This is a genomic window from Clostridium frigoris, assembly GCF_018861865.1.
In the GTDB taxonomy this organism is placed as follows: domain Bacteria; phylum Bacillota; class Clostridia; order Clostridiales; family Clostridiaceae; genus Clostridium_AD; species Clostridium_AD frigoris.
In genome coordinates, this window is sequence record NZ_JAHLDV010000019.1 from 1 (window position 1) to 54,205 (window position 54,205).

Below are 54,205 nucleotides of genomic sequence, written 5' to 3' on the forward strand. Positions count from 1 at the left end.
TGATAACAAAACTAATGTTTCATTCCTTTTAGATATATTTTCACTTTTCAAAGTACAATTTAAATCTTAAAATTTTCAATCTAGTTTTTTCATAGGTTAGTTAACACTATCCATCATGTGAATAGTTACCTTATACACTATTAAAAGTCTTAAATTTATTTTTCAATGGATAAGAGTGCGTAAGCATTCCGTTGAATTTTTTCTAAAGCTTTCAAAATATTCAGATTTATATTCTTATTATAACATATATATAATAATATACCTAGTTTGTCTTTGATTATGCATCTTACCTAAAATGTATGTTTTTTTAACTAGAGTTATATTTAGATTTCCCCCCTTAAGTATAACTTCTCTTACAATAATTGTGAAGAGTTGATTTTGTCGATTAAAAGAAAACTTTAATTAAAAAAGTATCTTTATAAACTTATATAGGTTTTATTGACAAACATTTACGGTGGTTCTATAATATGTACTATAAAACGTTTTTAGTCTAAACGACCAAAATAAAGAAAGGTTGACTAATACAAGATGAAAAATACCAAAGAGCAAATAATAAGAGAAACAATAATTGAATCAGCATCCGTACTTTTCCAGAAGTGGGGTTTGAAAAAAACATCAATGGAAGATATAGCTAAATCAGTTGGCAAAGGAAAAAGCACTGTCTACTATTATTATACTAATAAACAAGAAATTTTTCTTATTGTAATGGAAAGACTTGCTAAATGTATAGTTAAAAACTCTAAGGAAGTTATAAATAAAGAAAAAAAAGCAGAAGACAAACTTAGAAAATATTTACTTGAATATAGTTCTGAAATAAAAAAATATGCTAACCTATATGATATTGTACGATACGAACTAAAAGAGGACATTGAGCTTAAAACTAAAATAAGGACTAGCTACGACACTGAAGAACACGAATTAATTAAGGAAATAATTAAATATGGGATTTTAAATAAAGAATTTAAGCAGTATACCGAAGATGAAGTTAAACAAATTTCCAGTACTATTTTAGGCATTGCAAGAAGTATGCTGTTCGATTTGTATATTGAAAATCTACCTGCCGATGGGGGGAATAGGATGAATGTATTTTTGGAAGTGTTATTTAATGGAGTAAAAAGGCAAGAAATTAATGATATTGGTTCTGATAAACTTCATTAGTTGTAATTAGAAACTATCATTAACACATCGTAAAAACTATTTGAATTAGTGTTAGGAGATATATTATATGAAAGTTAAAAAAGTTATTATACCAGCAGCAGGACTTGGAACAAGATTTTTACCCGCAACAAAGGCACTACCTAAAGAAATGTTGCCTATAGTTGATAAGCCCACAATTCAATATATTGTAGAGGAAGCTGTTGCTTCTGGCATAGAAAAAATATTAATTATTACAGGAAGAAATAAAAAGTCTATTGAAGATCACTTTGATAAATCAGTAGAACTTGAGCTAGAACTTGAAAATAAACATAAAAATGCTCTTCTTAAACAGGTTAGAAGTATATCAAACATGGTAAATATATATTTTATAAGACAAAAAGAACCAAAAGGACTTGGGCATGCTATAAATTGTGCAAGAACTTTTGTAGATAATGAACCTTTTGCTGTAATGCTCGGTGATGATATAGTTGATGCTAAAACCCCCTGTTTAAAACAACTTATGGATTGTTATGAAAAAAAGAATACTACAATCCTAGGGGTTCAAAAGGTAGCCCCCGAAAATGTTGATAAATATGGCATTGTTGATGGAGTTCAAATTAGTGATAAAGTATACAAGGTAAATAACCTAGTTGAAAAGCCTAAAGTGGACAATGCGCCATCAAATATAGCTATACTTGGCAGATACATAATAACTCCAGATATATTTGATATATTAGATCAAACGCTACCTGGCATTGGCAACGAAATTCAATTAACTGATGCTCTAAAAACATTAATTAAACAACAAGATATGTATGCATACGTATTTGAAGGACGTAGATATGACGTTGGAGATAAATTAGGTTTTCTTGAGGCGACAGTAGAGTTTGCTTTAAAAAGAGATGCCTTAAAAGTCCCATTTATGAAATATCTTCAAACTTTAAAAGATAATGATAACTTTAGTGACCTATATAAAGAAATAGCTATTGGCAAATAAAAACATTTATAATTTATAAATATTATACATTTAATTTAATGTACTAATATAAAACAAAAGCAAAAGGACTGATAAAAATGAAAAAAGCATTATTTGTAAATATGTGCGGTCAGGGACACGTTAACCCTACTATAGGTCTAGTTAAAGAATTAATAGTCAGAGGAGATCAAGTTACTTATATTGCCGGTGAAGAGTTTAGAAATAAAATAGAAAAGACAGGAGCTAAATTTATAGGTTATAAGAATTCATTTGATGTACAAAATTTATTTAATGGAAACTTAAATTCAGAAAATAATGATCCATTATTAAAAGTTATTGGTACATTTAAAAATATAGTTGAGACTCTATTTAATTTAAATGAAACATTTGACTACATTGTTTATGACTCAGCATTTATGTTAGGTAATGAAGTAGGAAGAGTATTTAAAATACCTGCAATTTGTTCTATTACAACTTTCGCTGCAAACAAAAGAACAAATTGTTTATCAGAACAAATCAAAAAATTTGGACCTAATATACAAAAGCTTCTCAATTCTTTTGAATATATGAATTTTGTGAAAAATCTTAAACAAGAATATGGTATAACTTGTCCTAGTATAGTTACTGCAGTTTCTGCAAAAGGCATGATTAATATTGTATATACTTCTAAATATTTTCAACTTTGTGGTGAAAGCTTTGATGAAAGCTATAAGTTCGTTGGCCCTTCAATAGCAGCTAGAAAGGAAGATGTGAGTTTTACTTTAGAAAATAATGAAAAGAAGAAAGTTATTTATATATCTTTAGGTACTATATTTAATGGTTCTATTGAGTTTTATGAAAATTGCTTTAAAGCTTTTGATAATATGGATGTAAAGATTGTTATGTCTGTAGGTAAAAATATAGATATTAAAGCATTTAAATCCATCCCATCAAATTTCATTGTTCGTAATTATGTATCTCAACTTAAGATTTTAAAACATGCAGACGTGTTTATCACTCATGGTGGAATGAACAGTACAAATGAAGGTTTATATTATGATGTTCCATTAATTCTTATTCCTCAATTCGTTGATCAGCCTGCTGTAGCTAATAGAGTAGCTGAGCTTGGTGCAGGTATTGTTATTGAAAAAGATAAAGTTACACAAGAGATATTGAAGCAGTCAGTAATTAATATTCTTTCAAACAATGATTTTAAAATAAACAGTAAAAAGATTGGAAAATCGCTCAGAGAAGCAGGCGGTTATAAAAAGGCTGTTGATGAAATACTTAATTTAACTTCTTTATATGAAGAAGTAGCTTATGACAACGAAAAATAAAAAATAAAGTGTATATATTAAATGCACTTATTTTTAGGGGGTTTTTTTATGAAAAAAAAATTATTTATATCTTTACTTAGTGTTGTGTTAATATTTGCAAATATAAATTATTTAAAGGTAGATGCTGCTCCTTTAACAATCAATTCTGTTAACTATGGTTATACTACTGATATTACAGGACCTTTAAACACAGCTTATGAAATTAGAAAAGAAATAGAAGCTACTTTAAGATTCCAAGTAAAAATAGATTTAACTTGGAATGATTTAAAAGTAGAAAAGGATATGGACTTATATAATTCTAAAGGAAAAGCTGTTGGGAAACCTGGTGATATATTAATTTCAATAACTGATGATAAAAATACTGATATAAATGCAATTATGATGGGCTCAATTTCAACCCACGCTGCTGTGGTCGATTCAGATCCCCAAAAGGTTCTTGAAGTCTACCAAAACAATGTTGAAAACCGTGAAAATGACTGGAGAACTAGATATAAAAAGATTCTCGTTCTACGTCCAAAGACTAATGAAGAAACTATTAAGGGTGCCATTGAATATGGACATACTCAACTTAACAAACACTTTAACTTTGATTTCTTTAATAAAACTACAACTGATAGATTTTATTGTTCACAATTTGTATGGAGATGTTACTTTAACAACGGCATAGACTTAGACAGAAATGGTGGACGAGCTGTTTTTCCATATGATCTTATAAGTGATAAAGCTACAATTGTCTATAAACAGGGTGAATAATTTTTTAGGTAAAAGGATTTTCTTCATACTTTATTAAAACAAAATTAATCAAAATCAGAAAAAGATGATAATAACCTATAATTAAGTTATTATCATCTTTTTTATACTTATATTATTATTTTTATGTATTCTTACCTTAATAGGAATACATATTTCCATAAGTAACCATAGCAACAGTTTATTAATTTATATTTCATTATTTAGCAAATGAGGTATTATAATAACTGATAGTAATGGTAATAATATTACTATAATTTCAAATTTATATAAAAAAACCGGGGGTATAAGCTTATATGAGAAAGTATATTCGCATTTTATTAGTTATTGTTATATTTGTTTTACTAGCTGGTTGTGACAAAGGCCCAATCAGCAAAAGTACAATTTCAGATAATACAAGTAATACAACACCTAAATCTGAGAGTTCAAAGGCAACTTCCTATACAGCTAAGATAAGTGATTACTATCCTTTTGAAAAAAACATAAAATATATCTACACTGGTTATAGTAATGAATATTCTACTTATTCTGTCTATGTGGACTATTTAATAGGAAACCGAGAACAAATTATAGTTAACAATGGTAGTACAGAGGCAATAAAAGTACTCGAAAATAAAGATGGAGAGTTAAGACTTATCTCTTCTCAAAATGAGATTTATTATAGAGAAAATTTTACTTCTCAAATTAATAATAACCCCGAAATTTTACTAAAGCAACCACTTACTAAAGGTACTTCTTGGACATTGAAAGATGGTAGCAACCGAAGTATAACAAACGTTAAAGCCACTATAAAAACTCCATTAGCTAATTATGAATGTATAGAGGTCACAACTGTTAGAAAAGAAGTCACAGAAAAAGATTATTATGCAGCTAATATAGGATTAGTTAAGACATTGTACTCAAATAATGGTAAAGTAAGTTCTTCATTAGGTAAAATAGAGAAAAATTCACCTCTTGTTCAAACTGTTAAATTTTACTATCCAAATGGAAATGACGGTATGAATTATGTTACAGATAAAAAGCTTTCTTTTTATACAAATGATATAACAAAAAAAATATTTGAGAACTATTTAAGAGAAGTTCCAAAGAAGAATTTAGGAAAATTAATTAGTGCTAACACAAGAATAAGGAGTCTTTATTTAAATAAAGATAATATGGTATACCTGGACTTTTCAAAAGAATTCACACAGGAAATGAATGCTGGCAGTACTTACGAAAGTCAAATACTTCAATGCATTACTAATACGTTGGGTGATTATTATATGGTGAAAAAAGTTTATATAACAGTGGAGGGTAAGCCTTATAGTTCTGGTCATATTTTAATGAAAAAAGGTGAAGCTTTTATTGTAAATTACAAAAACACAATAGTACTTACGCAATGATAAATTATGCAGTTTTAAATGTTATACTATAAAGTATAGTACCTAGCTTCTAATAAATTATGCTAAAATAAAAATAAGTGTGGCGTGTTAACTCTTTAAACTTAAAGGAGGGGTAGTCATTTTACCGCAAAAGGGATCAATACAGTGGTTTTGGGTTTTTATTTTTTATACAATAATAATATTTTTGGGTTTACTTACAACTAGAGTTATGCTTGGCAGTGAACTATTAGTTAGACCTATATTGGGTTTACTTGTAATATCCATGGGCTCGGGTTTATTCCCATGTATAGGTGCTTTTTTCGGCAAACGGATTTTCTTCATAGTTTACACACTTTGTACCATAGTGGGTATCCTTTATATGTTTTATGTAGTACTGGTCAATACTTCCCCAGGTTGGAACGATTTAACCAGTATTATAGGTTATATATCTATAGTTGCATTTGGAAATATCTTAGCTTTAATAGCAGAGATCCTTAGTTACTTTATTCAAATAAAACTGATAAAAAAAAGAAAAATATGATAAGCTCCTAATTACAGGAGCTTATCATATTTCTTGATTCCTTCTTGTTACTTGATTTTTATCTTATAAAATATAATAGTTTAAATTATTAAGATCTAAATATTACACTTTCCTTATTAAACATATGTCTTGCTAGAATAATAGCTGCTATTGTATAAACTATAGACCATGCTATCGTTATTCCTATATGACCATAATTGTAAATTCCACTTGTAAGTTCCTTAACCACTGAGCTTACACTAAGTAGTGGTATGTTAAAATAAAGAAAAGGTATATTTTTTGCGTCCATATACATAGTACCATAAGCAGCAAATATAGGAACAATTGAAAATGGTGTCAAATAAGTTTGAGCTTCCTTGAAAGAACGAGCATATATACTTACAGCTAGTTCAAGTGCACCGAAAAACATTGTTGTTATTATTGTTATTAATCCAATAAGAGCAATTGCTTTATATCCTAAACTAATTGCCGAACTTCCATTTCCAAACATCCCACCAGGAATTTTCATTGAAACTATAAGACCAATCATCGAACATACTGATACTATAAAGCCCATTATTGTTATTGCATAGAGTTTTCCTGTTAATATGTAATGCCTTCCAGCTTTGGTAGTTAAAAGCGGTTCAAGTGTTCCACGTTCCTTCTCACCCGCCCCTAAGTCTGTGGCTGCTGCAATAGTTCCTGTTGCACTATAAAGTAGCACGAATATAGGAATAAGCATTCCGAGTATTATTAGGCCTTCTGCATTTTCTTCCTTTTGAAAACTTGTTTTAGCAACTGTTATTGGTGTTAATATCTTTATATCAATATTCCTTTTTGTTAATCTAGTTCCCACTATTTCTTTACTTAATTCATCTATTATAACAGTTACCTTACTTAGTGCAATCGATGATTTTTGACTTGTATTATCATAAAAAATCTTTATACCAGAATTGTTACCCTTTGAAATAAAAGTGTCAAAATCCTTTGGTATTTCAACAAAGAGTAGTGCCTTTCCATCCTTTACTGCTTCTTGTCCATCAGTGCCACTTATAAATTTTATAGACTTATCTTTTTTTAATATTTTACCAAGGTTACTACTGCCCGTGTCTGACATTACAATTTTCGTATTTTGATTAACATCATCCTGAGCACTATTCATAGTTTTTCCCATAATAAAACTAAGTACTGGCATTAACAAAAGAGGAATAAGCAAACTTACTATTATTGTCTTTTTATCACGAAGCATATCTTTAAGTTCCTTTAGTAATATTACACTAACTAATTTGTTCATGGCTACCCCCTATAAGTTTCACAAAAATATCTTCCATATCTTCATTATTATATTTAGCCTTTAATGAAGTTATTGTTCCCTGCTGCACAACTTTTCCCTTATGGATTATTACAACTCTGTCACAAAGCTTTTCAACCTCTACCATACTGTGACTTGAAAAAACTATAGCCTTACCTTCTGACTTACACTTAAATATAAAATCTTGAATAAGCCTTGTTGCAGAGACATCAAGGCCAGTACTTGGTTCATCAAATAACATAACTGAAGGCTTATGGACAATACTTCTTGCAATTGCTACCTTTTGTTTCATACCTCTTGAGAATTTACCTACCCTTCTATCTATAAATTCACTCATTTCAAGTTCTCGTACAAGCTCTTCTATGCTTTTTTTTGCATCGCAAACCCTCATACCATTCAATTGGGCAAAATACATTATATTTTCTCTTGCTGTAAGCCTGTCATATAGGCCAACCTCTCCACCAAATAAAATCCCAATTTCTCCTCTAATGCTCTCAGGCTCCTTCACTAAATCATGTCCTGAAATCTTTCCTTCCCCTTCTGTTACCTTAAGCATAGTTGCAAGCATTCTCATTATAGTTGTTTTTCCAGCTCCATTTTCTCCAATTAACCCTAGTATTTCTCCCTTATTAACAACAAACGAAACTCCATCTACTGTTGTAAAATCTTTAAACTTTTTAGTAAGATTTTTCACCTCTAACAATTTAATTCCCCCTCATTATATGTCACTTAACCTGCTTTATCTAAACTTTAACCCATAAAAAGATACAATACAAGCCAAATATTCTTAAATGTCTCCTTTATGACATAAACGGAAGAATAGGAATAAAAAACTATTGACATTTCTTCTTTATGTAACTATAATGATATAATTGGAAATTTTAGGAGGTATAAGACATGAAAAATAAAATATATTACGTTATGGATACAATGTGTGGATGGTGTTATTGGGGGTAGACAGTTTTCCAACAGTTATTCTTGAAAAAGGGAATAAAAGAACAATCATAGCTCAAGGCTGTAGCAGTTTTGAAGAAATTGATAAAATTCTATTAAGGGAATAAATTATTGAATAAATAAATTCATGTAATAATATTTAAAAACTGAATTCAGCTAAAAAGGAGTTGATTAATAAATAATGAAAAAAGGAAACTTGCAAAAGTTTCCTTTTTATATAAAACTATATACTATAATACCTATTAATCAATCATCATGGTAAATATTATTTTATTAATCCTTCTGCTACGTTTGTTATAAAGTCTTGGACATTTGTAACCAATGTTTTAACTTCTAATGTTCCCCTATCAGATAATTTGTTAACAGAGAACTCTTGTATATCAATAGAATATATATATACTGGTCTAACAACCCCATCTTTTACAGTGTATGATGGAGTCATATTTCCTGCAGCTATCGTGTGAAGTACTGATGATAAACATATGAGCATAGTTGCATTTCTAGTATGTTTTCTCATAGCATCTTGAGATTCATACACATTATCATAAACGTCTGGCAATGTATATCTATCTCTTATGCTACTGGCAAGTACCACAGGAACATCATTTTCCTGGCAAGCTTTTAATATACCATCTTTAACCAAACCTGAATTTATCAATCCTTTGAGTGATCCTATTTTTCTAGCCTCATTTATAGTTGCAATATAATTATAATCAGCGGTTTCGCGTGACTCAAAAGTTTCTTGACCTGAAACTGTTTCAAACATTGCTTTTTCTAAATCATAGGTAGCAAAGTTATTTCCAGATAAAACAGCTTGAGCATACCCATTTTCGATAATTGATGTAAATGCAGCTCTCGATTCATGATCTAATGCAATTGATGGTCCTAAAACCCAAACTATTTTTCCCATGTGGTCCTTTTCATATTGCATAATTTTATATAATTCATCGTAATCTTTAGAGAAGGCTGTTTCTCTTGATCTCCCAGTTCTAAATGCAAAAGTATCAGCATCTCCATTCTGGGTAACAAAACCCTTAGTATACATGTATATGCCTTCACTTCCATCCTCAGATCTTCCTATGACAACATTATCACCTATTTTTAAATTTCTAAATTCCACAACATCTATGCCACCGTTTGGCGTGATAATCGCAACGCTATCCATACGACTTCCACTAGCGAGTATCCAATTACCTTTTATTTTAAAATACTCAGGATATATTGATAATGCATGATAACCAATATGAGCAACCCCTTCTTTAATTACCTTTTTACTTTTACAGTCCGGAGCATTAATAAAAAATTCATGTTCGAAATCTGGTGGTGTAAATTTTGGTAGCTCAAAAGTCATTTAAAATCTCCTCCTCGTATATGATAATGTGTTTTAGTACAATATTAACATAAATTTTTTTGGACTTTAACTACAAAATCTTGAACATTAGTAACTATTGTTTTAATACCTATGTATTCTCTAGCGACTGCTACTTGATTAACTGCATATTCAGAAATGTCTACGCAGTAAAAATATATTGGTCTTACTTTTCCATCGCAAACTTTATAAGATGAAGTCAAATTTGCAGTTGCAACTGAGTGAAGAACAGTAGCAAGACAAATTATTACTGTTGCTTTATCGGTTTCTTCTTTCATAGCATCAAGTCCACAAGATACATCATGATAAACCGGTGGAAGTGGTCCGTCATCCCTTATGGAGCCAACAAGAACTATCGGTACTTCCTTCTTTATACATGTTTTCATAAATCCATCTTTTATATTTCCTTCATCAATTAATGCTTCTATAGAACCTGCGCGCCTAGCCTCATTTATTAAATCTAAATGGTTATAATGACCCATCGGAACAGATTCTTGAGTATATATATTTTGACCAAGAGCAGTACCTAGTAACCCTCCCTCTAGATCATGGGTTGCCATAGCATTCCCAGCCATAAGAGAATCAACATACCCATTTTCAGATAGTACGGATAAAGCAGCTCTAGTATCATAATCAAAAACCACAGCTGGCCCTAGAACCCAAACTATATATCCATTATTTTGTTTTTCATATTCTAATAATTCATATAATTCTTTATAATCCCTTGAAAATGAAGATTCAACAGATCTCCCTGTTCCAATGCTTGGTAAATTATCAAATCCACTAGTATACTTATATACACCCTCACTTCCATCCATACATTTTCCTAAAACAACTTTATCGTGAGTTTTAAGGTTTCTAAATTCCACAATTTCTACGGTGTTGTTACTGCGAATAACTGCAGAACATTCTATAGATGTTTGAGTTGGAATCACCCATTGTCCTTTAATTTTAAAATATTCAGGAAATATAGAAGTTATTAAAAAACCAATAGGCGCAACTCCATCTTTCTTAACTTCCTCTACTTTAACATCTGGCGCGCTCATAAAAAAACTCTGAGAGAAATCTGGTGGTGCGAACTTTGGCAATTGAAAACTCATAAAATCGTTCCCCCTTTATTGTAATGCATTTAAAATAATGTACATATTACATTATAAAATATAATATGTTGATGTGCAATTAATACTAAGGTATATTGTGATGTATAAAATAAGAAAGATACACAATATGTTTTGTGTATCCTTTTTTATTTGGATATTCTATTAAATCCTTAAGATTTCAATTCTGGGTAAGTTACATTTAAAGAAGTTGCATTAAGAAGAGTATCAAGATATTCTTGTACATCACTCTTTGCTCCTATTAGATCCATATCTGAATAATTACCACACTGATCAGGTTGTGCACCTGGTATCTCTCCTTCAAATGCTAATATAAACTTCATCATATCTTTTACTACCGCAATGCCCTTTGTCTTATCTATATTTCTCATGATCATATAGAAACCTGTTCTACAACCCATAGGTCCAAAGTAGATGACATCCTTAGCTATGTCTTTATTTCTTAGATATGTAGCACCTATGTGCTCAATAGTATGACAAGCACCTGTTGACATAACTTGTTCTCTATTAGGTTCTTTCATTCTAAGGTCATAAGTAATGATATCTCCATCTATCCTTGATTCATAAAAACCTCTTAATAACTTAATATGATTAACTTGAAAACTTGATATTACTTCCATTATTATCTCCTCCTAATCTTTATTACACAACTCAAAGTCATCTATCTCTCTTCAATATGCTATACCTCATTATAACATATCAACTATTAAATATTTACCTTATATGATTTTAACTTATCAAATAAGACTTTATTGATGTTATTAACTATAACCTTGTTAAATACAAACAAAAATAAGCTCCACATCAACTGATGCAGAGCTTATTTTTTTAATTATATTGTATGCTTTTTCTTAAATCTTAAATTTCTGTACCAATTCATTAAGCTTTTGTGCAAGCTCTGCTTGCAGTTGCGATGTTTGTGCCACTTGTGACATAGCTATTGAAGTTTCTTCAATACTAATTTGAATATCTCCTGTATGTTCTGCAGAAAGTTGAGAACCTTGTGCAAGAGTTTGAGTTGCCGTGCTAACTTCATTTACTGTAGCTTCCACCTCTTCAGACATAGATGCAATTTCTTCTGACATCGAACTTATAAATTCACCATCTTCACCATATTGTTTTCCCGCCTCTGCATATTGTTCTAAAACTGGTGTAATATTTTCTATAATAAATTCAAGTAAATCATTACTATTTCCAGATAAATTTTTAAATGCATTTTGAACTTTAACTATGGTACTTTGAATTGTTTTAACAGTTTCTGAGGATTGCTCTGCAAGCTTTCTTACTTCATCTGCAACTACTGCAAATCCTTTTCCATGTTCTCCTGCTCTTGCTGCTTCAATAGCTGCGATTCCATCCGCCATAATTTTGATCTCATCTACAACTTTACCATCTTCTATAGCTTTTAATATCCTTTTTTCCTTTTCTTCATAAATACTCTTACTTTCTTCCAATGCCTTATTAGCCTCTACCCTAACGTACTTAGCTTTATCTTTAATTTTTGCTGCATTACCACTACCCTCCATAGCCTTTGAAGATAATTCTTCCATACTTGAATTGACCTCTTCGACGGATGCAGTTATTTCTTCTGATGTAGCACTAGCTTCTTGAACAGCTTTATTTATTTCAACTGTTGAACGGTCTATAATTTCTATTTTTGTTGTTATTTCTTCAACAGTTGCTGAAAGTTCTTCAGAAGATGCACTCATATCAGAAGAATTACTAATTATTTCTTTTATTAATTCTTTAATATTTCCCTGTGCAACGTTTAATGCAACGCCTGTTTGTCCAAATTCATCTTTCCTTGTAATTATAATTTCATCTGAAAAATCATAATGCGATAATCGACCTGCTAAATTTTTTATTTTGTTTAATGGATTCATTATATTTTTACTTAATATGTATGCCATAAAAATTATAATCAAAAATGCTATAGTAGTATATACTATAATTATGTTTCTAACACTATTAAATTGAGCTATATTATTTGAATTTGCCTGCTTTGCTGATTCCTTATTTATAATAATACATTCTTCTAATTTTTCAAGCATTGAAGCTTTTAGCAAAACCATTTCTGAATTATTCATTTTAACTGCTTCCTTATAATTATTAGCTTTCACAAGTTCAATAACCGTAGTTCTTGCATCCCTATATTTTACTGAATCATTCTTAAACTCGCCATAAATTTTATCCTCTTCTTTTGATGTAGTCAGTAGACTATCATATTCCTTTTCCAATTTATCGATTTCATTACTTAAATCAGCTGTAACTTTTATTTGTTTTTCTAGTTTTGTTCTATCTCTTTCAAAAACAATTCTAAGCATATTAGCTGTACCATCATTTGAAATTGCTTTAATTTCTTCTAAGTCTTTAATAGATGTTAAATAATTACTATATATATCCTTAGACCCTTCATTTATTTTTGCTGAACTTAATATACCTTCCACTCCTATTAAAATTATGAAAATACAAATTACTGAAAATACTGATACAAGTTTTTTCTTTACACTTAAATTTTCAAAAAAATTCATTTTAACACTACCTTTCTTTTTATAGTTATAGTCACTACCCATATTTCAAACGAGAATATATAACCCTCTTATGAAAACAGATACACACTATACAATTCATATAAATTATTATCGGTCATTTTACTTTTTTCTTTAAATAAATTTAAATTTATACAAAAATACTTATTTTACAATCATTTATGCAAAATTTATTTTATGTTATAAATAATAGTAAATGTTTAAATATGATAAACCCACATCTAATGATATGGGTTTACTTGTGATGACATAAATGAATAACCATTTAATTGCATGATTTTTGACTTTAAATTTTATACAATATCCATTTACAAGTAGAAAGTTCATATTTAATTTCAAATAACTTTATAGAATTGTCAATTAAGCTTTGGCATTTATAAACTGTCATAATGTTACCTGCAAATCTCTGTGTATCTTTTACTATAACTTTATCTATTTTTATAACTTGCATAGGCTCATCATCTATTTGCATTCTAAACCTTACAGGTTTTATGTTTCCTTTGTTGTCTGTATAAGAAACCATTTCTATAGGTAATGCTAAAACCTTCATTTATTTTAATCTCCTTTTAAAGCATAGCGCTCATTAATGGGTATTCTTCCTCCCCCTCTGCCATTCCACCACACATACTATTTAACCCTGAATGAAGAAAACAAGATCTACTAATAGCTTTAGAACCATATTTTAGTCTAATTTCATCAATCGCTTTATTAAGTCTACTATCTTTCTCATAATTAAAGGTATCAAGTAAAGAACACTGATAAAAATCATTACCACAAAAGTCTGTTATATGTACTCCCAAATGCCTTATTGGATTGCCTTTCCAAACATTATCAAATAAATAACAGGATATTTCATGTATTTTACGAGTGGAATCAGTTGCTACCGTCAACTTTTTCTGACGAGAATAAAATATCATATCACTTCCTCTAACACTTATACTTACCACAGTACAACAATTTTTAGAATCTCTTAAACGCATAGATACTGTTTCACATAATGATAACAATACTATATGAGCTGTTTCTTTATCATAAACATCAAAGGGAGTGGTAGTAGAATTGCCTATACCCTTCATTTCAATGTAATTACTCCTTCTAACCTCAGAAAATTCATTGCCATTAGCATAATTCCAAATAACCAGGCCATGGCTCTTAAATTTATTCTTTAAGATTTCCAAATTATAATTTGCTAATTCTCCAATAGTATTAATGTTTAATCCATGTAATTTAGGCGCTGTTGACCTACCCACCATAAATAGATCTTCAACTGGTAATGGCCACATTTTACTTTTAATTTCCCCAGGAAATAAAGTGTGTATTCTATTTGGTTTCTTAAAATCTGAGGCTACTTTCGCTAAAAGTTTATTATTTGATATCCCTATGTTTACGGTAAATCCGAGCTCTTTCTTTACCCTCTCTTTTATAGTTTCAGCGAGCTTCATATAATCTGGATACAAATGCTCCATGTTAGAAAAATCAAGAAAACTTTCGTCTATACTAAACCTTTGAATTTTTGGAGTATACTGTTCAAATATTTGATGCATAGCTGCACTACACTTCATATAAAGCCAATATCTTGGTGGCACTATTATAATACTAGGGCACTTCGCCCTAGCACTATATAAAGTTTCTCCCGTATGAATATCGAATTTTTTAGTAGGGATTGATTTTGTCAAAACAATACCGTGCCGGCTTTCTTCATCTCCACCTACTACAGAAGGAACCAATCTTAAATCTAATAACTCACCTCGCTGAAGTCTATAAGCAGCTTCCCATGATAAATAAGCGCTATTAGCATCTATATGCAATATTAATCTACTCATAAACCTCTTCCTTTCTTTAAGCTTTATTTTAAAGTAATAGAACGTATGTTCGTAATATTATTATATACTACTTTCTTACTTTTTAGAAGTAAATTTATAAACTTTTTTTAGAAATTTTTGTATTTTGTTATTTCTACATCATTTATACAATAAAAAAAAGAGCCTATTTGGCTCTTTTTTCTCTTACCTGCTATGATTTAAAATTCTATGTTGTTTTTGTTTTTTATTACAATTCAAATCCTAACTGCTCATGTTCTATTTTCTTAAATTCAACCTGCTCCACTGCAACCTGACTTCTTACCTCCATTATCACTGTCTGCTGCTTATTACCAATAAGTTTTTGACCAAGTATATAATTCACATCAAACCTACCAGAAATAGCAGGTGTTGCGCCACGTGCCGGTACAATGAGCTGAACATTATTTGTTTTTAGAAACTCAAATATAGGTTCCCAAATATATATGTCTTTGGCTGCTCCAAATGGATTATCTATAAATATAGTTTTTCTCAATTTATTATTATCAGCATTAAAGGAATTTATATTTTTAATATAATTGATGATGGATATTAAAAATTGAATATATATTCCTTGTGACTGACCTGTACTACCAACTGCCTGCTCATATTCTAATGTTTTACTTTGCTCTGATATCTGCTCTCTTTTGTAAAGTTTTAAAACTATTTTATTCATGTCGGTTACAATAACAGAAAAAAGTCTTTTAAGAGCTATTTGATTTTTAATATATTTTATTTTATCCACGGCATCATCCATATTATCAACATTCTTTATTATCTCTTCTATATACTGCGATATATGGAACTTTTGCTGTTCTTCCTTAACATAGGGTAGCTGAAGACTAACCATTTGTATTATCTCATTATTCAGATTTAATCTTGATAAACGTGGTAATCTATCAAGCTCTGTTTTCACATCTCTGCAACGTTGGAGACATTGATTTTGAAAATTCTCCTTTATTTGCTCCATATCCTTAATATCATTTTGTATTTTTCCCTTTTGAAGAGATATAAGTTCTTTAATATTTTCTAAATTTTCTATAAGCACTCTGCAATCTGCATTTAATAATGGAGCCTTAATGCTTCTTAAAAATTCCTCCGCTAGATCAAAAGCTCCCATCTCTTTAAGAATTTTTATATTTTTCTCTTTATTACTTTCAAAATTCACCTTACTATTTTTTTCTTTAATACAAACTTTATCAAAGTCTTTTTCTAGACTTTCATAATAACTTTTTATGTCAGGAATGTCTTCTAGCATATCCTTTGTTTTATCTTTAGAAATATTATTAGATCTTAAAACTACTTCAATATTAACTATAATAGCTTTTAATTTCTCAATAACTTTATTAATCTTAATTTGCAGTGTTAAAAGTTCTGCTTTTTTCAAAGCAAGTTTTTCTCTTTTGCGAGTATTGTCCTCTTCAAATTGTTGAAATTTAAACACTTCAATTTCAATAGCTACATATTCACCAAAATTCTTTGAAAAACTATCTTCTAATAATTCAATCTTTCCACCGATACTACTTCTCGCTAATGTATACTTTTGAACCTCTTTATTAACCAATTCTTGCTTTTCTTTTAAGATTTTATGTTCTTCTTTTAATCGTTTTAATTCTTCCTTCTTTGTTACTAAAATCTCATTTCTCTTTTTAAGTTCATAAAGCTCCTCTATAGAATATTCTCTATTATCAATTTCACTCTTATCTTTATCCATATTGTTTTGATAATTTTGTAGAAGTTGATCTTTGTCTTTTATATCTGAATTTTTTTCTTCTAATGCTGTTTTGCTTCCTCTGAATTTCGCATCTATTTCATCATCAGTTATATTTAATTCTTCATATTTATGGTTTTTGTAATATGTTTTATACATTTTAGTCCATTCATCATTTACTTCATCTATTTCTATCTTTAAGTGACTATTTACCTCAAGTTCATTTTTTTGTTTACTTTCCTCTATTATCATTTGTTTTTGAGTTTCCATATGTTCTAATTTAAAAGAATTTAAACTTTCTACAAATTTCCGAAATATATTTTCTTCCAAGTCCAAATTATCTAAATCAATTTTTAATTCGTTAATATTCTTTAAATCTTTCTCTAAAATAGTTAGCTTATTTTCTAAATCTATGTTTTGTAAATTTATATTTTTTATCTTGAGTTCGAGTCCATCTATAGCTTTACTACAAATTATCCTCTCATTTTCCAATGAAAGTTTTTCAATACTTAATTTAGCATAATCTTCTTTAATCCCCTCTATTTTATTATCATAAGAAAACTTGAACTCTTTAATATATGTATTATCTATTTTTAAAGTTTCTTCATTTCTTTTAAGAAGGTCTAGATTATCTCTTATTTCTGATATTTCTTTTTCTATTTTATCTTTTTCCTCTTTTATCTTTTCTAAATTTATAAATTTAGACTTATCTTTTACAGCAAAAATCAAGCCATCAATTTTAAAATCAAGGCCATCTTTAATAGTATCTAAACTAACAATTGGAATAGCATAGTTACCAAAATCACAGTCCTTAAACTTTTCATCTTTAAGAAGTTTATTGAAATTATAAGTTACAATAATGCAGTAAGGCAAAAAAGGTATCTTACTTAAAAGAGTTTCTTTTTCCTCTATTGAGAGGTCTTTAAGATATTCTATTCCCAATATTCCATCCTCATTATAGTTCCTATTAATATATTCTTTTACTTTTAATATTTCTTTAGTTGTAGGCATTGGTTTATCTTCATCTAACTGAGTATAATAATCTAATGATTGTTGTAATTTCTGCTCCTGCGCAAATATTGCTTTGAGTAACTCTTTATATTTACTTTCTAGACTATTACTTAAAGATAAAACATCTTGCGCCTCATAAACTTCTAATAATTTATTGACCTTAATTTTATCTATGTCATACTTTTGCGTAAAACTATTACGTTCTACTATTTTACCTTGAATTGAAGTTATTTTTTCTTCATTTTTAGTAATATCAATTTTATAATTGCTATTTTGTTCTGATAAAGAATCTAATGAATCCTTATTTTGTTTTATCTTTTCCAGAGCTTTTACACTATCGTTTTCAATTTTTTTAATATCACCATCTATATCACCTATAATCATAATGTTAAGCTTACTTCTAAGAGTTTTAACCTTTTTCTTTAACAAGTTAAGCCTATCTTTTGATTGCATTATATTACTTTCAGAGACAGCTATTTTATTATCAATATCTCTTTCTAATTTTGCAGACTGCTTTACCTTAATCGACAAGTCATTAACTTTACTTAAAGACTCAGTTAACTTAATATTTAACTGCTTAAGCTTAATCTCATCTCTAATTTTTTTATTATAGGCTAGTCTATTTAAGTCTGATGTTAAAGTTTCATTGGCCTTAAATATATTATCAATTACCTCTTTTATTTCAAAATATTTGTTTTTGTTTTCTATAAAATCTACGAAATAGTTTTTAACTTGTCTAATATTAATTTCATTATGTACATTGTCAACTTTAAACTTAACATTTTCAAATCTCTCTTGTGAATTTTCAAGTTCACCTTGAGTTATATCTAACTTATTTTTCATAATTTGTAGCTCTATGGTTTGGATGTTTTTTTCTGTTTTCTTATCTTCTTTATTAATGTTATTTGTTTCTTCGTCTATTAAATTTAGTTCTTCGTCTTTACTTTTCTTTTTGTTTTCCAAAGTATTATAGGTTTTTACAATAGACTCTTCGATTTTATCCTTTTCGTCATATACATTAACAAGTGTTTTAGTCCTAATAATAAAGTCATTAACAACACCCGCCTGCCTATCAAATTTTGAAATTTCTTTTTTCTTTTTAGATAACTCTATAATTTTATCCTTGATATCCAAAAGGGTTTTTGCCATTTCTTCCTCATCGTTTACCTTACTCGTTTTAGCCATAAAAGCCTTTTGAATAATTTTTTCTATAAGTAAGTCCTCGACAATCTTTCTTGATGTCCTATAATTTTCCTCAAAGTAACCCCTCACATGACCCTCAGTCTTATTTATTCCCCTAATAATTTCCCATTCACTTTCATATAACCCATGCTCACTAATAAACCTTTGATATTCTCCCTTTCTATCCTCAAATATACCAGAAACCACAACAAAAGAATTATCACTTTGAAGAGTCCTTAATTGTTTTTTTAAGCCACCATAGGTTATTCTTTCTTTATTATCTTGAAGTTGCAAATTATTTATATCATTTTCATTATAAGTATTATAAAATATACAATAATTAAAATAATCAAAAGATGCTGTGTCTTTTTTATTTTCAATATTTCCAGATGTTTCTGTGCCTTTTCTAGCACAAAAACCTGTGGTCATATACTTATATCCTGATTTATCTCCATCGTCTAATCGCCATTCAATTAGTGAGTGAATAACATTACTAGAATCTTTGCCCCTAAAAAGTTTTTCTATAGGTTGCTTGTCATCCAAATGACAGTTGGGTATAAGATTTTGCATAAGCAATAACATTAGTAGGCTTTTACCCCCACCATTTGCAAGGTCATACAAAGTATTACTACAAGAAAGTTCCATTTTAAAATCGTCATATGTTTGAGTACCGTTATTGTATTTAACATTATTTATTCTTACTCTGTTTATTTGCGGCATTAATTAAGTCCTCCTTCTGACATTATCGCGTAAAGCCTACCCCTGAAATCTTCAAAGTAGTTTTCTATAAGTGCCTTAAATCTACCACTCGCATAATACCGTTCCTCTACCTCAATAAAAAGGCCCTGTTCCTTTAGAAAATTAAATACGATTTTTATGTACCCTAGCTTTGAACTTTTATATGCTCTAGCATTTACTGATAAATCAGTGCTATGAGTTAAAGGAAGTTCATCCCACAAAAGAGCTATAACATTAAAACTATTCTCCTCAAGTTCATTTTTCACTATTACATCCAATTTACTAATAATACTTGAAAGTGATCCATCAACGCTGCGCAGAACATCCTCACTTTTTATATATTCTTGAAATGTGTAACTTGATGAATCTTTATAAAACAGTGTAATAATATTATAGATAATAAAATAGCACATATATAATTCTTTATTAACCTTAAGACCCAACATCTTCCTTAATTCTTCATTAGTATAACCAAAAACTTTATTCTTTTCCCCAGCAGTAATATATAAAGCACCTTTATATTGATATAAAGTCAAATTTAGCTTCCCAATCATGCTGGCAAATATATTATACATTTCTATGTTTGAATTGTATTCCTCATATAAGTCTGTATTTTCGCTACTACTTACATTCTCACCAGTAATAAGCTTTGCAAAGAGCTCAAGGGCTTTTTCCATATTCCAGTTATCCAATTTACTTCATCCTTTCAAATTTTATATTTGTAATTTTAAATAAAGATGATATTTCTATTACATCCTCAGGCATTGGTATTACTCTAAATTTAAGTCCTATAAACTCATCTCGGTTTGCAGGTGTTAATAAATTAATTATTATTTTATCAAAGATAGTTTTTTCGTCCACGTCAAGCTTAGATATATCGTAATAACTTTTTTGCGCAATATGCAGTATAAAGGAATAATAATCCCCATTCTTTAAGATATCTCCTCTAAACTTACCCGCTAAATACAAATTAAACTCTCTTAAGGAAAATTGATCCTTCTCCAAAAGAAATTTCATTAATAACTTCATAAATATTATGAAATTAGAAGCTATTCTTTCATCTTCTATATCATCAAGTGATATGTATTCTGTTTCTACGTCCTCTGTAACCTCTTCAATATCTTCCTCATTATTGGGTCTATATGTTAAAAGTTCATCTGTATTTTTTAAATTAAAAGTCTTCTCAAACTTTATCTTTAAAAGCGGATTCATAAGATAAGCTAGAAGCCCGACATTATCTAAAAGAAGAGTCCTTTGATAAACAGTTTTAAAGTCAAAAGACATTCTAAGTTTATTTAATGTAACCTTTTTAATAATTTCATCCGATTTTATCTTAAGGTCAGTAGAAGAATTTAAAAGTGCACTATGCTTTGAAATAGCTCGTTTAATCTCAGTTTCTAAGTTATAAATATATTCCCTGTTTTTAAAAAAATCCTCAGTATCATGATTTTCGTTTTCCTCCATTCTTTCAAGAGCAATTTCTATTAGTTTCTTATTTTTATCAAATAGACCTTGTTCCTCATCAAACCACTTCATACTATTATTAAAAAGTTCATCTGCCTCTTTTATTCCCTCGGTAACGTTGTAACTTAAAATGTTCAAAATTTCATTCTTCCGCTTAATTAATTTACTAACTTCATTATTAATACGTTTTACAACTTCAATACCACCTTTAAAATTCTTAGACTCAATCATTTTAGAGAGCAGTATCTGTTGAATACTTATTTTACTCTCATCCTTTATTTCCTTTGTATCAAGATAAAACTCAATAGCCTCAGATGTTATATAATACCGTATTGTATTACCAGATATTTTTGATTCAATTAATTTGATTCTAGAAGACATCTGCTTTTTCTGAGCCGGGTCAAAGTAATTATACGAAAAAGGTTTTCCATCATTTATAATTTTCTCGAAAATATAATTTACAAGTAAACTGTTCTCTTTTTCATCCAAATACAAATTATAATCTTGTTTTAGAATTTCTGTAATAAAATCAGAAAACTTTTCAAAAGAAACCCCTATATCATTAAAATTATTTTCTTCTATAAATAATCTTAACGTCGCTACTACTATGTATCCCATATCAATAAAATTATATTTACCTTCATTAAACAGGTCTAACGATATCTCCCTTATCTTAAAAAAAGGATAATACTTTTTTAGGTTTTGCATTCTTTCATTATGTTCACTTATTATCTCATCCATATAATCAAATTTTTTATAATTTAATTCATTATTCAAAATCCATCCACTCCTGATCTATATCTATTAATGCAATTGCTTCTTGGGGTATATACTTCTTACTACTTAATATCTCAATAAGCTTATTTGCGTACCCATTTTCAAATTCAGAATTAACCACTTCTATAGCGCAACTTAACACTCTAGGCTGCGTTAAACAATATTTCGAAGGTTCACTGCTTTTTACACTTAATATATCTTCCCCATCAATACAATTACTGCTAACATCCTCATCAACCACAAAATTTCTAAGTCTTGGAAGAACATTAATATAAAAATTATCTAAAAGCACATAATATAAAAATCTACAAATTTTTATATTATAACTAGAAAACTTCTCTTTAAACAGCCTGTATATAAGAAAACCTTCGCTGTCTATATCCCCGAAATATTTAATATTATCACTTAAATTTATATGATACTCCCTTGCAAGGTCAAAAGAACTTATAATCTTTTTCCCTTCGCCATAAATAATCATGTCGAATACTTCACAATACTTTTTATTTTTTAATGTAAAATAAGTATCCTTGTTTTCAATAATTAAGATTTCTCTACTCTCCTTTTGAAAAAAGCTTTCTTTCATATTGTAGAAAAATGGTTCTTGCGTTTTATAACAATTAAAATCTTCATATTTCATTTTTAGATTTAGCAAAATGTCTAATCCTAAATTCTTCTTAATCTTAGGATTTTCAAAAAACTTTTCATCATTAAACAGCTTGAAAGCTAATTCATTTGATGTAAGGTAAGACTTACACTTCTGAATATAATAGTCATTTAGTATTTGTAAATACTTCTTATGTATTTTATATTTTTCTTGATTTCTAAAATAATAATTAAGATTTTTTAAATTTAACTTACTTATCTCAAGTATAATTTTATTATCGTTCTCATTACTTCTAATATTATCAATAACATCAAATTTAAAGTGAATCTTATCACCCTTATGTACTTTCCCACGTGGTTTCAATTTTTCATCACTACATAACTTTTCAATAACATTTTCAAATAAATTATAGTGAGTTGCTCTAATATAATTTACCTTATTATCCTTGTCATCAGAAAAAAGAAGTAATCTCTCTATATCAATAGTTTTATTTTTATAACCTTTAAGATTTTTTACAATACTCCCATATATTTCTTCAAACATGAGGTTCTTCCTTTCTTTAGATCGTATATAATCTACTTATAGTATAAAGCATATGTTTGCTTTTTTCATTAATAATATTTAAAACTTATACTTTATAAAAATAAGCTACCTTATCTAAAGTAAATATTACACTACTTTCATTAATTTCATAATGGTTAAACTTTAATGCGTGGTTAACTTCCGTTTATGACATAAAAACGACATTATAAGACATCCACATTGTATTATAGTTTTTTATGAAGTAATATGTAAATAAGAACTATAAAATACAAATAATGAAATGATTGGTGATAAATTGTGACGAAACTTGAAAAAAAAAGAAAAAGAAGAAAAATAATCGTAAAAAGAAGAAGGTTTGGTTTAATAATAGCAGTTGTAATTACTCTGTCATATTTAATATTTCATATTAACGGTAATGGTGAAATAAATAATAACATTCCTGCTAATGCAGAAATGAACTCAAAGAAAAGTGTAGTAACACCCAAAAAAGTAGATTTAAAACTAGATTTAAAATCATCAAAAACAGATTTTTATAAACATATTTATAAATCAGATGGACATAAAACAGCTTACCTTACTTTCGATGATGGACCTTCTGTTAATAATACTCCTGTGATTTTAAATACTTTAGATAAATATAATATAAAGGCAACTTTTTTTATAGTGGGTAATATGGCATTAAAATATCCTGATTTGGTAAGGAAGGAATTTTCAGATGGACACTCCATTGGAAACCATTCATATTCACATGATTATAATTATATTTACTCTGACACTAACATATTTATAAAAGATATTAACAAATGTGATACTGTACTAAAATTAATACTTGGCAGTAATTTTAATACTAAGTTAGTAAGATTTCCAGGAGGGTCGTTTGGTGCAAAACTAAAACCTTTTAGAAAAGAACTTAATAATCATGGATACAATTATGTTGATTGGAATGATCTAACTGGTGATGCAGAGGGACAAAACATTCCAGTATATAAATTACTAGATAACCTTAAAAAGTATACTAAAGGAAAAGAACATGTAGTTATTTTAATGCATGATTTTTCTACGAAGTCAACAACTGTACAAGCCTTACCACAAGTTATTGAATATTTAAAATCTCAAAATTATTCATTTAAAACACTTCATTAAAATATTCAATAAAATAACATGAAAACATGTAAAAGTTATGAGTTAATTTTAGTTTTACAAAAAGTTCACATTTAACAATTAATTACTATTAAATAATAATAACCTAAGGTTAGATATCATTCACTAATTATTAACTATTTTCAATATGTTAACAACTAATGAATGATTACCCATATGTTTAATCTTAACAGTATATAATAACGATTTCAAAAGTTCTCCTATCCCCCTCTGTGAGTAGGGTAGGAGAAGACATATTATTTAATTTTTATACATAAACTTGTTTTAAATCTTTAAATATCTAAAATTGACATTTTTTATAGGCTGTATTATTATATCAAAGTAGCCGAATCTTCTAAAAGAAGTACCGGGGATTTAATTTTGGGGTGAAACTTAATTCACAAAGTGGGGTACCTCTATCCTAACCCGTCAACTAACCTGGAAGGCATTAGGAGGAATAATGATTAAATTTAAAAGCCATAAGTCAATTTTCTTAGCATCAGCATTAACAATTGGTATTTCAATAATTTCATCACAAAATATATTTGCAGCTACCTTAACAACTAAAAATTACACTGTAAAAAGTGGAGATACCTTATCTAAAATAGCGCAAAAGTGTGGAGAATCATTAGCTACTCTAAGGAGAGCTAATAACAAATGGAATGATTCTATTTTTCCTGGACAAGTTCTAAAGGTTTCAGTAACAACTAGCGCTACTGTAAAAACAAGTGTATCTAGTGTAAAATTTGTTGCGCCAACTTCCAAGAAATATACAGCAAGCGATTTGAACTTACTAGCTAGATTAATAACTGCCGAAGCAGGAGGTGAGTCATATAAGGCTCAAGTTGCTGTTGGAGCAGTAGTTATAAATAGGGTTAAGAGCAGCCGATTCCCAAATTCAATTAGTGCTGTAATTAATCAAAAGTATAACGGTTCTTATCAATTTACCTGTGTACAAAATGGCAATATTAAAAGGTCTGCACCTGCGAGTGATATTAAAGCTGCACTTGCAGCAATTAATGGAACTAATCCAATAAAAAATGCATTATTTTTTAATAATGGTGTTAGAAAATCAGGCTCCATAAAAATCGGTAATATGATATTTATGTAAGACTAAAGAGTAAGAACCCTTTTTATATTTAATATAAAAAGGGTTCTTACTTTTAATTAATTTAGAATTCGCATTTCAAATTCCTTATTACAATTAGGACATTTAACGGTATGTTTTCCCCTAACTCGTTTCAAACGAAGCATCTTCTTACAATGTGGGCATTTGCGAAAACGATGTGTTTTACTTTCTTTTATTTTACGAATTTGAAAAGCTCCTTTCGATTTAATAGGTTTAAAAAACTTCATAAATTTTTCATTTTCCATGTTTCTTTTATAAATATTTCGAGACAATGCTCTGAAAATAATCAAAATCAAAATGACCGACATCAAAACGCTAATTATAGAGGATTTGATAAAACCATTCACAACTATTAAAACAAAATATAGAGCAATCAAAGCAATATACAATTGATCTGTTCCATATCTGCCATACATAAATTGTGCTAACTTATTTTTAAAATTTCCCATTCTACTCACTCCTTCTTAATACTTTTGTCATCAGCACCCACAGAACATTTTTGCAAAACAAATAGCTAAACATATCTTATTAAAACTGATTGTTGGCATACCAAAATCCTGACTTTGCTGCTGATATGCACGACCACCATTTTGTATTTGATTTAATAATCTTTGATATTCAAGATTACTTGGTTCCATTTGAACTGCTGTTTTTGCGTGATTTAATGTTGTAATTGTATTGCCTACACCAGAATTTGCAATTGCACTGTAATAGTACCAATTTGCATTCCTAGTTGTGATATCATTTAGCACATTAAGTGCTTCATTAAAATATCCAGCATTCAAATAACTAGTAACCGAATCAAATTCGGAATATTCATGTCTTTGCTTCTGACCACCATTGAAAGAACCAAATCCTTCAAAAGGGTTGAAGTCTCTAAATGGATTCTCTCCTCCATAAGAACTATTCCCATTACCATATGAATTCTGATCACCAGAAGCTCCCCCACTACTATTTTGGGTAGTTTTACCTCTTTTTATCTGTTCATAAGCAGCGTTAATCTCACTCATTTTTCTTGTGGCATCTTTATCCCCTTGATTCAAATCTGGATGGTATTTTTTCGCTAGTTTGCGATAAGCTTTAGTAATTTCTTCCTTCGAATCAGTTGAAGAAACACCAAGCACTTCGTAAGGATCAGATATCATTATTTGTGCACCCCTTTTGTCTTGTTTTTTTCTGCTTCATACTTTGTCCAAACACCTGAATATAAAATGTTTTCAATCAATCCTTTATCCTGATTAATTGGTAAATCTTTATAATTTTCGATGCAGTCAGCCATAAGCAGGTTTAAAATGTCATAAAAATTTTCAGACGATGACATAATCATCGGATTATAGCGCTCATTTTTTATATCAGCCTTTAAATCCATACAACCATCCATTATATAAATAAACTTACCTAGCGATGTTGCAAATGTTCGTAATTTCTTAGAATATTCATCTTCTCTTAAAACAAAAATTTCGCCCATTAGTTCACCAAAACAATTTGCAGGAACATCTGGGTTAAGCTCTCCTGATTTTTCTAATTCGTAAAGCTCACGAAGGCACTTGCTAATTGCCTTGCATTGATTTGGGTATTGCCTTTCAATGCGCTTATATTGACGTTCAAACAGTTTTGCCGCGCTGAGTGACAATATATTATTATCATCTGTCCAATCGTCAAGAAACTTGTAATAGGCAAGTACTACATTCATGTCAGCCCCATACTCCGTAATTTCATTTTGGCAATATTCATGTAGCTTCAAAGGATGAATGATGCACCTCTCAGTTTGCATTGCAGTATCAGTCTTATAAAGAGCAGAAAGAAATAAAACAAGAAAAGTCATGTCATAAGTAAGTGTGAAACGACTTATTACCCCGCTTCTAGTTCCTAGAGTCTTACATAATCCACAATAAAAGGCTCTATATCTTTCTTTCTCTTCAAGTGTTAACTTCTCCACATTCACCACTACATAACCAAACATACTATTCACCCACCTTATTTATATACTTCACCTACAACTGTTACTTTTCATTATCTTTATTATCTTCATTCTCTTCATTATTACTTGTGGTATTTGAAATATCATCATGTGGAACTTTGCGCTCCATTTCTTCTAACACTTTGGATAACTCATTTACGGCTTCAACCATTTGAGTTTTATCTTTGCCCTTCAATGCTTTCTTGGTGTTTTTAACAGATTCTTTTATAACTGAGCTGTCATTTTTGTCTATCTTTTTCATAACTACTGATGCCTTATAAATTAACTGTTCCGCCTGATCTTTTATTGTGGCTTCTTCTTTATTTTTTGCATCCTCGCTAGAGAACTTCTTTGCATCAAGAATAGCTTGATCAATTTCTGTTTGACTAAGATTTGACGTAGCAGTAATATTAATGTTTTGTTCTTTGCCAGTTCCCAAATCTTTCGCAGATACATTAACAATACCATTTGCATCAATACTGAATGATACCTCAATTTGTGGAACGCCTCTTGGTGCACGGCGAATACCTTTTAGTTTAAATTTACCTAATGTTTTATTGCTCTTTGCCATTTCACGTTCACCCTGCAAAACATGAATTTCAACAGATGTTTGAAAATTACCACTGGTAGTGAAAACTTGGCTTCTTTTTATTGGAAGCGTTGTGTTACGATCAATAATTCTAGAAAAAACTCCACCCATAGTTTCGATTCCTAGAGAAAGTGGTGTTACATCCAAAAGTAACAATCCTTTTACAACACCTACAAGGACCCCAGCTTGAAACGCAGCACCCATGGCAACACATTCATCAGGATTAATACCTTTAAACGGTTCCTTGCCTATAAATTTTTTAACACTCGCTTGCACTGCTGGAATTCGACTAGACCCTCCCACAAGTAAAACCTTGCTAATTTCTGATATATTGAGCCCAGAATCACGCATTGCCTGGTGCATCGGATCCATTGTTGCCTCCACAAGCTTCATTGTAAGTTCATCAAATTTTGCCCTTGTTAATGTAATATTCATATGTACTGGACCTGACTTATTTGAAGTAATAAAGGGAAGATTTACCTGCGTTGATGTCATACCGCTTAGTTCAACTTTTGCTATTTCTGCCGCTTCCTTTACACGTTGCATAGCAGTAGCGTCTTTTTTAATATTAAAATGGTTTTCCTTTTTAAATTCATCTGCAAGATAATCAACTACGCATTTGTCAAAATCATCACCGCCTAAACGATTATTTCCTGCAGTAGCAAGTACTTCAATAACTCCATTATTGATGTCAAGAACAGACACATCAAATGTGCCTCCTCCAAAATCGTACACCATGACTTTTTGAGGTGTTTCTTTATCTACACCATAAGCAACTGCAGCAGCTGTAGGCTCATTAATGATTCGTTGTACATTTAAGCCAGCAATTTTACCTGAATCTTTAGTTGCTTGCCTTTGTGCATCTGTGAAATATGCAGGCACTGTAATTACAGCGTCAGTTACAGTTTCGCCAAGATAGCTTTCTGCATCGGTTTTAAGTTTTTGAAGTATCATTGCGGAAAGTTCTTGTGGTGAATATTTCTTACCATCAATATTAGCCCTGTAGTCACTGCCCATTTCACGTTTAATGGAACTTATTGTACGCTCATGATTAGTAACTATCTGATGCTTTGCAGGCTCACCTATTAGTCTCTCACCTGTTTTAGAAAATGCAATTATAGATGGAGTTGTACGGCCGCCCTCTGCATTAGGAATTATGACAGCCTCCCCGCCTTCCATTACAGCCACGCAAGAATTTGTTGTTCCTAAATCAATACCTATTACTTTAGACATAATGTTCTCTCCTTTTATAAAATATTTTCTTTCAAATAACGTATAATCTCTATAATTTTTATATTTATTAGTCCCTTTTAGTGATGGCAAAGTAATCTTTCTTTGCTGCAATTATGGATGGTATAAGACCTGCCATAAGGTGAACTATTGTACTACCGGCAACAAGTACCATCCAGCCAATCACATGCAGTTTTAAAATACCAAAAACACATATAAAACAATACCCTATTACATCAGAAACAAAACCAACAACAAGTGTTTCAGCATTAAAAACAAGGAAAATACCTTTCCTAGAAACACCTATACTACGTAATACACCTATCTCCTTAGTCCTCTCCAAAGCAGAGATACCTATACTAGTACTAATCATAGTTAAAGATATTCCAAGTAAAATTAATGAAAATACAATCAATTTGAACCTAATTTTCATAATGTACGGCGTAGCACCGCTTGAAAGCAACAAAATAATTGCAATTCCTATGATACCACAGCTTGCAATAAATGAAGTTATGAAAGTTTTTTCTTTTTTGGTCATCAAGCTGTTAACACTTAGGGACAAAGCAGTTAATAAATTCATAGAAGGTTTTTTACCATTTTTCTTTTTTTTATTCTCATTTTTTACTGGCTTTTCTACAACCACATGATAAGGATTAGAATCATCAATTACCTTACCGTCAAAAAGTTTTATAATTCTTGAAGAATACTTCTGTGCAAGCTCCAAATTATTAGTAACAATAATGACCAGTTTATCTTTTGAAATTTCTTTTAGAATTTTCATAATTTTTATACTTGTTTCTAAGTCAAGTGTTCCCGTTGGTTCATAAGCAAGCAAAATATCTGGGTCGTTTACCAGCGCTCTTGCAATTGTAACACGTTGCATCTCACCATAGGACATTTGATTTGGCTTTTTATTAAACTTATCACAAATGCTAACTTTTTTTAGAACTGCAATTGCTCTTTTTCGGCGCTCAAATTTTCTTGCACCAGAAAGTTTCATAGTAAGCTCAGCATTTGCAAGTACAGTCTCATGTGAAATCAAGTTATATCTATGAAACACCAACCCTATAGCATTATTACGATAAGTATCCCAATCTCTATTTGAAAATCCCTTTGTGGATCTTCCATTTATAGATAAATTACCACTTGTATATATATCAAGACCACCAATAATGTTCAACATAGTTGTTTTCCCACAATTTGGCGGTCCCAATATAGATACCAATTCATTCTCTCTGAAGTCAATATTTATACCTTTTAAGGCTTTTATTCTTATATTTCCTGCTGTGTATTCTTTTACAATGTTTTTAAGAATCAGCATTCAATAGACTCCTTTCTTCTATATTATATCTTTAATTATATATTACCAATATTAACTGAATATAAACTGAGGCTAAAATCTAAAAAAAACTATTTACAATAAATTGATAAACTATCATAATATAAGGATAAGAAGGGGGCTTTCAAATGTTTCAAATCTTGGTTGTAGAAGATGATAAAAATACAAGAAAATTAATGGAAGAGGTATTGGTTCAAAACGGTTATGAAGTTATTCTAGCTAGTGACGGGATAGACGCACTTGATAAAATGGATAATCATCATGTTGATTTGATTGTTCTCGACATTATGATGCCACGTATGAATGGTTATGAATTAACGGTCACGCTACGTAGCTGTAATAACACTTTACCAATATTAATGGTAACAGCAAAAGAAACTCATGCTGATAAAAAGGAAGGTTTTATTGTTGGAACAGATGATTATATGGTTAAGCCCATTGACGAGGAGGAAATGATTCTTCGAATTGTAGCACTACTTCGTCGATCTAAAATCGTAAATGAACATAAACTTACAGTTGGAAAAACTATTTTAAATTACGATGCACTTACCGTTTTTCAAAATGATAATACTACGGAATTACCCAATAAAGAATTCATGCTATTATACAAATTGTTGGCCTATCAAAACAAAATTTTTACCAGGCGAAGTTTGATGGATGAAATATGGGATATGAACTCAGGTACAGATGAACGCACGGTAGACGTTCACATAAATCGTTTGCGTGACCGCTTTAAAGATAATTCTGATTTTGAAATTATTACAGTTCGAGGCCTTGGTTACAAGGCGGTGACAAAAGCATGAATAGAATAAAATCTCTAAAAATCACAATGGTCTTTCTTGTATTTTGTATTATGATATCTGCAGGATTATTAACATGGTTAAGTTTTCTTTTTTTGTATTCAACCGGCATTTTCGCATTTCCTGTACTTGCACCAATTATTTCTCAGTTTATTGCATTGTTTGTTAGTATAATTATAGGAACTTCAATTTCGGCTGTAGCAAGTAAAAACATATTGAAACCTCTTAATCAACTTATTAAGGCAACTAAAATAGTATCTACGGGAGACTTTAGCATTCGTGTACAAGAATTAAGCTCTCAATCTGAAATAGCGGATTTACTTAGAAATTTTAATCATATGACAGAAGAACTTAGCAGTATAGAAATGTTTCGTAATGATTTTATCAATAACTTTTCTCACGAATTCAAGACACCAATTGTTTCAATTAGGGGCTTTGCGAAGCAACTAAAAAATGATAATCTTGAAGTCTTAAAGCGAAAAGAATACACTGATATTATTATAAATGAATCCCAGCGTCTAACTAATATGTCTGCAAATATTCTTGTCCTTACCCAATTTGAGAATCAACGAATTATTACAAATCAAACAGAATATGAACTGGATGAACAAATTCGAAATTGCATAATACTTCTTGAAAATCAATGGAGCACGAAAAATATAGAAATCAATCTTAATTTGGATAATATTAAAATTTATGGAAATATAGAGATGCTCTCACATCTTTGGATAAATCTCATTGAAAACGCAATAAAAAACTCAAAAGATAACGGCAATATAACAATCGAGTGCCATGAAACCCTTGATGATATAGAGTTTAAAATAAGCAATGATGGTAATGGCATGGATGATAATACATTGAAGCATATTTTCGATAAATTTTATCAAGGAGATAGATCACACACATCACCAGGTAATGGCCTTGGCCTTTCAATCGTTAAGCGAATTATAGAGCTTAGTAGTGGTGAAATCACAGTGGAAAGTAAAATCAATCAGGGTACAATATTTACCGTAAAACTTCCTAAAATTTAATTACTTAAAAGAGTATTATGAATCAATTGTTGCGTAATTGTAGACCCACCTTGAATTGCTTGACCACTTTTAACATACCTTTTTTGAATTTCTGCATGATTCCTCCATCATTAGTCAATAAATCCCTATTCTTTTGATAAAACGACGAAAAAAGTAACACCTGTCTACAAACAAGTGTTACTTTATTTTATTGAGTATCTAAAAATATTAAATTATTTCTAATATATACATTCTAGCATTAAATCTCTTCTCTAAAATACCTTCTTAAATTTTACAATTCATATTGTCTGAAATTTCTTTATACTTTAAATCTTTTAAATGCACTTGTTCATGTATTAGTTTTGTTTGTTTTATTATTTTCTTTTTGTCTATTTTACCTAAAACTGTAACCATTAATCCGATAAGTGTTACTATTATTGTAAAGCTATAAATAAATAATGTAATCATAATAATCACCCCTTATATATATTACTATAACTATACCATATTTTGTAATCGAATACAATATATACAAATTTACTAGAAAATTTTTAAAATTATGTTGATTATTATGTTCTGATATATTATTGTTTAAAGTAGTAATTAATATATTCTATATTTAGCTAAAAAATGTCTTCATAGTTTATTCATAACTAGCAAGTAGAATATATGTATAAATAGAAAAATGATTTAATATTCATCTTTTAAAACTAAAATATAAATCAAGTTGGTGAGCAAATTGAAAAAAAGAAAACATAAAGTAAAAAGAATTTTTGGAATAGGTATAGTATTTTCTTTAGTATTCATCATTTTAGTTGGCAGACTATTTTATGTAATGGCCATTAATGGATCTAATTACAAAACACTAGCAGTACAACAACAAACTAAAAGTATAACCATAGCTCCTTCTAGAGGTTCAATTCTAGACAGAAATGGTTTTGACCTGGTATTAAGCATGAATGTTTATAGGGTAGATGCAGATTTAACTGTATTAAATAAGTATTTAGTTGATAATAAAATACCTGAAAAACAAGCCTCTGAAAAATTAGCAAAAATTCTTAATGTAAAAAGTAGCGCTATTGAAAAGATATTGAATACAGAAAACAAAAAAGGCGAATTACTTCAATTCGTATCAATTAAAAGGAAGGTTGAGCAAAAAGTTGTAACTTCTATTAAAAGTTTAAAATATAATGGAATAATAATTTCAGATGATGTTGAAAGAGTATATCCAAATGCTAGTTTTCTATCTCAGGTCATAGGGCATACTAATTTAAATGGTTCTGGAGTTAATGGAGTAGAGATGAGCTATAACACTGATCTCGCAGGGACTCCTGGCATGAAAGTAGTTCAGATGGATAGGTATAACAATGAATTACCTTATACTGAGGCTTTAACTGTTAAACCTGTAGATGGAAATGATTTGACCTTAACTATAGATGAACGAATTCAAGAGTTAGCTGAACGAGTAGCTAAGGAAACATTAACAGAAAATGCTGCCAAATCTGTAAGTATAACAATTATGAATCCAAATAATGGTGAAGTTTTAGCAATGGCAAATTTACCTAATTATAATTTAGATGATCCATATGCGCAAGGTGATACAAATAGTCAAGCAGTTGAATCATGGAAAAACAAAGCTGTAAGCGATGTATTTGAGCCAGGATCGATTTTTAAGGTTATTACTGCCGCTGCTGGACTTCAAAGTAACTCTGTAACTGATAAAGATCTTTTTGTAAATAATGGTAGTATAAAATTTGGTAATACAACATTGTATAATGATAATAAAGAAGAGTATGGTGTTGAAACTTTTTCAGACATATTAAAAAATTCTGACAATGTAGGATTTATAAAGCTGGGACAGATGATTGGAAAGGATGCTTTTTATAAATTTACAAAAAATGCTGGGTTTGGTGCTAAAACCAATATAGACTTACCTGGAGAAGGTACAGGATTGGTAAAAGATTTAAAAAGTATTACACCACTTGATCTTGCTACAATGTCATATGGACAAGGTGTTGCTGTTACTCAGATACAGTATATGGCCGCATTTAATGCAGTTGCTAATGGTGGGACATGGATAACACCTCATGTTATGAAAGATATATCTCATACTGAAAATGGTAAAAAAGTTGTGAACAAACAATACACTAATCTTAACAAAAAAACTATAATGAGCAGTGACAAAGCAGCTTTATTAAGAACCTATTTGGAGACCGTTGTTAAAAAAGGAACTGCTAAAGGAACCTATATGGCAGGTTATCATATAGGTGGTAAGACAGGAACTGCTAATGAAGTTAATAACGTTAGCGGTGGTTATATACAAGGTAAATATGTATCATCTTTTGCAGGCCTAGCCCCTGCAAGTAAACCCCAAGTCAGCTTAATAGTTACTGTAGAAGAACCAAATTCAAACGGCTATTATGCGGCCCTTACCGCAGTACCAGCAGCAAAAAAAATATTTGCAGAACTATTTACAATAATGGGTATAAATCCAGATAAAGCAGACACAGCAGTTGATAAAAATGCTGCTAAGTAGAACTAATATATGAAATAGATCAATATAAATAGGAACTAAAATCCTTTGCAATGAAGATTTTAGTTCCTATTAAACTACATTATTTAGATTTTAAAAGTATTTCTAAAAATCTCTTTAAATTCCTTCTTAATAATTAGAAAATCCCCTAAATCATTTAAAAATTGAAATAATAACGCTCTAGCTTCAAATTCATTTCTATCCTTTGGTAGTTCCATGGTCTCATAATTTTTTCTAAGTAGTTCTAGCTTATTAATAAGTTCAATACAATCATTATCTTCATGAATATTGAATGCAACATCATTTGTGAACTCTGACAATATTGTAGTTTGTTCATAGGTCATATAAATCCTTGAAAAATGCCTTTTCATTCTTTTTATAGCATCTAGTTGTAGCATTCTCATATCTATATAACTTCCATAATAATCTTTACTTTTAAATAAATTATTATTATTTATTCTTTGTGCCATTAATTTAGTATTCACAATTAGTTTTTCAACTGTCAAAAGAACATTTTGCTCATAAATTGGTACTGCTTGGGTAACTAAACTAGCAGCCATATCTGATAAGATTAATCTATATTGTTCTTCTATCTTCGCCTTATTTTTTTCAAAATCTTCCTCTAAAGAGGCAGTATATAGATTAAATATCATTGCAACACCAATGCCTATTATAGTTAACTTTGCTTCATTTATAATCCACAAAATATTAATATTTGTACTTGTTAAAAGGTGTGTTGATAATACTGCACCAATAACCATTCCCTCGGTGGTTTTTGAAATATTGGTTAACGTTATAAATATAAGTAAAAACAGTCCAAATATCATAGGATTATTTCCAAGTAGTGTATATAACGTAAACGATAAAAGTATAGCCATAGTGGATGATATTATTCTCTTACCTGCAACTAATAGTGCCTCTTTTTTGGTATCTTGAATGCTTAATATCGCAATTATACCTGAAGTTACTCCAAATTCTAGTCCTATATAATTTGATAGAGTAATTGCAATAGTTGCAGATAATGCTATCTTAAATGTTTTTGATTGTACTGTTTTAATTTCAAGGTTTTTCATCATTCCTTAATCTTTCTCCTTTTCATATTGTTCTTTAACAACAAGGTTAATATGTGTTTTTAATATTTGCAATCTGGCAATTATTCTTTTATTATATCACTGAAATTCTATTTTATTAATTATTAGTTTTTAATATAATTTAATATATAAAAAATGAACCACTTCTATATATATGTATATAGAAGTGGTTCGTAGATATATTCAAATAATCGCTATCTACATCCTTTATAAAAGAAACTGATGGCAACTTGTTCACAATCACTGATGATTTTTATATTTATTTGGACATAAAGAAAGCGAAAGCATCAGTATCACCTTTTGCTAACATACTTCGTGTGTGTACAGCATGTCCTTGATTATCTGCAACATATGCTACAGTGTAATCTCCGTCATTAACCCATCCCATAAATACAAAAGTATGTGTAGGATATCCAGTGCAATCATTTGTTGTAAAGCAAAGACTTCCTGGTGTAAGCTGTTTAATATCCTTTGTTTTTGACCAATTATTACTATTTAAATAAGTTAAATATTGATGTGTGTTGCATACCCCTATAGGTACTGGTACACTTATTCTTCGCATTGCCTCACTTGAAAAATAAACACAATTGTTTATTGTTACTCCACCATGCAATCTTATTGCTGTATTTAGTGTGCTAACAACATTGGCTGATGGAGTCAAATATATAAATAACTTTTCTCCAATTACTGTAGATTGCAATTCTGTAGTCGGTGTAGTTATTATAATTGGTGTAGTTGTTGAAATTGGTGTAGCTATTATAACTGGTGTAGTTGGTGAAATTGCTGCTTCTACAGTAATTATAGCTTTTACTTTTATACTAGTATCATTTATATTTCCATAATAGGTGTAAGTACCTATATCACTTATATTTAATACATTATTAAGCCATGTTACTCCAAGTGTTTTCTTAGTATTATTACTCATAGTAACATCTGTAGTTACAGGCAAAGTATATTTATCACCTTCCTGTACATTAACAAGTATATCTGCAGCGCAGGTTGCTGTTGAAGTAGTATCATAAGTAGTGTCAGTATTTGCAAATCCAGCATATTTCATTAGCCCATTAGCTATTGCCTTTGCAGCATTATTTTGATACTGCTGACTTTCTAATAATATTTCTTCAGATGGATTAGTTATGAATCCTAACTCTGCAACTATCCCAGGACAGCTTGTCTTATTTAACATTGCAAAATTACTTGTGCTACCTACTACTTGTATTCCCCTATTCTTAGCTTTTGTTGCTGTTATTAGTTCAGCTTGCAGCGAAGACGCAAGTAACTTATTCGCACTTTTGTTAGTTGTGTAATATGTTTCAATCCCATTTGCAGTAGCATCTGGAGTATAGGAATTTGTGTTTATACTTAAAAACACATCAGCATTTGCATTTTTAGCAATTAGTGCTTTTGCATCATCTTCACCACCTTGAGTCCAAGACACTGCATCGCTATCTCTTGTATATACTACGTTAAATCCTCTTGATTTTAATATTGTACCTAGTTTTAAAGCTGTACTTAGATTTATATCCTTAGCTTTGACACCACTTTTACTAGTGATTGTACTATAGTATTGAGCTGGATCAATACATACCGTAAACTCACTTGGTTTAGTAGGTGAACTTTTGGTGGTAAAATCCATTCTAACTTCACTAGGAAGAACTTTTCCGTCGCTAGACTTAACCTGCTTTGTTACTATTAACGTGTATGTTTTACCATACTCATAACTTTTAAGAGGCTGAGTTACTACAGTTTTATTGCTATTAGCTAGGGCAACTGTAATGTCTATGTAATTATTATCCTCATCAACCACCTTAATATTCGTGGTATTTACCGTTGAAGCACTTAAAGCCTTATTAAAACTCACTGTCCAAGGTTTACTAACTTCCACATCTTTTTTAGAACTCATACTGGTAAATGTACTAGCTTGTACCATTGTTTGCATAGGTATACATACAATTAATGCTAAAATCATAATTATAAATGCTTTAAAAATTTTTTTCATGTTACATCTCCTAAGTTTTAATATTTAACTATTTATATAATTTTAAGTAATTATGTAAATTGTTGTTTTATTTCCAAACTTATTATACTATAAATTTATTTTCATCTCAATACTTTTATTTTTTTTAAAAAAATGACTTTTTATGATTTTTCTTTACTAAAAAGAACCATCAATTAAAATAATCATATATTAATATAAATACTTTTTTTAGGAGAATTTTTATGGCGAAAAATTATGGAGTTGTGTGTTATGGTCACAATAGTATTTATGTTGATAACTATTTGCAAAATAATTATAAAAAAAGAAAATTTCATGTTAAATACAGTATTCCTAATGAAGGAGTTAATGAGAGCACAGGAATTTTGCTCCTTATAGCAGGTTATGGTGCACAATGCAATTCAAATGTATACAAAAAAATGCGAGCTGAATTCGCTGATAAATATAATCTTGTAACCATTCAATGTGATTATTTTGGTTATGAATATATGCAAGCAGGTTTAGAAAATCTTACTGTAGAAAACATAGATTTAATAAGATTAAACATTAGCACAACCAATGAAAAGGCTAAAAGAATTTATTCAAATAATAATATTAATATAAATGAATTTCTAAATAGTAATTTAAAATATAGAAATGAAATTATAGTAAAAAGCAATTCTCATGAATCCATAGATAATTTTAATGATATGGGCGTAATGCAAGCTTTAGATAACATTGTTGCAACTATTAAAGTCATAAAATACCTAAAACGTAAAAAACTTAATTTTAATACTAATAAGATAATTATTATGGGAAACTCTCATGGTAGTTACTTAGGCTATTTATGCAATGTAATGGCTAAAGGATTGTACACACATCTATTAGATAATTCTGCTTGGATATACCCTGTGTATTGTAATACTCCTAGATATATAGTAACAACTAGAGGAAATTCTGTATTAGTAGTTAAACATGACTATAAAATAAGAACTGCAAGGTCGCCTCTAAAAGGATTAAGAATTAAAAATCTATATGACAACTTTGAAAACAAATGTAAAATAGTGATTTATCATGGAGAGAATGATAACTTGATAACTGCAAAAGATAAATACGTAGCTGTAAAGGATATTCCAAATGTTGTATTTAACTTAATAAAAAAAGAAGATATTGATAATGTAATTTTTAAATCTACTAGCCATGGATTAGATGCTGACTTTCCAAAATTATTTGAAAAATTCTATAAAAGTCACTGTAATAATATTTTCTTGAATAACAAACTAAATATAGATAGTACTATTAGAATACCCGGTGGATTTTTAATAGATTATAGCTCCGGATTACCACAGTTAATAAAAGATAGTAAATAATATATGTAATTTATAAGGAGATGAAACCATGTGCGCAGTAGCAAGAAAATTTTTAACAGGATATGAGTTATATAGAAATGAAGTTATTGATCTTGATTTTCATTTTGCTAATGAGCGATACTTTCTATTAATAGGGTTTGTTTTTAACCCTATAGGAGACCCACTAGCATCTGCTGCTTTAGAAATCACTCTAATAGATAGTCATTATAATCCACCTAGAGAAAGTAATATAGGAGTAACTTTTTCGCAATCAGATGGTAGCTATGGTATATCACTTCCATTAAAATCAAAATGTTTTTACAGAGTTACTGTTTATTCTCCAGGATAAATAGAGATTGTAGTCTAAATACTTAATAGTTTACTATAAAATATAATAATAATTTTTAGCATGACCAGTAACAAAAAACTATCAGATTTATATACTATATTATATATGTTTCAATCTTAGAATCACATTTAGAATTACCATTAAAAAATTCGTTTAAAAAGTAAAGTAATTGTAGAAATGTTATTGAAACGTATATATTATAAAGATAAAAAATAAATTGATAAGGGGAATAAATTTATGGCAAATTATAGACCCAGAACAAAAGCAATCCTTGCAACAGTAGTTGACTCTGGAACAATGGTTGTGCAAAATATATCTACGTCTGCTTGGGTAATGGCACTATTAAAAGGAACAGCTTTATCACCAACTGGTACAGCAATGGCTAGTGGAGCAGTTGCTGTTTGGGAAAGTACAAATCCAACAAGTACTTCAGCTAATCATACAACATTTACAGATGGCCAAGGAAGATATGGAGTTACTGTTAAAGCTAATGTTGCATTAAAAATTAAATTTTACGGCAAGTAATAAAAAACTAATAAATGGATGGGATTTTATCCCATCCTCGTTATATAAAAAGGGGAAATTTATGAGAAGATATAAAACATTAGATGGTCATTATGTCTCTAAAATAAAAAAGGATAATGTTGACTACTTTTTAGGGAATCGAGGAAATTATCAAGAAGATATAGATAACCTGATAAAAAATGTATCTGACTTAAGATTTGATTCCATTATCATTATATTTGGTCTTGATACGGGAGAATACCTTAATGATTTATATAAGCTAATGTGTGATAAAAATAAAGTAGTAATTTTTGAACCTAATAAAGAAATTTTTTTAAAAAATAAGAAAATATCTAATGAAAAGGTAGCACTTGTTTTCTTCGAAGAAGATAAAATTAAAAGTCAATTATATTCCTTTATAAATTCCTCAAGTTTTAATAATTTATATGTACACGCATTTGGTAATTATAGTGAAATATATGAGGAAGAATATAATTTCTTTATAGAGACTTTAGATTGTGCCTTCCATACTGCATCGTCTAGTATAACTATTTCTAATAGATTTAGAGAGGTTTTTATTAAAAATTTAATATGTAATTTGGATATTATAAATCAGTCCACTGGTATAAATAGCTTTGAGGGAAAGAACAAGAATGTACCCGCCTTTATTGTGTCAGCAGGACCTTCATTAGAAAAAAATATAGATGATATGGTTAAGAATAAGGAGTTAGTTGAAAAGTCTATCGTTGTAGCTGGGAGTAGAACCTTAAAGACTCTTTTAGAAAATGGAATAAAACCAGATCTTTTAGTATCAATTGATCCAATAGACGATAATTATGAAATGATGAAGGAATATTTAGATTGTGATACACCTTTGGTTTTCTATGAATATAGTAATAGAAAAATCCTTAAAGATTATAAAGGAGAAAAAATATATTTATCAACATTACTTTCAAAAATTATAGAAGAACTTAATACCTTAAAGGGTACGTACCTTGGAGGATCAGTCGCACATACCTGTGTGGATATAGCTCGTACTTTAGGGTGCAATCCAATAATTTTAGTAGGACAAGATCTTGCATATACCTATAATAAGCATCATTCACAATCAGCAACTTTTAAAATAGATAACAACTTAAACCTTATGGCAGCTACTATTGTAAAAGATGTATATGGAAATGATATTAAAACTACTGCAACATTAAATCAGTTTAGGAAAAAATTAGAAGAATATATTGAAACAGATACAAAAACAAATACTACAAAGTATATAAATGCTTCTTATGGAGCTGATATTATTGGAGCTGATCATTTAGAGTTAAATGAAGTTTTTAAACTTAATATATTTTATAACGTTAAGGAGTGTTTTGAAGCCTCTAGAGATATAAATATAGATTCAAAAGCAGTAATAAGTAGTATTTTAGATTATATAGATTTCTCTACTAGTAACGCAGAGAGTGGGGGAAATTTATGTATAGAGCTATCCCAATGTGATGACAATAAATCCTTAGTTGACATAGATGACGATGATGAAGAGCTACAAAAGTTTCTTGAAATCCTTGAAATAATCAATAATTTTGAGGTCTCACCAGAAAATGCATTTTTAGGAGGATATTTTAATAAATTTATTTTTGATATTAAGCAATTAAAGTTTAGTATGTATGCAAAGGACTATGATAGATTAACATCAAATTTAAAGTATCAAAGCCAATGCTTCCTATTATATTTTAAAGAAATGAAAAAAATGTTAAAAGAAGTACAACAGTTAATTATAGAAACTGTAACAAAATCTAACGAAAGTCATAATATAAAATAAAATGAATTTTAAAACATGGAGGGTATTATGGAAAAGGAAATAGACGGAAAAGTGTACAAAGATATTCCCGTTGTTAAAATGATAGTCAATGGAAAAGAAATTCAAGGCAATGTAATTTCAGCAGAGGATGCCTCAGATGAGAGTATATCATTAACTATAATAACTGAACCAGAAGAAGAAAATAAAAAGTAATTACTATAAAATAAATGCATAATAATAATAATAATAATAATAATAATAATTGTACTTTAATACGAGGAAAATCCTTAAAACCAGGAAAGAAAAATATATTAAACTTAATTCTGAATGTAGAAAAAAGTACGCTTATAAAGGGAACTGTTTATTCTAATAAAAATGTACCAAGTGTGGGTGCCTCAATAAAAGTTGTTGAAATAGACCCCTTCGATAATAAAAGAAAAATATTAGGATGCACCTATACTGATGACAAAGGTGAATATCAATTTAAGGTGATCCCAATACCATATATGATATATGAATTTACAGTGTATTCTCCTTTGAAACAATAAAATGGGGAGCAATAGATTGAAATATTACTGGCATTGTATAGAAATACCACAGGATTTAACAGATAAAAAAGTTCAAGCTATTTTATCTGGGAAGGTTGTGGATTTAAACGGAAAAAGTATAGTTGGTGCTATTATTGGAGTTGAAAAACTTGATTATAATTACACTCCCTGTAGAACAACTGATTTAGGTTATACAATATCCAAGTGTAACGGAGCATATTGTATATGTCTCCCTAAGCGATGTGGAGTTGATTATAAGCTATGCATTTGGCCTCCCTTATTAAGAGATAGGTGCACTATGAAACCTTTAAGAGATGAGTGAAAATATAAGAAAAATCGAAATCTACACTAAAATAATTAAAGTTTAGAAACTAGTGTACAGCTTCTAAACTTTAATTATATGGTAAATATAAAATAATGAAATAGGGTATCTGCTGCATCTTTATAAGTTACAGCTACTATAAGGTTTGCAGCTAAGAAAATTTCTTATTTCAAAAATGAGTTTCTTTTAAAGAAATGATTCATAAAACTATTGACGAATTATAAAATACAAAGTAAAATGAAAGAAATTCAAAATTAAATATCATATAATCAATATAAAGGCCTTAATGGGAAGAGTAGTACCGCGAAAGTATAAGTCTTTTGTCCTATTTTTATAGGATGATGGCTTTTTTTTATATCTAAAATTAAGGGGGAATATTAATATGTGTACAATTATGTGTTATACAGGAACAGACATGAAACATGATAAATTTGCAGAGGCTCTACAAAGAACCGAATCGAGAGGGCCAGATATGACAGAGATTCTTACTTTACCGTCTGGTATTTTGGGGTTTCAAAGACTTTCTATTATGGATTTAAGTTTCAGTGGAATGCAGCCATATACAAGAAATACAGATGCATCTATCTGTAATGGTGAAATTTTCGGTTTCCGTGAAATTAAGAAAGACCTAATAGAAAAAGGACATAAGTTTATTTCTGATAGTGATTGCGAGATACTACTTCCAATGTACTATGAATATGGGCTAGATATGTTCTCAAAATTAGATGCAGAGTTCGCTATTATAATATACGATGGAAAAAAGAACAGTTTCATAGCAGCAAGAGATCCAATTGGAATACGTCCTCTCTTTTATGGTTATTCCGAATCAGGTAAAATCATATTTGCAAGTGAAGCTAAAAATTTAATTGGTCTTACATACAATATTATGCCATTCCCACCAGGCCATTATTACGCTGATGGTAAATTTACATGCTACTGCGATATCACAGTAACTAAGGGTGATTATTGCACGGATGACTTAGAAGTTATCTGCAGCAAAATTCATGATAAATTCGTAACTGCTATAGAAAAACGTATGGATGCTGATGCTCCTGTAGGATTCTTATTAAGTGGAGGCCTCGACAGCTCCCTCGTATGTTCAATTGCTCAAAAAATGTATCCTGGAAAACCAATTAAAACCTTTGCCATAGGTATGACTGAAGATGCAATTGACCTTAAATATGCTAAGGAAGTTGCAGATTACATTCATAGTGATCATACCACTATATATATGACAAAAGAAGAAGTGCTTGGATCACTTGAACAGGTTATTAAGCTTCTTGGAACCTACGATATTACCACAATAAGAGCAAGTATGGGAATGTATTTGATTTGCAAGAAAATACATGAGATATCTGATGTCAGAGTACTTCTAACAGGTGAAATTTCTGATGAGTTATTTGGATATAAATATACTGATTTTGCTCCAAATGCGCAGGAATTTCAAAAGGAATCACAAAAGAGAATCCGTGAGCTTTATATGTACGATGTACTTCGTGCAGACCGTTGCATCAGCTCAAATTCTCTAGAAGCAAGAGTACCATTTGGGGATTTAGATTTTGTAAAGTATGTTATGTCCATCGACCCTGAAAAGAAATTAAACAAATACAATATGGGTAAATACCTTTTAAGGCATTCATTTGAAGGAGATTATCTACCAGATAATATTTTATATAGGGAAAAAGCAGCATTTAGCGATGCTGTAGGGCATTCTATGGTTGACTATATAAAAGAATATGCACAGGATTGCTATTCTGATGAAGAATTTGAAAAACTATGCAAAAAGTATAAATATAATTCTAAACCATTCACAAAAGAATCATTGTTATACAGAGAATTGTTTGAAAAATATTATCCATTACAAGCAGAAATGATAGTAGACTTTTGGATGCCAAACAAAGAATGGGAAGGTTGTAACGTGAACGATCCTAGTGCCAGAATGTTATCAAATTATGGTGCCAGTGGTAAATAAATTTTTATTATTTCTATTCTTACTATGTACAGTACAAAAGAGTTTCAGTAAAAACTCTTTTGTAATTGTTTAATTGCTTTATAATTTACTATCTCCCAATAAATATATATTTAAAGCTTTATTCTTCATAACAAATAATTGGAGTTCCCTCTTCTATATTATCAAAAATTGTTTTAGCTAAATATATTGGAGCATTTATGCATCCATGGGTTCCTCTTCTCTTATATATTTCTCCTCCAAAAGAATATCTCCAACTTGCATCGTGTATTCCTATATTCCCGAAAAAAGGCATCCAATAAGTTACTGGAGCTTCATAACCAGGTCCAGTTAATGTTGCCCCCTTTTGTTTATAATTAAGCATATAAGTTCCAAGTACAGTAGAATGCCCTCTATTGGGATTTCCTGTTACTACAGAACCTTGTGCTATTAGCTTCCCCTTTTTATAAAACCATAAATGCTGTCTTGTTATATTAACTTCTACATAGGTATTGCCTATTTCATTTCCCCCCCTATATAAAGCCTTATTAGTATATATAGGTTCCTTTTCAAATACATTACCACGTCTTATATTTTCTAATAATGCTTCTGTTTCAGCATCACGATTAATTTGAAAGCCATAAAGTCCACCGCTAACTTCTACTATTTGTCCCATAGAGGTTTTAAACTTTCTTGCTATTCCAACGGTATCATATTTTTTACTCAATTCTCTAACATATTTCATAACTGCTATTTCACTTATAGTTGCTTCTAAATTTTTATCAATACTAAGCCACTGATTTATTATATTTCCATCTAATATTACCTTTTCACTCCCAAAATTATAAGTTATTTTTGCTTTCACATACTTATTAAGTAAATTTTTAGTTTCAAGAGTAATATCTGAGCTTAAAGTGTACCTTGGATTTTCATAACAAAGATTTTCATTTAAATCTAATTTTGTTCCTCCTTTTAATATGCTTTTTTCTACATCTTCATATAATTTATCTTTAATTATCTTATTTCCATATACTTCTTTAATAACTTTATAGTAACCAACTGAATACTTAAAGCCTACATTTTGAGGTTCTATAATATCTGTATTTAAACAGTTTAATCCTTTTATCTTGCTTCCTAAATCGTCTTTATTGTAAACAAATAAATTCTCAACATAATATTTTTGAGCCTTAAATAATGAAATTATCCATATATAGCATTTTTTCCTAGAATAAACTTTATCAATACTATTTTTTTCATTGTACTCCATTTTTATATCTCTTCCAATTATTTCTTCTGTTTTCCCATTTCTTTCTACGAGCATCAACTTATAATCTTTAACATAACTTTTAATTATATCAGCTGTATCTTCATGTGATTTTAATGATACATCTACTCCATTTATTACTGTATTAAAAAAGAAATGATTAGAAAAGTATAAGGAAATAAGTAAATATATTAGTAAAATTGAAAATATAAAAATAATAACATTTCCTGTACCCTTACTTTCAAAAAGCTTTTTTATATCAACATTCTCCATACCGATTAGTCCCTTTCATCAAAAATTTAAATATGTTAACTAATTTATAATATGTTTGGATTCATGATTTTAAAACTAAATATGTAGATAGATATGTAAATTTTGCAAATAAAACAATAAGATATGATGATTATAAAAATTTTATCCATTACAAGCAGAAATAAGGGTACCCTTTATTAAAGAGTACCCTTAAAAAATATCTAATTGTTGTTGCTTCAAATATTTAATCCTATTTCATTACCAGTCCAAATAGCATTCATTATATTGGCGGCATTATTTGCATCTCCAACAATATATAAATCTGCTATTTTACCATTCATTTTATAAAACAATTCTCTTTCAGATTTAAAGCCAACTGCTAAAACTACAGTATCTGCTTTAATCTCACTCTTACCAAATTTATCATTAATTATTACAGCACCCTCATCAGTTACTTCAAGCAAAGCGGTACTGGTAATTTTCTCTACCTTATTAATCTTTAATAGATCAATTAACATTATTTTATTCATATGTGGAATAGGTTTTCCTGAACTTACAATATCACTAAAAGCTTCTACTATGGTTACTGTTTTACCTTGCTTAGCAAGCCATAAAGCAGTCTCACAACCAACAAGTCCTCCACCTACCATTATTACATTTTGACCTGTAGCCTTACCATTAAGTACTTCACTAGCTGTGGCAACCTTTTCTTTATTAATCCCAGGTACTTTATTTAACATTACTTCCTTAGATCCTGTTGCTATAACCACTACACCCGGCATTAATGTATCAATCATCTCTTCTGTAACTTGCATATTCATTATTAAATTAACATCTAAAACCTTCATTTCGTTTTTGTACCACTTAAGCAATCTTTTATCATCAAGCTTGAAGTCAGGCTTTGATCCGGCAATAACATGTCCTCCCAAATCATTAGTTTTTTCATATATTGTAACATTATGACCTCTCATTTTAGCTATTCTTGCTACTTCCATACCAGCAAGACCACCACCAATGACCATTATATTTTTAGGATTATAAGTAGGTTTTATTTCATAATATCGTTCTCGTCCTGTAGCCGGGTTTACAGCACAAGATAGTGGTTTATTTTCAAAAGCTCTTCCAAGGCATCCGTCATGGCAACCAATACAAGGACGAATTCTATCTTCCTGTCCAAGTAAGACTTTTCTAGGCCAATATGCATCTGCTAAAAGACCCCTACCAAGAGATATCATATCAGCTTGATTGTTTTCTAATGCTTTTTCTCCTATGCCAGGCGTATCCAATTTACCTGCAACAATAACAGGGATTTTTACTACTTTCTTTAATTGCTCAGTGAATGGCAAATACAATCCATGTTTTTGGTAAATCGGAGGGTGAGACCAATACCAAGCATCATATGTACCAACATCAGTATTTAATTCATCATATCCAGCTTCCTCTAGTATTTTGGCTGCCTCGAGTCCCTCTTCTAAATTTCGGCCTTTTTCTTCATAATCCTCACCCGGTAGTCCACCTTGCCTCCAATCTTTTATACAGCTCTTAATGCTATATCTTAATCCAACTGGAAAATCTTGTCCTGCATTTTTCTTTATTTCATGTAATATTTCAATAGGAAGCGTTAATCTTCCTCTTAAATCTCCACCATATTTATCTGTCCTTTTATTAAAAATTGCGAGTGTAAATTGATCTAGCAAATAACCTTCATGTACCGCATGTACCTCAATTCCATCGTAACCTGAAGCTTTAGCAATTTTAGCTGCTTCACCAAACTTTTTAACTATCTTCTCTACTTCCTGAGTTGATAATTCTCTACATGTCACAGATGGATCCCAATAATTTGGAATCGCTGAAGCTGAAACCGGCTGTTTTGCCATTAAAATAGGAGATCCACTTCTTCCAAATCCCATAGTCAATTGAAGAAATATTTTTGTTCCATAAGCATGTACCCTTTCCGTGAGTTCTGAAGATGTTTGAATAAATTTAGCTGGATTTCCTGTTGCACACGGAAAAGCTGGCATTATTGTTTTATCTATTTCATTTTCTACTTTAACTATACTTGTTATTATGAGTCCTGTTCCACCTTTTGCTCTTTCCACATAATAATCAATTGCTCTTTGATTAAATGCACCATCATCTGAGATTAGACCAAAAGCTCCCATTGGTGCCATTGCAATTTTGTTTTTAATTTCAACCTTACCAATTTTAATTGTTTCAAACAGTTTGTTTTTTCTCATTTTCAATCCTCCTTATTTATAATATAGTTTTAAAAATCCTGATACACTTTAACCACATTTCAGAAGGTAATTCTCCTTCTGAAGTCGTTAATGCGTCTTCTTCGAAGCTGTTGCAGCGACCCAGGAGATGATTTAATTATAAACTTGAACTTTTTTATAAAAATGTGACTTAAACCATTGAAAATTAAAAGATTATGAGCATTTGAATATAGTGAATATATCCTAAAAAGGATGTTATGTATACATTTACTCATATATACAATATAACACTAAATAATGAATTATCCTTTCAATTATAAAAGAAAACCAATTTAATTGCTTTCATACTTAATAGTTTAAAATAGACATTGTGGTAATTCTCTATTCGTTTTTTTCTATGTGCACGTACTGATTTTTAAGCCATAATAAGTATTCTTCTTCACGATTAATAGCGTGATCTAATATTAGATAGTGCCCATAGTTTGATTCTTTTTTCTTTTGTGAGTCAAAAACAACCTGCATTCTCAATTTGAAATGTTCCAATTTCTCCTCATGCAATACTATTTGTTCCTCAAACATCTTTTCTAATATTCCATCTTCTTTCCCACGAATGAAGTACAACTTTAAAATAAACTCATCCTTAGTTGCCAATAATTCTTGTGTAGGAGAAGAAATCCACACCTCTAGTTCTGCTCTCCCGTCACCCGTAATGGTGTAGTATTTTTTTTCAAGTTTACTTCCAACAATTTCAGTTCGAAAACAAATTAACTTTTGTTCTTCTAATTTTTTGAGTTCAGGATAGATTTGACTATGTTTAGCTTTCCAAAATTCTCCTATTTCATCTTCAAAAATATTTTTGATATCGTATCCTGTTAATTCTTTCTTTTCCAAAAGTCCTAAAATAATATATTTCAACATATTTTTTTTAGCCATGCTTAACCTCCCTTGACAACTCTTTATAATAAGTATAACATAATACTCGTAGTAAAACATGTTTATAATTACATGTTTATAAATACATACTGCTTTTATATTTTAAGGAGGAAAAACAATGAAAAAAGAGAAAGAATTTAAAGACTTACAAGATTTTTTAGGAACTCATTTTATATATACTTATGATAATGGCTGGGAATATGAATGGTATGCAAAAAATGACCATACAGTTGATTATCGTATCCATGGTGGCATGGTAGCTGGAAGATGGGTAACAGACCAAGAAGCAGATATTGTAAAATTAACAGATGGCGTATTTAAAATTACTTGGACTGAACCAACTGGTACAGATGTAGCTTTAGACTTCATGCCAAATGAAAAAAAATTACATGGCGTTATCTTCTTCCCTAAATGGGTTCATGAACATCCAGAAATTACAGTAACTTATCAAAATGAACACATTGATTTAATGGAAGAAGCTAGGGAAAAATATGAAACCTATCCTAAATATATTGTTCCTGAATTTGCAACCATAACTTATATGGGTGATGCAGGACAAAACAACAATGATGTCATCAGTGAAACTCCATATAAAGGGATGACAGATGATATTCGTAATGGCAAATATTTTGATGAGAACTATAAAAAAATCAAGAAATAAGCCCCCTATCCTAGAATTAACACAAAAACACCTATAATTTAATATAGGGTTTTTGTGTTAATTCTATTTTACATAAGGATACAACCAAGGCTAAACATAGATTCTTTAAATGGTCGCATATCTAACATAGGCTCACTCATGTGCAACTGACGCATTACAAATATGACCAATGAAATAACCGAAACAATTATAGGACCTGCTATTAAATAGGTGTATAAACTACCAATATTACTAACACCATATATAATTCCACCGAATCCTATAGTAGATAATATAATACATACGATATCTATAGTTGGCTTTTAAATATCGTTTTGTTGAAAAAAAAATAAAAAAGTGTATAATTACTTGTTGTACCAACTATTTATACGACAAGTCTATTTCATGGAGATGAAAAAATATGTTTAACTCTTACGATCAAGATATTGGAATGTTATCCAACAAAATTAATAAGAAACTAATACATTATCTTAATAACAAACTTGAAAAATTTAATATCACAACTGAGCAATGGTTAGTATTAATTCGATTATCTAAACAAAACAAAATAAGTCAAAAAAATTTAGCCGAGGTTTCAAGTAAAGATCAATCTACTTTAACTAGAATAATTGATATACTTGAAAGAAAAAACTTTATTGAAAGGCATCCAAATAAAGAAGACCGCCGTTCAATTGCTATACATATAACAGCTGATGGGTTAGATACTTGTAAAAAAGTAACGCCTTTTTTAGATGTTATATTTAATGACATTCTCAAAGGTATATCTTACGAGAGGCTGAAAATATTTAATGAGGTCTTTTTACAAATTGATGAAAATATAGACAATTTAAAACACAGCAGTAATAATTAGAAATAAAATTGACTAATCTGAGGTGAGTTAGATGGAAGTTGAAATAATAATTAGGGCTATGGAAGAATCAGATTTAGAATACGTCCTTGAATTAAGGAACATAGATTCTAATTCTGTAGTTTCAAAAAATTTTTATAAAAAGGAAGTTTTAATGAACTACTTAAAAAGAAATCCTGAAGTTAGTTCAGTAGCGTGTACAGTGGAAGGGAAAATAATTGGTTTTCTATTATGTGGACATGATGGAATACGGGGTTTCATTTACCATATAGCTGTTTATGATAAATATGAAATCAGACGAATAAGCAAAATAATGGTAAATCGTTCATTATCCGAATTAAAAAAAGTTGGAATAAATACAGGTTTTATATTTACCCAAAGTAGCACTTTTGATTTAGAAGAATTTTGGGACTCCATTGGATGGACAGTAATTCCAGATAAGACATCTAAAGAAAACACATAAGACTAAAGGAAGAGGTATGTTAATGAGGACTCTTAAATATGCAATTTTAGGATTAATAAATAGAAAGCCTATAACTGGTTATGACATAGGAAAAGAATTTAATTTTCAATTAGCTGAGTTTTGGAGTGCAAAACTCAGCCAGATATATCCAGAATTAAAAAAATTAGTCGAAGAAAAACTTATAGTTTATGATATCGAAATTAGTGGAGATGTATTAGAAAAAAAAGTTTATGATATTACAGAAGAAGGTAAAAAAGAATTTTTAAAATGGCTAAAAAAAGATGTCCCTATGGAACCAACCCCCAAAAATATTTTTCGCCTTAGAATGTATTTTTCAAATAATTTAGATGTAGACACTAGAATTGATTTATTGGAACATCAATTACTTAAACATCATGAAAGGCTTACCTTTTTATACGAGCAAAAGGAACCTTATGATAACGTTCCACCTCTTAATAGTGATGTCTTTGGAGATTATCTGGTTCTAGACGGAGCTATTATACGAGAAAAGTCTACTATTAAATGGTTAGAAAATTGTATTAATTATTGTAAAAATGGTAATGAGATATAAAACAATAAGCCCTATCAAACAATGAAAGTTTGATAGGACTCAAAATGTATCTCTATTCTATTCAAAATGAACATTAACAAATTGTGTTCTCAATTTGTTAATGTTTATTTGGGAATTTTTAGAAAAAGCCTTATATTATTCCTCCTAAAGTTCTCCTCCATTTGTTGAAATTACATTTTTATACCAGTAAAAACTTTTCTTTCTTATACGGCCTAAATCTTTCAAATCAAACTCATCTCTATTAACATAAACAAATCCATAACGTTTCTGAAATCCTTGATGTGTACTAACAAGATCTATTGCTGACCAAGGACAGTACCCTATTAATTTCACACCATCAGTAATTGCGAGTTGTGCTTGCTCAATATGTTTACGCAAAAAGTCAATACGATAATCATCATTGACAACGTTGCCTTCTTCTAATTTATCAAAGGCTCCTAATCCGTTTTCAGTTACTAGTAATGGTAGATTATATCTTTCATTTAATTCACGTAATGTAAGACGAAATCCTACTGGATCAATATCCCATCCAAATTCTGTTTTAGAAAGATTTGAATTTATAGCTCCACGATATATTCCAGGTTCCCCAAGTACAATTTGTTGATCACCTGTAGATGATTTGTCTGTAGCATCGTTTTCACTTTCAGCTACGGTTGCTGTACAGTAGTAGTTAAAGGCAATAAAATCAGGCTTAGCTCCACTTAAACTTTCCATGTCACCAGATTCAATTGTTGGGGTACACCCTTTTTCCTCCATGAAACTCCATGCTACTGTATTATAACGTCCCAATACTGCCATATCCAAGTATAACCAGTTACGAATTGATGACCAGTTATTAGCAGCTAACACATCCTCTGGTTTTGAACTAGCGGGATAAATGCTTGAAATATTTGGTGCTGGTCCTATTTTTGCATTTGGGCACATTTTATGACAAAGTTTCATGACTTTTGCTTGTGCTAGTAGCATGTGATGATTTTGCTGATATAATTTTTTTTGTATACTTTCTCCATCTGAAGCAACTATTCCAAGGGCTGAACCATGTAAAATCATCATATTTTGTTCATTTATAGTTAACCAATATTTAACTCTGTCACCATAGTTTATAAATAATGTCCTTCCATAGTTTTCAAAAGCATCAATTGTTTCTCTATTGGACCAACCACCCTTTAATTGAAGAGCTTGAGGTAAATCAAAATGGTACATTGTTATAATAGGTTCTATATTATGTGCCAATAATTCATTAATTAAGTTATTATAAAATTCAATGCCATTCTGGTTAACTTCTCCTGTACCATTTGGAAAAATTCTAGTCCAAGCAATTGAAAAACGATACACTTTAAATCCCATCTCAGCAAGTAATGCGATGTCCTCTTTGTAATGGTGATAATGATCACTAGTTACTTTAAAATCCGCAGTATTTTTAGGATGATTTCCCATATCCATAACCGATGGTCCCTTCCCATCTTCATTCCATGCCCCTTCTACTTGATAAGCTGAGGTTGATGCTCCCCAAAGGAAATCCTTTGGGAATGGTTTAATTGTTTTGTGATACATACAAATCCCACCCTTCATTTTTGAATTAGCACAACTATCTGCTTAATTTCTTTATAAAGTCATTAACATCTTTAGTTTTTAACAAATCATTTTTTGAAAAGGCCCTGTCTACGATTTGAGTAGTCATTTTAACCTTAATATGTATAGGTTGTGGTCCACCACTCTTTTGTAGGTCTACTAAAAACATTTCATATTTTTCTTGTTGATTTCCAATAAATTCGCAGTCACTATAATCAAGGAAATTAGATGATGCAGTATAATTTATTGAAAATTCTTTATCATTTCCTGTCACAGTTAATTTAAATAATTTCATTTAATTACATCTTCCTCTCTTTATTATAAATTACTCTTGATATCTCACTCATTCTTAAAATCTCATCATTTCAAAAAGAAACTTTCTTGTTATATATTGAATTATTGTATTTATATGGGCATAGGTGGATGACTTAAATAGAGCTCTGCTTTTTTGTTAAATTATGGCTACGACGGATGTCCGCATTATCTCTGGTAACTTACCCTTCCATGTCTCACAGGATCTATGTCCTAAATTCCTTCGTTCAGTCTATCCAAGAGGCGGATGTCAGTATTGGCTCCTTTACCGGG

The 54,205-nt window shown here is 29.8% G+C and carries 48 protein-coding genes and 1 riboswitch; of the genes, 22 read left to right on the forward strand and 26 right to left on the reverse strand.

Going from position 1 to position 54,205, the window contains the following annotated elements:
• Positions 1 to 528 precede the first annotated feature (528 nt).
• From KPL37_RS09820 to KPL37_RS09840, 5 genes are all read left to right on the forward strand, one after another.
• Entirely contained in the window at positions 529 to 1,158 is a 630-nt protein-coding gene (locus KPL37_RS09820) for a TetR/AcrR family transcriptional regulator (RefSeq protein WP_216148761.1), read from the forward strand.
• Between the two features lie 67 nt (positions 1,159 to 1,225).
• Positions 1,226 to 2,134 (forward strand): UTP--glucose-1-phosphate uridylyltransferase GalU, encoded by a 909-nt coding sequence (gene galU, locus KPL37_RS09825; RefSeq protein WP_216148764.1) that lies wholly within the window; start codon positions 1,226 to 1,228, stop codon positions 2,132 to 2,134.
• A 77-nt stretch (positions 2,135 to 2,211) separates the two neighbouring features.
• Entirely contained in the window at positions 2,212 to 3,429 is a 1,218-nt protein-coding gene (locus KPL37_RS09830) for a macrolide family glycosyltransferase (RefSeq protein ID WP_216148767.1), read from the forward strand.
• Positions 3,430 to 3,477: 48 nt separating this feature from the next.
• On the forward strand, positions 3,478 to 4,182 hold the full coding sequence (locus KPL37_RS09835; protein ID WP_216148770.1) for a YiiX/YebB-like N1pC/P60 family cysteine hydrolase: 705 nt from the start codon (positions 3,478 to 3,480) through the stop codon (positions 4,180 to 4,182).
• Between the two features lie 293 nt (positions 4,183 to 4,475).
• On the forward strand, positions 4,476 to 5,561 hold the full coding sequence (locus KPL37_RS09840) for a GerMN domain-containing protein (RefSeq protein WP_216148773.1): 1,086 nt from the start codon (positions 4,476 to 4,478) through the stop codon (positions 5,559 to 5,561).
• 165 nt (positions 5,562 to 5,726) lie between these two features.
• Here the strand turns inward: KPL37_RS09840 and KPL37_RS09845 are convergent, their stop codons facing one another.
• From KPL37_RS09845 to KPL37_RS09905, 13 genes are all read right to left on the reverse strand, one after another.
• Positions 5,727 to 5,882 carry a hypothetical protein gene (locus tag KPL37_RS09845; RefSeq protein WP_216148776.1) on the reverse strand — a complete coding sequence of 52 codons (156 nt, stop codon included), beginning with the start codon at positions 5,880 to 5,882 and terminating at the stop codon, positions 5,727 to 5,729.
• A gap of 287 nt (positions 5,883 to 6,169) precedes the next feature.
• Positions 6,170 to 7,354 carry an ABC transporter permease gene (locus tag KPL37_RS09850; RefSeq protein WP_216148778.1) on the reverse strand — a complete coding sequence of 395 codons (1,185 nt, stop codon included), beginning with the start codon at positions 7,352 to 7,354 and terminating at the stop codon, positions 6,170 to 6,172.
• Positions 7,338 to 8,075 (reverse strand): ABC transporter ATP-binding protein, encoded by a 738-nt coding sequence (locus tag KPL37_RS09855; protein ID WP_216148781.1) that lies wholly within the window; start codon positions 8,073 to 8,075, stop codon positions 7,338 to 7,340. Before KPL37_RS09855 ends, KPL37_RS09850 begins: the two co-directional genes overlap by 17 nt.
• A 516-nt stretch (positions 8,076 to 8,591) precedes the next feature.
• Positions 8,592 to 9,677, reverse strand: coding sequence for a putative NPN-dependent ornithine cyclodeaminase (locus tag KPL37_RS09860; protein WP_216148784.1), 1,086 nt, complete (start codon positions 9,675 to 9,677; stop codon positions 8,592 to 8,594).
• Between the two features lie 44 nt (positions 9,678 to 9,721).
• On the reverse strand, positions 9,722 to 10,795 hold the full coding sequence (locus KPL37_RS09865) for a putative NPN-dependent ornithine cyclodeaminase (RefSeq protein ID WP_216148787.1): 1,074 nt from the start codon (positions 10,793 to 10,795) through the stop codon (positions 9,722 to 9,724).
• Between the two features lie 170 nt (positions 10,796 to 10,965).
• Positions 10,966 to 11,433, reverse strand: coding sequence for an S-ribosylhomocysteine lyase (locus KPL37_RS09870; RefSeq protein WP_216148790.1), 468 nt, complete (start codon positions 11,431 to 11,433; stop codon positions 10,966 to 10,968).
• A 231-nt stretch (positions 11,434 to 11,664) separates the two neighbouring features.
• Positions 11,665 to 13,344: a methyl-accepting chemotaxis protein gene (locus tag KPL37_RS09875; protein ID WP_216148793.1), complete on the reverse strand. Its 1,680-nt coding sequence runs from the start codon at positions 13,342 to 13,344 to the stop codon at positions 11,665 to 11,667.
• Between the two features lie 304 nt (positions 13,345 to 13,648).
• Positions 13,649 to 13,912, reverse strand: coding sequence for a hypothetical protein (locus tag KPL37_RS09880; RefSeq protein ID WP_216148796.1), 264 nt, complete (start codon positions 13,910 to 13,912; stop codon positions 13,649 to 13,651).
• A gap of 16 nt (positions 13,913 to 13,928) precedes the next feature.
• Complete coding sequence (locus tag KPL37_RS09885) at positions 13,929 to 15,185, reverse strand: DNA polymerase Y family protein (RefSeq protein ID WP_216148799.1); 1,257 nt, start codon at positions 15,183 to 15,185, stop codon at positions 13,929 to 13,931.
• Positions 15,186 to 15,411: 226 nt separating this feature from the next.
• Complete coding sequence (locus KPL37_RS09890) at positions 15,412 to 19,824, reverse strand: coiled-coil domain-containing protein (RefSeq protein WP_216148802.1); 4,413 nt, start codon at positions 19,822 to 19,824, stop codon at positions 15,412 to 15,414.
• Positions 19,824 to 20,534, reverse strand: a complete 711-nt coding sequence (locus KPL37_RS09895; RefSeq protein WP_246578216.1) for a DUF6063 family protein — start codon at positions 20,532 to 20,534, stop codon at positions 19,824 to 19,826. The genes KPL37_RS09890 and KPL37_RS09895 overlap by 1 nt, the downstream gene beginning before the upstream one ends.
• Before the next feature lies 1 nt (position 20,535).
• A complete protein-coding gene (locus KPL37_RS09900) occupies positions 20,536 to 22,083 on the reverse strand; it encodes a hypothetical protein (RefSeq protein ID WP_216148805.1) in 1,548 nt (515 codons plus the stop codon).
• Positions 22,076 to 23,230, reverse strand: a complete 1,155-nt coding sequence (locus tag KPL37_RS09905) for a Wadjet anti-phage system protein JetD domain-containing protein (protein ID WP_216148808.1) — start codon at positions 23,228 to 23,230, stop codon at positions 22,076 to 22,078. The genes KPL37_RS09900 and KPL37_RS09905 overlap by 8 nt, the downstream gene beginning before the upstream one ends.
• Positions 23,231 to 23,527: 297 nt before the next feature.
• On the opposite strand from KPL37_RS09905, the gene KPL37_RS09910 reads away from it, so the two are divergent.
• The gene (locus KPL37_RS09910; protein ID WP_216148813.1) at positions 23,528 to 24,373 is read left to right on the forward strand and encodes a polysaccharide deacetylase family protein; all 846 of its coding nucleotides are present in this window, start codon (positions 23,528 to 23,530) and stop codon (positions 24,371 to 24,373) included.
• Between the two features lie 331 nt (positions 24,374 to 24,704).
• Positions 24,705 to 24,833, forward strand: a riboswitch (cyclic di-AMP (ydaO/yuaA leader).
• Positions 24,831 to 25,481 (forward strand): cell wall hydrolase, encoded by a 651-nt coding sequence (locus tag KPL37_RS09915; RefSeq protein ID WP_216148816.1) that lies wholly within the window; start codon positions 24,831 to 24,833, stop codon positions 25,479 to 25,481. It overlaps the preceding riboswitch by 3 nt.
• 56 nt (positions 25,482 to 25,537) lie before the next feature.
• Here KPL37_RS09915 and KPL37_RS09920 read toward each other — a convergent pair whose 3' ends face one another.
• The 5 genes from KPL37_RS09920 to KPL37_RS09940 form a co-directional block, all read right to left on the reverse strand.
• Positions 25,538 to 25,948, reverse strand: coding sequence for a BRcat domain-containing protein (locus KPL37_RS09920; protein ID WP_216148819.1), 411 nt, complete (start codon positions 25,946 to 25,948; stop codon positions 25,538 to 25,540).
• A gap of 30 nt (positions 25,949 to 25,978) precedes the next feature.
• A complete protein-coding gene (locus tag KPL37_RS09925) occupies positions 25,979 to 26,644 on the reverse strand; it encodes a J domain-containing protein (RefSeq protein WP_246578217.1) in 666 nt (221 codons plus the stop codon).
• Positions 26,644 to 27,462 (reverse strand): DUF5685 family protein, encoded by an 819-nt coding sequence (locus KPL37_RS09930; protein ID WP_216148899.1) that lies wholly within the window; start codon positions 27,460 to 27,462, stop codon positions 26,644 to 26,646. The genes KPL37_RS09925 and KPL37_RS09930 overlap by 1 nt, the downstream gene beginning before the upstream one ends.
• Before the next feature lie 40 nt (positions 27,463 to 27,502).
• Complete coding sequence (gene dnaK, locus KPL37_RS09935) at positions 27,503 to 29,281, reverse strand: molecular chaperone DnaK (RefSeq protein WP_216148821.1); 1,779 nt, start codon at positions 29,279 to 29,281, stop codon at positions 27,503 to 27,505.
• 67 nt (positions 29,282 to 29,348) lie between these two features.
• Complete coding sequence (locus KPL37_RS09940) at positions 29,349 to 30,599, reverse strand: ABC transporter ATP-binding protein/permease (RefSeq protein ID WP_216148824.1); 1,251 nt, start codon at positions 30,597 to 30,599, stop codon at positions 29,349 to 29,351.
• A 146-nt stretch (positions 30,600 to 30,745) separates the two neighbouring features.
• Here KPL37_RS09940 and KPL37_RS09945 point away from each other — a divergent pair, with 146 nt between their 5' ends.
• Together KPL37_RS09945 and KPL37_RS09950 are read left to right on the forward strand one after the other, a co-directional pair.
• Positions 30,746 to 31,420: a response regulator transcription factor gene (locus tag KPL37_RS09945; protein WP_216148827.1), complete on the forward strand. Its 675-nt coding sequence runs from the start codon at positions 30,746 to 30,748 to the stop codon at positions 31,418 to 31,420.
• A gap of 26 nt (positions 31,421 to 31,446) precedes the next feature.
• A complete protein-coding gene (locus KPL37_RS09950) occupies positions 31,447 to 32,448 on the forward strand; it encodes a HAMP domain-containing sensor histidine kinase (protein WP_246578218.1) in 1,002 nt (333 codons plus the stop codon).
• Between the two features lie 264 nt (positions 32,449 to 32,712).
• Here the strand turns inward: KPL37_RS09950 and KPL37_RS09960 are convergent, their stop codons facing one another.
• Positions 32,713 to 32,895, reverse strand: a complete 183-nt coding sequence (locus KPL37_RS09960; RefSeq protein WP_216148833.1) for a hypothetical protein — start codon at positions 32,893 to 32,895, stop codon at positions 32,713 to 32,715.
• A gap of 271 nt (positions 32,896 to 33,166) precedes the next feature.
• Between KPL37_RS09960 and KPL37_RS09965 the strand changes: the two genes are divergently transcribed.
• On the forward strand, positions 33,167 to 34,963 hold the full coding sequence (locus KPL37_RS09965; protein WP_216148836.1) for a penicillin-binding transpeptidase domain-containing protein: 1,797 nt from the start codon (positions 33,167 to 33,169) through the stop codon (positions 34,961 to 34,963).
• A gap of 83 nt (positions 34,964 to 35,046) precedes the next feature.
• Here KPL37_RS09965 and KPL37_RS09970 read toward each other — a convergent pair whose 3' ends face one another.
• Both KPL37_RS09970 and KPL37_RS09975 read right to left on the reverse strand, forming a co-directional pair.
• The gene (locus KPL37_RS09970) at positions 35,047 to 36,036 is read right to left on the reverse strand and encodes an aromatic acid exporter family protein (protein WP_425514035.1); all 990 of its coding nucleotides are present in this window, start codon (positions 36,034 to 36,036) and stop codon (positions 35,047 to 35,049) included.
• Positions 36,037 to 36,310: 274 nt separating this feature from the next.
• Positions 36,311 to 38,050, reverse strand: a complete 1,740-nt coding sequence (locus KPL37_RS09975) for an N-acetylmuramoyl-L-alanine amidase (protein ID WP_216148839.1) — start codon at positions 38,048 to 38,050, stop codon at positions 36,311 to 36,313.
• A 221-nt stretch (positions 38,051 to 38,271) separates the two neighbouring features.
• On the opposite strand from KPL37_RS09975, the gene KPL37_RS09980 reads away from it, so the two are divergent.
• The 8 genes from KPL37_RS09980 to asnB all read left to right on the forward strand — a co-directional run bounded on the left by KPL37_RS09980 (position 38,272) and on the right by asnB (position 44,865).
• On the forward strand, positions 38,272 to 39,396 hold the full coding sequence (locus KPL37_RS09980) for a DUF2920 family protein (RefSeq protein ID WP_216148842.1): 1,125 nt from the start codon (positions 38,272 to 38,274) through the stop codon (positions 39,394 to 39,396).
• Positions 39,397 to 39,424: 28 nt separating this feature from the next.
• A complete protein-coding gene (locus KPL37_RS09985) occupies positions 39,425 to 39,724 on the forward strand; it encodes a carboxypeptidase-like regulatory domain-containing protein (protein ID WP_216148845.1) in 300 nt (99 codons plus the stop codon).
• A gap of 237 nt (positions 39,725 to 39,961) precedes the next feature.
• Positions 39,962 to 40,249, forward strand: coding sequence for a hypothetical protein (locus KPL37_RS09990; RefSeq protein WP_216148848.1), 288 nt, complete (start codon positions 39,962 to 39,964; stop codon positions 40,247 to 40,249).
• A 61-nt stretch (positions 40,250 to 40,310) separates the two neighbouring features.
• Positions 40,311 to 42,044: a motility associated factor glycosyltransferase family protein gene (locus tag KPL37_RS09995; protein ID WP_216148852.1), complete on the forward strand. Its 1,734-nt coding sequence runs from the start codon at positions 40,311 to 40,313 to the stop codon at positions 42,042 to 42,044.
• A gap of 27 nt (positions 42,045 to 42,071) precedes the next feature.
• Positions 42,072 to 42,236: a hypothetical protein gene (locus KPL37_RS10000; protein ID WP_216148855.1), complete on the forward strand. Its 165-nt coding sequence runs from the start codon at positions 42,072 to 42,074 to the stop codon at positions 42,234 to 42,236.
• A 14-nt stretch (positions 42,237 to 42,250) separates the two neighbouring features.
• The gene (locus KPL37_RS10005) at positions 42,251 to 42,571 is read left to right on the forward strand and encodes a hypothetical protein (protein WP_216148857.1); all 321 of its coding nucleotides are present in this window, start codon (positions 42,251 to 42,253) and stop codon (positions 42,569 to 42,571) included.
• Between the two features lie 16 nt (positions 42,572 to 42,587).
• The gene (locus KPL37_RS10010) at positions 42,588 to 42,893 is read left to right on the forward strand and encodes a hypothetical protein (protein ID WP_216148860.1); all 306 of its coding nucleotides are present in this window, start codon (positions 42,588 to 42,590) and stop codon (positions 42,891 to 42,893) included.
• 382 nt (positions 42,894 to 43,275) lie between these two features.
• A complete protein-coding gene (asnB, locus tag KPL37_RS10015) occupies positions 43,276 to 44,865 on the forward strand; it encodes an asparagine synthase B (protein ID WP_216148863.1) in 1,590 nt (529 codons plus the stop codon).
• A 118-nt stretch (positions 44,866 to 44,983) separates the two neighbouring features.
• Here asnB and KPL37_RS10020 read toward each other — a convergent pair whose 3' ends face one another.
• The 3 genes from KPL37_RS10020 to KPL37_RS10030 form a co-directional block, all read right to left on the reverse strand.
• Positions 44,984 to 46,378 (reverse strand): L,D-transpeptidase family protein, encoded by a 1,395-nt coding sequence (locus KPL37_RS10020; RefSeq protein ID WP_216148867.1) that lies wholly within the window; start codon positions 46,376 to 46,378, stop codon positions 44,984 to 44,986.
• A gap of 215 nt (positions 46,379 to 46,593) precedes the next feature.
• Entirely contained in the window at positions 46,594 to 48,594 is a 2,001-nt protein-coding gene (locus KPL37_RS10025; protein WP_216148870.1) for an oxidoreductase, read from the reverse strand.
• A gap of 360 nt (positions 48,595 to 48,954) precedes the next feature.
• Entirely contained in the window at positions 48,955 to 49,506 is a 552-nt protein-coding gene (locus KPL37_RS10030; protein ID WP_216148873.1) for a PadR family transcriptional regulator, read from the reverse strand.
• 118 nt (positions 49,507 to 49,624) lie between these two features.
• On the opposite strand from KPL37_RS10030, the gene KPL37_RS10035 reads away from it, so the two are divergent.
• The 4 genes from KPL37_RS10035 (at position 49,625) to KPL37_RS10050 (ending at position 52,048) form a co-directional block, all read left to right on the forward strand.
• Positions 49,625 to 50,167 (forward strand): phenolic acid decarboxylase, encoded by a 543-nt coding sequence (locus KPL37_RS10035; protein WP_216148876.1) that lies wholly within the window; start codon positions 49,625 to 49,627, stop codon positions 50,165 to 50,167.
• A gap of 400 nt (positions 50,168 to 50,567) precedes the next feature.
• Positions 50,568 to 51,017, forward strand: a complete 450-nt coding sequence (locus tag KPL37_RS10040; protein ID WP_216148879.1) for a MarR family winged helix-turn-helix transcriptional regulator — start codon at positions 50,568 to 50,570, stop codon at positions 51,015 to 51,017.
• A gap of 31 nt (positions 51,018 to 51,048) precedes the next feature.
• Positions 51,049 to 51,477: a GNAT family N-acetyltransferase gene (locus KPL37_RS10045; protein ID WP_216148882.1), complete on the forward strand. Its 429-nt coding sequence runs from the start codon at positions 51,049 to 51,051 to the stop codon at positions 51,475 to 51,477.
• Between the two features lie 22 nt (positions 51,478 to 51,499).
• Positions 51,500 to 52,048 carry a PadR family transcriptional regulator gene (locus KPL37_RS10050; protein ID WP_216148885.1) on the forward strand — a complete coding sequence of 183 codons (549 nt, stop codon included), beginning with the start codon at positions 51,500 to 51,502 and terminating at the stop codon, positions 52,046 to 52,048.
• Between the two features lie 144 nt (positions 52,049 to 52,192).
• Here KPL37_RS10050 and KPL37_RS10055 read toward each other — a convergent pair whose 3' ends face one another.
• Together KPL37_RS10055 and KPL37_RS10060 are read right to left on the reverse strand one after the other, a co-directional pair.
• Positions 52,193 to 53,602, reverse strand: coding sequence for a glycoside hydrolase family 1 protein (locus tag KPL37_RS10055; protein WP_216148888.1), 1,410 nt, complete (start codon positions 53,600 to 53,602; stop codon positions 52,193 to 52,195).
• Positions 53,603 to 53,636: 34 nt separating this feature from the next.
• A complete protein-coding gene (locus tag KPL37_RS10060) occupies positions 53,637 to 53,915 on the reverse strand; it encodes a hypothetical protein (protein ID WP_216148891.1) in 279 nt (92 codons plus the stop codon).
• Positions 53,916 to 54,205 lie beyond the last annotated feature (290 nt).

Excerpts from the sequence above, each read along its gene's own strand:
- KPL37_RS09820 (WP_216148761.1), top strand. The coding sequence starts at position 529 with ATGAAAAATACCAAAGAGCAAATAATAAGAGAAACAATAATTGAATCA.
- galU (WP_216148764.1), top strand. The coding sequence starts at position 1,226 with ATGAAAGTTAAAAAAGTTATTATACCAGCAGCAGGACTTGGAACAAGA.
- KPL37_RS09830 (WP_216148767.1), top strand. The coding sequence starts at position 2,212 with ATGAAAAAAGCATTATTTGTAAATATGTGCGGTCAGGGACACGTTAAC.
- KPL37_RS09835 (WP_216148770.1), top strand. The coding sequence starts at position 3,478 with ATGAAAAAAAAATTATTTATATCTTTACTTAGTGTTGTGTTAATATTT.
- KPL37_RS09840 (WP_216148773.1), top strand. The coding sequence starts at position 4,476 with ATGAGAAAGTATATTCGCATTTTATTAGTTATTGTTATATTTGTTTTA.
- KPL37_RS09845 (WP_216148776.1), bottom strand. The coding sequence starts at position 5,882 with ATGAAGAAAATCCGTTTGCCGAAAAAAGCACCTATACATGGGAATAAA.
- KPL37_RS09850 (WP_216148778.1), bottom strand. The coding sequence starts at position 7,354 with ATGAACAAATTAGTTAGTGTAATATTACTAAAGGAACTTAAAGATATG.
- KPL37_RS09860 (WP_216148784.1), bottom strand. The coding sequence starts at position 9,677 with ATGACTTTTGAGCTACCAAAATTTACACCACCAGATTTCGAACATGAA.
- KPL37_RS09865 (WP_216148787.1), bottom strand. The coding sequence starts at position 10,795 with ATGAGTTTTCAATTGCCAAAGTTCGCACCACCAGATTTCTCTCAGAGT.
- KPL37_RS09870 (WP_216148790.1), bottom strand. The coding sequence starts at position 11,433 with ATGGAAGTAATATCAAGTTTTCAAGTTAATCATATTAAGTTATTAAGA.
- KPL37_RS09875 (WP_216148793.1), bottom strand. The coding sequence starts at position 13,344 with ATGAATTTTTTTGAAAATTTAAGTGTAAAGAAAAAACTTGTATCAGTA.
- KPL37_RS09880 (WP_216148796.1), bottom strand. The coding sequence starts at position 13,912 with ATGAAGGTTTTAGCATTACCTATAGAAATGGTTTCTTATACAGACAAC.
- KPL37_RS09885 (WP_216148799.1), bottom strand. The coding sequence starts at position 15,185 with ATGAGTAGATTAATATTGCATATAGATGCTAATAGCGCTTATTTATCA.
- KPL37_RS09890 (WP_216148802.1), bottom strand. The coding sequence starts at position 19,824 with ATGCCGCAAATAAACAGAGTAAGAATAAATAATGTTAAATACAATAAC.
- KPL37_RS09905 (WP_216148808.1), bottom strand. The coding sequence starts at position 23,230 with ATGTTTGAAGAAATATATGGGAGTATTGTAAAAAATCTTAAAGGTTAT.
- KPL37_RS09915 (WP_216148816.1), top strand. The coding sequence starts at position 24,831 with ATGATTAAATTTAAAAGCCATAAGTCAATTTTCTTAGCATCAGCATTA.
- KPL37_RS09920 (WP_216148819.1), bottom strand. The coding sequence starts at position 25,948 with ATGGGAAATTTTAAAAATAAGTTAGCACAATTTATGTATGGCAGATAT.
- KPL37_RS09925 (WP_246578217.1), bottom strand. The coding sequence starts at position 26,644 with ATGATATCTGATCCTTACGAAGTGCTTGGTGTTTCTTCAACTGATTCG.
- KPL37_RS09930 (WP_216148899.1), bottom strand. The coding sequence starts at position 27,462 with ATGTTTGGTTATGTAGTGGTGAATGTGGAGAAGTTAACACTTGAAGAG.
- dnaK (WP_216148821.1), bottom strand. The coding sequence starts at position 29,281 with ATGTCTAAAGTAATAGGTATTGATTTAGGAACAACAAATTCTTGCGTG.
- KPL37_RS09940 (WP_216148824.1), bottom strand. The coding sequence starts at position 30,599 with ATGCTGATTCTTAAAAACATTGTAAAAGAATACACAGCAGGAAATATA.
- KPL37_RS09945 (WP_216148827.1), top strand. The coding sequence starts at position 30,746 with ATGTTTCAAATCTTGGTTGTAGAAGATGATAAAAATACAAGAAAATTA.
- KPL37_RS09950 (WP_246578218.1), top strand. The coding sequence starts at position 31,447 with ATGGTCTTTCTTGTATTTTGTATTATGATATCTGCAGGATTATTAACA.
- KPL37_RS09960 (WP_216148833.1), bottom strand. The coding sequence starts at position 32,895 with ATGATTACATTATTTATTTATAGCTTTACAATAATAGTAACACTTATC.
- KPL37_RS09970 (WP_425514035.1), bottom strand. The coding sequence starts at position 36,036 with ATGATGAAAAACCTTGAAATTAAAACAGTACAATCAAAAACATTTAAG.
- KPL37_RS09975 (WP_216148839.1), bottom strand. The coding sequence starts at position 38,050 with ATGAAAAAAATTTTTAAAGCATTTATAATTATGATTTTAGCATTAATT.
- KPL37_RS09980 (WP_216148842.1), top strand. The coding sequence starts at position 38,272 with ATGGCGAAAAATTATGGAGTTGTGTGTTATGGTCACAATAGTATTTAT.
- KPL37_RS09985 (WP_216148845.1), top strand. The coding sequence starts at position 39,425 with ATGTGCGCAGTAGCAAGAAAATTTTTAACAGGATATGAGTTATATAGA.
- KPL37_RS09990 (WP_216148848.1), top strand. The coding sequence starts at position 39,962 with ATGGCAAATTATAGACCCAGAACAAAAGCAATCCTTGCAACAGTAGTT.
- KPL37_RS09995 (WP_216148852.1), top strand. The coding sequence starts at position 40,311 with ATGAGAAGATATAAAACATTAGATGGTCATTATGTCTCTAAAATAAAA.
- KPL37_RS10000 (WP_216148855.1), top strand. The coding sequence starts at position 42,072 with ATGGAAAAGGAAATAGACGGAAAAGTGTACAAAGATATTCCCGTTGTT.
- KPL37_RS10005 (WP_216148857.1), top strand. The coding sequence starts at position 42,251 with ATGCATAATAATAATAATAATAATAATAATAATAATTGTACTTTAATA.
- asnB (WP_216148863.1), top strand. The coding sequence starts at position 43,276 with ATGTGTACAATTATGTGTTATACAGGAACAGACATGAAACATGATAAA.
- KPL37_RS10020 (WP_216148867.1), bottom strand. The coding sequence starts at position 46,378 with ATGGAGAATGTTGATATAAAAAAGCTTTTTGAAAGTAAGGGTACAGGA.
- KPL37_RS10025 (WP_216148870.1), bottom strand. The coding sequence starts at position 48,594 with ATGAGAAAAAACAAACTGTTTGAAACAATTAAAATTGGTAAGGTTGAA.
- KPL37_RS10030 (WP_216148873.1), bottom strand. The coding sequence starts at position 49,506 with ATGGCTAAAAAAAATATGTTGAAATATATTATTTTAGGACTTTTGGAA.
- KPL37_RS10035 (WP_216148876.1), top strand. The coding sequence starts at position 49,625 with ATGAAAAAAGAGAAAGAATTTAAAGACTTACAAGATTTTTTAGGAACT.
- KPL37_RS10040 (WP_216148879.1), top strand. The coding sequence starts at position 50,568 with ATGTTTAACTCTTACGATCAAGATATTGGAATGTTATCCAACAAAATT.
- KPL37_RS10045 (WP_216148882.1), top strand. The coding sequence starts at position 51,049 with ATGGAAGTTGAAATAATAATTAGGGCTATGGAAGAATCAGATTTAGAA.
- KPL37_RS10050 (WP_216148885.1), top strand. The coding sequence starts at position 51,500 with ATGAGGACTCTTAAATATGCAATTTTAGGATTAATAAATAGAAAGCCT.
- KPL37_RS10055 (WP_216148888.1), bottom strand. The coding sequence starts at position 53,602 with ATGTATCACAAAACAATTAAACCATTCCCAAAGGATTTCCTTTGGGGA.
- KPL37_RS10060 (WP_216148891.1), bottom strand. The coding sequence starts at position 53,915 with ATGAAATTATTTAAATTAACTGTGACAGGAAATGATAAAGAATTTTCA.